We start from the raw sequence: 56752 nt of genomic DNA, 5'->3' as shown, positions 1-56752 counted from the left end.
TCGACAGCGTCCACGGCCACCTTCGGCCGAGCGGCGAGCCCGTCGGCGTAGCTGGCCGCGTGCCCGCCCGCCCGCTTACCGAACACCAGCAGGTCGGACAGGGAGTTGCCGCCCAGTCGGTTGGAACCGTGCATGCCGCCGGAGACCTCACCGGCGGCGAACAGCCCGCGTACGTGGCCGAAGGCGGCACCCGAATCCGGGTCGACCTCGACGCCGCCCATCACGTAGTGGCAGGTCGGCCCGACCTCCATCGCCTCGGCGGTGATGTCGACGTCGGCAAGCTCCTTGAACTGGTGGTACATCGACGGCAGCCGCCGGCGGATCTCCTCGGCCGAACGCCGGCTCGCGATGTCCAGGAAGACGCCACCGGCGGGGGAGCCCCGACCGGCCTTGACCTCGCTGTTGATCGCGCGGGCCACCTCGTCACGGGGCAGCAGCTCCGGCGGACGCCGGTTGTTGTCCGGGTCGGTGTACCAGCGGTCCGCCTCCTCCTCGGTCTCCGCGTACTGCTTGCGGAAGACGTCGGGGACGTAGTCGAACATGAACCGCTTGCCGTCGGAGTTCTTCAGGACGCCACCGTCACCACGCACCGACTCGGTGACCAGGATGCCCTTCACCGACGGCGGCCAGACCATGCCGGTCGGGTGGAACTGGAGGAACTCCATGTTGATCAGCGTCGCCCCGGCGCGCAGCGCCAACGCGTGCCCGTCCCCGGTGTACTCCCAGGAGTTCGAGGTGACCTTGTAGGAGCGACCGACGCCGCCGGTGGCCAGCACGACGGCCGGCGCCTCGAAGAGGATGAACTCGCCCGACTCGCGGTAGTAGCCGAACGCGCCGGCCACCCGGTCACCGTCGAGCAGCAGCTCGGTGATGGTGGTCTCGGAGAACACCTTGATCCGGGCGTCGTACGAGCCGAACTCCCGTTGGTCCTCCTGCTGGAGCGACACGATTTTCTGCTGGAGGGTGCGGATCAGCTCCAGGCCGGTCCGGTCGCCCACGTGCGCCAGGCGCGGGTACTCGTGGCCACCGAAGTTGCGCTGCGAGATCTTGCCGTCCTTGGTGCGGTCGAAGAGCGCACCGTACGTCTCCAGCTCCCAGATCCGCTGCGGCGACTCCTTCGCGTGCAGCTCGGCCATCCGGAAGTTGTTCAGGAACTTGCCGCCGCGCATGGTGTCGCGGAAGTGCACCTGCCAGTTGTCCCGGCTGTTCACGTTGCCCATCGCGGCGGCCGCGCCGCCCTCGGCCATCACCGTGTGCGCCTTGCCGAAGAGCGACTTGGAGATGATCGCGGTCTTCTTGCCGGCCAGCCGGGCCTCGATCGCCGCGCGCAGACCGGCGCCGCCGGCCCCGATGACGACGACGTCGTAGTGGTGTCGTTCGATGCGAGTGGTTGTGGTCATGTCAGGGGCCCTTTAGTTGATGAACCGCAGGTCGGAGAACCAGCCGGCCGCGAGCGCCATGATGTAGAAGTCGGCCAGCGCCAGGGTGCCGAGGGTGATCCAGGCGAGCTGCATGTGGCGGACGTTCAGGGCCGAGACGAACGTCCAGGCCTTGTAGCGCACCGGGTGCTTGGAGAAGTGCTTGAGCCGGCCGCCGATGATGTGCCGGCAGGAGTGGCAGGAGATCGTGTACGCCCAGAGCATCACCACGTTGAGCAGCAGGATGATGTTGCCCAGCCCGAAGCCGAAGCCCTTGGGCGAGTGGAAGGCGAGGATCGCGTCCCAGGTGTTGATCAGCGAGATGATCGCGGCGGCGTAGAAGAAGTAGCGGTGCAGGTTCTGCCCGAGCAGCGGGAAGCGGGTCTCACCGCCGTACTCCTTGTGGCCGTCCGGGACGGCGCAGGCCGGCGGCGACAGCCAGAACGACCGGTAGTAGGCCTTGCGGTAGTAGTAGCAGGTCAGCCGGAACAGCAGCAGGAACGGCAGGGTCAGCGCCGCGTCCGGAATGATCCACCAGCCGGGCAGGAACCGGCCGAAGTGCGAGGCGCCCTCGATGCACCGCTCGGTTACGCAGGGCGAGTAGAACGGGGTCAGGTAGTGGTAATCCGCGACCCAGTAGAAGTCGTGCATGAAGACCCGGACCGTCGCGTACGCGACCCAGGCGCTCAGCCCGATCACGGTGATCAGCGGGGCGAACCACCAGCGGTCGGTACGCAACGTCTTCGCCGCGATCGCGGCGCGCGCCCGCGCTCCCCGCGGCCTCGTTGCCGTTGAAGTCATTCGAGTCGTCTCCTCGACGGGCCCGTACGGGCGGGCGGATCTTTCTCCGGTCGGCACGCGGACCGGCGAACCCGCACCCGCTGCCACGTCATGCGCACACCAACGACCACGCCGGATCGACCGACGCAGCTAAGTGACACACGTTACGCCGATCTCTGCGAGCCGTCCGCGCAAGGGAGTGTCCCGAGTGTCTGGCCTGCGGAAATACCCCGACACGGCGGTCCGCGGCGGATCGTCGTGCACATCGCCGCGCTCAGCCCGAGGCGCCCCCGGTGAAGTGCCAGGACGCCAGTCGCACCGAGGGCGCCGACCACCATGCACCGTCCACCCGGTCCGGTTGGCGCACCGCCCGCGCTCCCAGCCCGAGCACGGCCCCGGGCCCCAGCGCCCGCGGGTACGACTCGGTGAACCGCAGGTCGCGGACCGCCCGCACCACAGTGCCGTCCTCGATGAGCCAGACACCGTTGCGGGTCAACCCGGTGACGACGAGGCTCTTCGGGTCCAGCACCCGGGTGTACCAGAGGTCGCTGACCAGCAGCCCACGGCGTACGCCGGCGACGAGCGCGGCGGTGTCCGCGTCGACGACCGCCCCGGCCGCCGCGCCGGTGGTGCTCCGACCGGTCGCGCTGGCCGGGCCAGCCGTCGCGCCGGACAGTCGCAGGTTGCGGGCCATCGGGCCCCAGGTGGCGCCACCCGCGACCGCGTGCCCGGTGGACCGCGCACCCGCCTCGGCCGCCGTCCGCCGATCGTGGGCGACCGCCCGGGTGGTGCCCGCCTCGACCAGGGTCAGCGCCCCTCGCGCGGTGCCCTCCGCGTCGAACGGCAGGCCGGACGCGCCCAGCGGGTCGTCCACCAGGGTCACCGCCCGGTCGAACTGGGCCGCCCCCGGCTCGGCGAAGGACTGCCGCTCGGCGTACCGCTTGCCGTTGAAGCCATACCAGGACAGGTTCTGCAACAGGTCCGCCACGGCGGCCGGCTCGAACACCACCTCGTAACGCCCCGGCGGCAGCTCCACCGGGTCGGCCGCCGCCTGCGCCTTCGCCGCGGCGTGCGCGCCCAGCTCGGCACCGTCGAGGTCGGAGAGCCGGTCGCTGGCGAACCGGGCCACCCCGTCCGCGCCGTCGCTACGCGCGATGCCGTCCATCGCCGCCTCCGCCGATCGGCCGGACGCCGTGTGCCCGGCCGAGTTGGCGAACGCCGACGAGCGGTGCGCGGTGCGGCAGTAGCCGGCGGTGCTGAGGCCACCGGCGGCGGCCACGAAGGCGCCAACCCGGTCGGCCCGCTGGTCCGGCTCGGCGTACGCGGTCGCCTCGTCCACGGGCGGCGCGGCCGGCACGGGCGTCGGTGCGACCAGCCCCGGCCAGCCCGGGTCCGGCGGGCAGAGGCGCGCCGCCGCCAGGGTGCGCTCCACGAGCGCGTGCAGCCCGTCGGCGGTGACCACGCTGCCGCTGCCGGCGGCGGTCCGACCGTCGATGTGCAGCCGCAGCCGGACCCCGACTGTCGACTCCGCGACGTTCTGGTGGATGGCCGAGTTGGCGAACCGGGTCAGCGCCAGGTCCGCCCGGGTCACCACCGCATCGGCCTGCGCGGCCGGACCGCCGAGACGCCGAACCAGCTCGACGACCTGCCCGGCCAGCTCCAACTCGGTCATGCTGAAACCCCCACCCGGACGTTGCGGAACCGGGCCGGCGCGGCCGGGTGACCGGTGTGGCCGATCTGGCCGGGCTGGCCCTTGCCGCAGTTGGGCGTGCCCCAGGAGACCGTCTCGCTGGACAGCATGTCCATCGAGCGCCAGAAGAGCGGGCCGATCCCGGTGTACGTGGGATTGCGCAGCATCCGCCCCCGCCGCCCCTTCTTGATCTCCCAGCCGACCTCGCAGCCGAACTGGAAGTTGAGCCGCTTGTCGTCGATCGACCAGGACCGGTTGAGGTCCATCAGCACGCCGTCGTCGGTGGCCGCGATGATCTCCTCCAGGGTGTGCGGGCCCGGTTCCAGACCGACGTTGGTCATCCGCACCATCGGCAGTCGGGCCCACCCGTCGGCCCGTACGCTGCCGCCGTAGTCGAGGCTGGCCATGGCGGCGGAGTCCCGGCCGGCGAGCACCCCCACCCAGCGACCGTCGCGCACCGCGTCCCGCTTGACCGCCGGGGAACCCTCGTCGTCGAAGCCGAAGCTGCCCAACGCGCCGGGGATCGTGGGATCGATGGTGATGTTCATCAGCTCGGAGCCGTAGCGCAGCGAGCCGAGCTGCGCCAGGTCCAGCCAGGACGTGCCGGCGAACGCCGCCTCCCAGCCGAGGATCCGGTCCAACTCGATGGCGTGCCCGACCGACTCGTGGATCTGAAGGGCCAACTGCTCGCCGCCGAGGATCAGATCGGTCTCGCCCGCGGGGCAGAGCGGCGCGGTCAGCAGCGCCCGGGACTCCTCGGCGATCTGCGCGGCGTGCGCGGCCAGGTCGAGCGACTCGACCAGCTCCCATCCCGTGGTGCCGTACTGCCCCCGATAGCTCGGCCAGGACCGGCGCTGCGTCTCGCCGTCACCGATGGAGGTGGCGGAGATGCCGCCGCCGCACTCGCGGATCCGCTGGTCGATCCGGTGGCCCTCACTGGAGACGAACCACTTCGCGGTGTCCCAGACCTGGTAGAGGCCCTCGGCCAGGTCGGCGCCGTGCTCGGCCATCGTGCGGGTCGCGCCGACCAGCAGGTCACCCTTGTCCGACAGGGGCACCCCGAGCGGGTCGATCTGGCAGCCGGAGGACCAGCTCGCGGTGACCGCCTCGGCCGGAACCAGGTCGACAGGTGGGCCCGGCACCCGCGCGCTCGCCATGGCCGTCCGCGTCGCGCGCCGGCCGGCGTCGCGGGCGGCGGCGTCGGATAGATCGGGTACGGCGTAGAAGCCCCAACTCGCACCGACAAGTGCCCGGACACCGATGCCGATGCTCTCGTCCTGGGTCAGCTCCTCCACGTCGCCGTTGCGCGCGGTCATCGACTCGTAGCGGCGGTGCATCACCCGCGCGTCGGCGTACCGGGCGCCCGCGTCGAGGGCGGCCTGGACGGCGGCACTGGCCGCGTCGAATTCGGTCATGCGACCGACCCTAGGCCAGCCGACCGACACCCGTCAGGGGACGAGGTCCTCCGGCCGAATGGGACTCCGTCGCCCGCTCCCGCTCCGGCCCGCGACCTTGGCGGCAGAGGGCCCAACTCCGCTTCCGGTCTGTCGGGGCGGTGTTCGTCGTCAAGATTCGCGCAGTATCAGGGATGTTGCTGCCTCCGCCGCGCCTGAGGCAGCAACTTCGGGGATGTTGTGAGGATCTTGGCGCGGGGCGCGGGGCGCGGGGCGCGGGGCGCGGGGCGCGGGGCGCGGGGCGCGGGGCGCGTTGACGGCGCACCCGAGATGCGATCGCGGCATGAATGGGCGTGGATGGCGAGGTGAGGGGGGTGCGTGGCCGATGCCGACTCGTTACGCTCGGGCCCGCTGACACGTGCCGACTTTGTAGCTTATTTTCACCCTCGGGACTTTCATGTAAGTTCCCTTCGTCACTGAGGGAGGTGGCCGTGGACAGCTCGGAACCGTTGCCGTCCGGCGATCCGGACGACCGTCCCGCCGTGCCGGCACAGCGCTCCGACGAGGATGCCTACCTGCGGGTGCGTGACCTGCGGGTCCGGTTCGACACCGAGGACGGCGTGGTGCGCGCGGTCGACGGCGTGTCGTTCGCCGTCGAGCGGGGCCGCACCCTCGGCATCGTGGGTGAGTCCGGTTCCGGCAAGAGCGTCACCTCGCTGGCCATCCTGGGCCTGCACGACGCCAAGCGGACCACCATCACCGGGGAGATCTCCGTCGGTGGCCGTCAGGTGGTCGGCCTCGGCGACGAGGAGGTACGCCGGCTGCGCGGCCGGGACATGGCGATGATCTTCCAGGATCCCCTGTCGGCGCTGCACCCGTACTACACGGTGGGTCGGCAGATCGCCGAGGCGTACCGGGTGCACCACCCGAAGGCCAACCGGCGCGAGGCCCGCCAGCGGGCGGTCGACATGCTGGACCGGGTGGGCATCCCGCAGCCGGCGCGCCGCTTCGACCAGTACCCGCACGAGTTCTCCGGTGGCATGCGCCAGCGGGCGATGATCGCGATGTCCCTGGTCAACGATCCGGCGCTGCTGATCGCCGACGAGCCGACCACCGCACTGGACGTCACCGTGCAGGCGCAGATCCTGGACCTGCTCGCCGACCTCCAGGCCGAGTTCCACTCCGCGATCATCCTGATCACCCACGACCTTGGCGTGGTCGGCCAGGTCGCCGACGACGTGCTGGTCATGTACGGGGGTCGCGCCATCGAGCGGGGCACCGTCGAGCAGGTGCTCCGCTCGCCGCAGCACCCGTACACCTGGGGGTTGCTATCCAGCGTGCCGTCGCTGCACGGCGACGCGGACGCGGACCTGGTGCCGATCCCCGGCAACCCGCCCAGCCTGATCAACCTGCCGTCCGGCTGCGCGTTCCACCCCCGCTGCCGGTACGCGGACCGCGCCGGCAGCCGCTCCCGCAGCGAGGTGCCCGAGCTGCGAGCGGCCGGGGCGGACGGCCACCTGGTCGCCTGCCACCTGAGCGCGGAGGAGCGGGCCGCGTTCTACGCCGAGGACGTCGCATCCGTGGGGGTGGCCCGATGACCGACGAACCACTGTTGCGGGTGCGCGGGCTGACCAAGCACTTCCCGGTACGCCAGGGGCTGCGCGCCACTGGCCTGGTGCGGGCGGTGGACGGCCTCGACTTCGACGTGCGACCCGGCGAGACGCTCGGGTTGGTGGGGGAGTCGGGCTGCGGCAAGACGACCACCGGTCGGATGCTGGTGCGGCTGCTGGAGCCGACGAGCGGCAGCATCGAGTTCGACGGGCGGGACATCACGCACGCCGGCCGGCGGGAGCTGCGTCCGCTGCGTCAGGAACTCCAGATCATCTTCCAGGACCCGTACGCCTCGTTGAACCCCCGCCACACCGTGGGCCGGATCGTGGCGATGCCGTTGCAGGTCAACGGGATCAAGCCGCCGGGTGGCGTGAAGGCCCGGGTGCAGGAGTTGCTGGAGCTGGTCGGGTTGAACCCGGAGCACTACAACCGGTACCCGCACGAGTTCTCCGGCGGTCAACGTCAGCGCATCGGCATCGCCCGCGCGCTGGCCCTGCGGCCCAAGCTGATCGTCGCCGACGAGCCGGTCTCCGCGCTGGACGTCTCGATCCAGGCGCAGGTGGTCAACCTGCTGCGCAACCTGCAACGGGAGCTGGGCCTGGCGTTCGTGTTCATCGCGCACGACCTGGCGGTGATCCGGCACTTCAGCCAGCGGGTCGCGGTCATGTACCTGGGTCGGATCGTGGAGATCGGCGACCGGGCGGACATCTATGAACGACCCCAGCACCCGTACACCCGGGCGCTGCTCTCGGCGATCCCGGACGTCACCCAGCTCGGCCCGGCGGGCCGGATCCGGCTGACCGGTGATGTGCCGACCCCGCTCAACCCGCCGTCGGGCTGCCGGTTCCGCACCCGCTGCTGGAAGGCGCAGGACGTCTGCGCCGCCGAGGAGCCGGCGCTGGTGCCGCGCGACGGTGGTCGGCAGGCCACCGCGTGCCACTTCCCCGAGGTGGCGGCTCCGATCTTCGAGGAGGTGCCGTCGTGAGCCTGTCCCCGGTGGAGGGTCTGGCGCTGGCCGAGATCGAGTCCGACCCGGACGCGACCACGCCCGCCGCGAAGGGCGTCGTCGGCCGCTCACCCGGTCAGCTGGCCTGGATGCGACTGCGACGCGACCGGACGGCCGTGGTCAGCGGCGTACTCCTGGTCTTCTTTCTGGTGTTGGGGTTGGCCGCCCCGCTGATCGAGATGGCCTACGGGATCGGGCCGCGGGAGCAGTTCCAGAACCTGCTGGACGGTTTCGGCATGCCACTGGGCTATGTCGGCGGTGTCACCGGGGACCACTGGTTCGGCCTGGAGCCGAACCTGGGTCGGGACATCTTCATCCGGTTGATCTACGGGTTGCGGACGTCGCTGTTCGTCGCGTTCGCGGCGGCGCTGATCACCGCGACGATCGGGGTCGTGCTGGGCGCGCTCGCCGGCTACCTCGGCGGCTGGCTCGACGCCGTGATCAACTGGATCACCGACCTGACCCTGGCCATGCCCTTCCTGATCATCGCGCTGGCGCTCACCCCCACCGTCACGCTGCGCTTCTACGGTGAGCGGGGGCAGGTGTCGTCCGCCTTCGGGGTGGGCGTGCTGATCGCCGTCTTCGCCATCTTCGGCTGGACCAGCACGGCCCGGCTGGTTCGCGGGCAGGTGATCGCGCTGCGCGAGCGGGAGTTCGTGGAGGCGGCCAGGGCCAGCGGGGCTGGGCTGGGGCACATGCTCTTCCGGCAGCTGCTGCCCAACATCTGGGCGCCGATCCTGGTGTCGTTCTCCCTGGCGGTGCCGCAGTTCATCACCAGCGAGGCCGCGCTGTCGTTCATCGGTGTCGGTCTCAGCGACGAGACCCCGAGCTTCGGCCGGATGATCTACGACAGTCTGGACTTCCTCCAGACCGACCCGGCGTACGTGTTCTTCCCGGGCATCATGATCTTCGCGCTGGTGTTCGCCTTCAACCTCTTCGGCGACGCGTTGCGTGACGCGCTCGACCCGAAGTCGTCCCGGTAGGGGTCAAAATCATGGCGCGATTTCTGCTCAAGCGACTCTTCTCCGCCACGCTGACCCTCTTCGCGGTGAGCGTGTTGACCTTCCTGATGTTCTTCGCCCTGCCGCGCGACCCGGTCAGCAGCATCTGCTCGAAGAACTGCAACCCGGAGCGGCTGGAGCGGGTCCGCGACGACCTGGGCCTGAACGACCCCCTGGTCAGCCAGTACGCCGGCTACATGAAGGGCATCGTCACCGGTCGCGACCTGGGCAGCGCCCAGGGTGGCCGGTGTGACGCGCCCTGCCTGGGCTGGTCGTACGTCACCAACGAGGCCGTCTCGGACACCATCGCCCGGGTGCTGCCGGTGACGCTGAGCATCGTGATCCCGGCGGCGATCCTGTGGTTGCTGCTCGGGGTCGGCCTTGGCATGGTCTCCGCGTTGCGGCGGGGCACCTGGCTGGACCGCCTGGCCATCGGCTTCTCGCTGACCGGGGCCTCGTTGCAGCTCTACTTCGTGGGCGCGGTGCTGCTGCTGGTCTTCGTCTACAACCTGCGGCTGCTGCCGGTGCCGAGCTACACGTCCCTCTTCGACAATCCGGCGAAGTGGGCCAGTGGGCTGGTGCTCGCCTGGGTGGCGCTGGCCTTCCTCTTCTCGGCGATCTACGCCCGGCTGTCCCGCGCGCAGATGTTGGAGACGCTGTCCGAGGACTTCGTCCGGACCGCGCGGGCCAAGGGCCTGGCCAAACCCAAGGTGTACGGGAGACACGCGCTGCGCGCGGCGATCACCCCGGTGGTGACCATCGCCGGGCTGGACGTGGGCGGGGCGCTGGGCGGCACGGTGATCACCGAGACGACGTTCGGCATCCAGGGGTTGGGGCGTACGGCGGTGGACGCGGTGCGCTCGGGTGACCTGCCCACGATCATGGCAACGGTGCTGATCGCGGCCGTCTTCGTGGTGCTGGCGAACGTGCTGGTGGACCTGCTCTACGCGGCCATCGACCCACGGGTGCGTTTGCGCTGACGGCCGGGTGTCCGCCACGCCCCACCGATGGCGAAATTTATCGACAACTGTTACACAACTCGTAGGTTTTCTTCCTTACGATCCTCGGGACGTCGGCGGTTCTCGCCCCGACGAAACCGCACGGCACATGGGTGAAGGGGGTACTTCATGAGACCACGCGTGGTGGCTGCCGCAGGCGGCGCGATCGCTCTGGTTGTGGCATTGGGTGCGTGCTCGGAGAACACGGGCGAGGGCACCACGGTGAACACTGACCGGAAGCAGACCGGGGTCATCGCGACCGACCCCAAGGACTCGCAGGGGCCGGCGGCCGAGGTGAGCGGCGCTGCGAAGGGCGGCGTCTTCAGCGTCATCCGGGAGTCGCCGATCTCCCACCTCGACCCGCAGCGGACGTACTCGTTCGCCGGTCTGATGGCGAACCCCCTCTGGTCCCGCTACCTGACCACCTGGAAGGACGACGGCAAGGGCGGCCTGGTCCTGGTGGGCGACCTGGCCGAGACGCCGGGCAAGAACGTCAACAACGACTGCAAGGTCTGGGAATTCACCGTCAAGGACGGGGTGAAGTTCGAGGACGGTCGGCCGATCACCTCCAAGGAGATCGCGTACGGCATCGCCCGCTCCTTCGACCCGGACCTCTCCGGCGGCCCGACCTACATCCAGGAGTGGCTGGCCGACACCCCGCAGTTCGACACCAAGTGGGACTTCAAGAAGAACAAGACGTCGCTGCCGCCCGGCCTGAGCACGCCGGACGCGAAGACCCTGCGCTTCGAGTTCGCCAAGCCCCGCTGTGACCTGCCGTTCGCGGTCTCGCTGCCGACCACCGCGCCGCTGCCCGCCGACAAGGACACCGGCGTCGACCTGGACAAGCAGCCGTTCTCGTCCGGGCCGTACAAGGTCGCCAAGAACCAGGTCGGCGTGCAGATCACCCTGGACCGCAACCCCAACTGGGACCCGAACACCGACCCGGTCCGCCACCAGTACCCGGACCAGTTCGTCTGGAGCTTCGGCCCGACCGCGGACGCCGCCAACAACCGGGTGATCGCCGACAACGGCGCCGACCAGAGCGCGCTCGCCTTCAACACCGTGCCCGCCTCGCTGGTCGCCAAGGTCGCCGGGGACGCGTCGCTCAAGTCGCGGACGCTCCTCTCGCCGACTCCGAGCGCCAACCAGCTCGTCATCAACAACCAGCGGGTCACCGACCTGAAGGTGCGTCAGGCGCTCAACTACGCCATCGATCGCGAAGGCATGATCAAGGCGCTCGGCGGTCAGACCGTCGCCGCGCCGCTGACCACGCTGATGCCGCCGGCCACCATCGGCTACAAGGCGTACGACGCGTACCCGGCGGGCGCCAACGGCAACGTGGAAAAGGTCAAGGAGCTGCTCGGCGGCAAGACGCCGGAGCTGGTTCTCGGTGTCGCCGACAACTCGACCGAGCAGCAGCAGGGTGCCCAGCTCAAGGCCAACCTGGAGCGGGCCGGCTTCAAGATCACCGTCCGGAACATCTCGGACGACGCGAAGCTCGACGAGATCAAGAAGAAGAACAACCCCTGGGACCTGTACATCGGTAACTGGGCGGCGGACTGGCCCAGCGGGGCGTCGATCCTGCCGGTGCTCTACGACGGCCGCACCATCAAGGCCGAGGGCAACAGCAACCAGTCCTACTTCAACGACCCGGCGATCAACGCCGAGATGGACCGCATCCTGGCCCTGCCCCCGGCCGACCAGGGACCGGAGTGGGCCAAGCTCGACGAGCGGATCATGAAGGAGCACGCGCCGGTGGTGCCGTTCTACGTCGACGTGGCCTACAACGTGCACGGGTCCAAGGCCGGCGGGATCTTCATCTCCAGCGTCTTCGGCTACCCGTCGTTCGTGAACGCGCACGTCAAGCCGTAACTCACACCGCAGACAGGTAAGGGTCTCCTCCCGACAACGCCGTCGGGAGGGGACCCTTCTGTTCGAGGAGCAGACGTTCGCCGACCTCTGCCGTGAGCGGGCCGGCGGGCGTCGTGGAGATCTCGCCTTCATCCTCTGGATCTTCACCGACACGTTCGCAGGCATCATCCGGGAGCGCGCGACAGACCTTGCGAGGTTGACCATGGCCAGGAACGCAACCACCGTCTTCAGGATCGTCAAGTGCCTCGCGCTGGCCATCGGTGTCCTGATGGTGGCGGGGATCGCCACGGTCATGGTGCTGGCGCGGGGAACCGGCGAAGACATCACAGGTGTCGTGGCGCCGGCGCTGCTGCTCACGCTCCTGTCAGCGGTGGCAGCCGTCGTCGCGGCCATCCCGCAGGGCGCGAGCGATCGTCGCAGGCGCGGCTGACGCCGCATCGGTTTTCCGATCTCAGGTCCGGGTCATGGTGGAGGCGTAGCCACCTCCGCCGGGGTAGGTCCACTCGCCGGTGACCGTGGTGTCGTCGGCGCTGAACGTGCCCTCGTAGTACGCCGGGCTGCCTTTCGCGCCGGCCCAGATGATCAGCTTGTCGTCGACGAGTTCGTATACGTAGTCAAAGGTGTTGCCGGTCGCGTCGTAGAACCGCGACACCACGTCCACGCCGACCGGCTCGCCGAACGGGCGCAGGTTGCCGATGACTTCCAGCCCGGTGACGGACTGGCCGAACTGATTCAGCTCGACCTGCTGAAGCAGGAAGAACCGGCCGGCCATCCACTCGTACCGCACAGTGCCCTCTGCGCCGCCGGTCACCGACCAGGTGCCGACCAGACGGTCCAGGGCGGTGAGTTCGGGGCTCGGCTGGGTGTGCTCAGACATCGGATCCTCCTCGGTGGGTGCTTGTCCGTACCTCGAAGGCGGCGCTCGGGCTTTGACATCGACGCCATGTGACTCAGGTCACTCCACCTGGGCGTCAAGGTTCGCGGTGCGGCCGCGAGGTAGCGGCAGGTACCCACCACGGAGGAACTCATGGCCACCATCTCCACCGTTCCCACCCGCCGCCGCTCGTCCGAGCGCCTGCTCCTCGCCGGCACCCTCGCCGGACCGGTCTTCTTCGCCTCGGCCGTGACCCAGATGCTCACCCGGGAGGGTTACGACATCACGCGGCACCCGATCAGCCAGTTGGCCACCGGGCCTCTCGGCTGGATCCAGATCACCACGTTCGTGCTCGCCGGCCTCGGCGCGATCGCCCTCGCTGTCGGTCTCCGGCGTGCCCTCACCGAGGGCACCGGTCGGCGTGCGCTGCCAATCTTCGTCGGGATCTTCGGTGCCGGGCTCGTCGCGGCCGGGGTGTTCACAATGGATCCGGAGTACGGCTTCCCGGTAGGGACCCCGGCCGGGCCGGTCGACGAGATGTCCTGGCACAGCATCGCGCACTCGGCGGCGGCCGCCGCCGCCTTCACCGCGCTGGCCATCGCCGCCATCGTGCTCGCCATCCGTCACATCCGCCGTCGGGCCGCCCTGCTGGCGGTGCTGAACGGCCTCGCCGCACTCATCCTGCTGATGCCGATGTCGCCGAGCCACATGAGCATCCAGATCGCCGTGAACGGCCTGGTCGCCTTCACCTGGACGACGGTCGTCGCCCTCTCCCTGCGCCGTTCGAGCTGGTCGGCGTAGCGTGACCCGAACCCCGCGAGCACGAGGATGACCATGAAGTACCTGCTGCTCGGCTACACGCCGGCCGCCGCCTGGGACGCCGCGACCGCCGGCACCCCGTCCGAGGAGGCGCTGGCCGCTTTCGCCGCGTACCAGCGGTTCGAACAGGAGCTGTTCGAGACCGGCGAGTTCGTCAGCAGCGAAGGGCTCGGCCACCCGGCGGTCAGCACCACGATCCGCAGGACCCCGACCGGCGTGGTGGCCACCGATGGCCCGTTCGTTGAGCTCAAGGAGGTCCTGGCCAGCTTCGCGGTGATCGACGTGAGCAGCCAGGAGCGCGCTGTCGAGATCGTCTCGCGGATGGTCGATGTTCTCGGCGAGCCGATGGAGATCCGGCCGATCATGGGTGAGGACTTCGTGGCATGACCAGCCGCGTCCAGCATGGCCCGACGGCGGCAGACCGGGAGGGCACCCGAACGGCAGGACCGGCGTGACACCTGACGTCGAGCATCTGCTGCGCACCGAGGCGCCGCAGGTTCTCGGCGCGCTGGTGCGGCGCTTCGGCCACTTCGACATCGCCGAGGACGCGGTACAGGAGGCACTGCTCGTCGCGAGCCGGGCGTGGCCGACGGACGGCGTACCGGAACACCCGCGCAGCTGGCTGATCCGGATCGGGTACCGGCGGATGGTCGACCTGCTCCGCACCGACCAGGCCCGACGACGCCGCGAGCGGCACGCCGGCCTGAGCGAGTTGGCGATGCGGGATCCGGCCCGACGCGCGCGCCCTGTCTCGGAGACCGACGAGAGCCTCACACTCCTGCTGCTGTGCTGCCACCCCGCGCTGAGCCCCACCTCCCAGGTGGCGCTCACCCTGCGCGCGGTCGGCGGCCTGACGACCACGGAGATCGCATACGCCCACGGGACGAACGAGAACACCATGGGCGCCCGGATCAGCCGCGCCAAACAGCAACTGACCCGCGTCGGCGCACGATTCACACCGCCGAACGACGCCGACCGCGACAGCCGCATGAAGGCCGTCATGCAGGTGCTCTACCTGATCTTCAACGAGGGCTACACCGCCTCCAGCGGGGACCAACTCGCCCGCGTGGACCTGACCCGGGAGGCGATTCGGCTGACCCGCATGCTCCGTGACGCCCTGCCGGACGACCCCGAGGTGACCGGGCTACTCGCTCTGATGCTGCTGACCGAGTCGCGGCGCGCAGCCCGTACCGACGGCGACGAGCTGGTGCCGCTGGACGAGCAGGACCGGACCCGGTGGGATCCCGAGCTGATCCGCGAGGGCACCGAGCTGATCGACAGCGTTTGGCGGCGGCGCGCGATCGGCACGTACCAGCTACAGGCGGCGATCGCCGCCGTGCACGCCGCGGCCGCGTCCCCGGACCGGACGGACTGGCCACAGATCGCGGCACTGTACCTGGGACTGGAACGGCTCACTCCAACCGCGCCGGTACGGCTGAGCCGGGTGGTCGCGGTCGCGCACGCGTACGGGCCGGCCCGGGGGCTGGCCCTGCTCGACGACCTCAACCGGAGCTACCATCTGGACGAGGAACCGCTGACCCGGCAACGCGAACGCGCGATCCGCGCACACCTGCTCGAGATGACAGGTGACACGGTCGGCGCGGCGGGGCGGTACCGGGAAGCTGCCGCCCTGAGCCGGAACCAGGTCGAACAGCGGTACCTCCAACGCCGAGCCCACGCCCTCGGCTGACCGATCCTCAGCCGACGTCCGCGCATCAGCGCCATCAGCGTGCGCATCGACGTCCCAGCAGGCGCTGCAGGCGGGGTAGCGCCTTGTCCTATTCGGGCGACCTGTTGTAGTGGTCGAGCGTCGCCTTGGACGTGGAGGCATCCCGGAAGGTCAGCTCCCAGGGGCCGGTGTTGACGTCCATGTCCTTGCCGAACCCGACCCACTTCCCGGCCATCCGTCGGCCGGTGGGTTCGACAAGTAGTTGGATTGCGCCGTGGTATCGGGCTCCCCGGTAGTAGCCGGCGGGATCGGTCTGCTCCACCCACGTGCCGGTGACCACGGCACCGTCCAGGGTTAGATCCATCGACAGCGACGATGCCGCCGAGCCGGGCAGGCTGCGCACAGTCAGCCGGTCACCGTGCTGGAGTACGACCACGAAGTGCTGCCCGGCGAACGAATCTCCCCGGCCGCTGGAGTGGAATTGGTATCTGCTGAGCCAGACGCCCTCGTACGACCCCTGAACAGCGAGTGGCTTGGGCGTTGGCGTGGCCAGGCTGGACATGGGTGAGGCCAGGTCGTGCCCGCCGTGTTGGTCATCGACGACCTGGCCATTGGGTATCGCGGCGAAGCCGAGCAGCGAGACCGGCAGACCGGTGACGACCTCCAGGGCGCGGGCGTACACCGGCCGCGGTGCGGCGATCGCGCCGGATTCCCAGCGTTGGACGAGTCTCTTGTTGGCATCGTTGGGCTCGCCGACGCGGCGGCCGGCGGCTTGGAGCGCGCGGGCGAAGTCGTCCCGGCTCATGCGGCTCCCCGTGTGGACCGCGCGCAGAGCGGTGTTCGGGGCGTTCATATCAGCCACGATAGCGTTGTGTCACTCTGATGTCGCCATGGGTGAATCTAAGGTGCTACACCGGTGCCGCAAGTGGCGAGAAGCCATGACGACCGTACTTGCGGCGGCGCCAACGAGCGTCCAATCAGCATGACGCTGTGTTTGCTCGATGTACTGTCCGTAGCAGTGGTCCGCCGACCCAGTCTGACTGTCCTGCTTTTCGATTGGGGGCGTCGTCGTGTCGCAGGTCGATCCGCGCTTCGGTGCCCAACTTCGCGCGTTACACACCAGTAAAGGGCTGTCTCTGCGGGCGCTCGGCCAGCTCGCGCACCGCGGGAAGAGCCACCTGCACGATCTGGAGACCGGGGCCAAGGCTCCCACTCCCGAGACGGCGAGGCACCTCGACGAGGTGCTGCGAGCCGACGGGACACTCGTCCGCCTAGTGAATGAGCCCGTCGACCACGACACCGAGGCCGGGGAGTTGCTGGCTCGGGTGCGGGTCAGCGATGTCAGCGCCGAGACGCTCGCTCGGATCGAGGCGGGTGTGGACGACCTGGCGAGCGCGTACGCGCTTGTGCGGTCGGTTGATCTGCTGCCGCTGGTGCGTCGCCAGTTGGCCTACGTGGGGCGCCTGCTCGATGGTCGCGGGACGTTGGCGCAGCGTCGACGGCTCGTCGTTGCCGGTGGTTGGCTGACCGTGCTGCGGGCGACGGTCCACATCGATCTGCTGCAACAGCCCGCCGCGGGCGCTCATCTGCGCACGGCCATGGCTCTTGCCGAGCATGCTGAGCATCCGGAGATCCAGGCATGGTGTCTGGAGACGCAGGCGTGGAACTGGCTCACCCAGGGCGACTGCCGGCGGGCGATGGACCTGTCGCTTCAGGCGCAGCGGGTGGCACCTCGGGGAAGTTCGGCGTACATCCAAGCCACTGCCCAGGAGGCGCGGGTGTGGGCGCGATTCGCTGACGTGCGGCGGACGCGTGATGCGCTGGATCGTCTGGATCAGTTGACAGTCAACTTGCCGTTGCCGGAACGGGCCGAGCACCACTACCGGTACGACCCCACGAAGGCGTTGGCGTACACGGCGACCACGCTGTCGTGGGCGGGCGACCCGGCCGCCGAGCAGATGGCGCGGACCGCCTTGGCGGAATTGGACCCGCGCGGCGACGGTGGTGAGCGGCCACGGCGCTCGGCTTCCGCCCGTCTGGATCTCGCCATGGCGCTGTTGGCCGCCGATCAGCCGGACGAAGCCAGCGTCGTCGCCGCCGACGCGGTCCGGTCGGGACGAGTGGTGTCCTCGAACTGGTGGCGGGTGCGGGAAGTGCTCCGGAAGGTCGAGCACACCGGGACAGCGGAAGCAGCGGCGTTTCGCGAGGTGTACGAGGCGTACCGGCCCGCAACTCGATAGCGGACGGCACGCGCGACCAGCGGACACCCGCTAGCTTTCCGTCACCGCATGTTCACCCGATGCTGTGAGTGAGGGCGGGATCAGTACGAACAGGTCGCCAAAGCGAGACCACCTGCCCCTGCCAGCGGAGGTGGGAATGAGCGGCAACGACGACACCGGTACGCCGAACACGGGCGAGCAGATCGACGCCGCCGAACGGGAGAAAGCCAAGCGCCGGTTGCTCGCGCAGGCCGAGGCGGAGCGGATACCGGCGCAGGAGACGACTCGGGCGCTGCCGGATCGGCGGTGGCGCGATGGGCGGTGACCCGGTTCCGATCGGTCGACGCGTGGCCTACCTACGGGTGCGGCGAAGGTTGTCGCAGCAGTCGTTCGCGGATCGGTTGGGCAAGTCGAAGAGCTGGGTGGACAAGGTCGAGCGTGGGGTCCGTTCCCTGGAACGGGTGTCGACCATTCGGGACATCGCGGCGGTGCTGAGGGTCGACGTCTCTGCGCTGCTCGGTCGTGATGTCCAGCCTGTTGGGTTGGCCGAGCAGCGCGAGGGCGTCGCCCGGATTGGGGCGGCGCTGTCGGCGTACGAAATGGCTTTTGGTCGCCCGATGGACCGGGAGGTGGTGTCGCCCGTTTGGTTGGCTCGGGAGGTGCGGCACGCGTGGATGACCTTCCAGCACGCCCGTTACCCGCGTCTGGTCGAGCTGCTGCCCACATTGGTGACCGAGGTTCATCGCGCCCACGCGCTGAACGCGGAGGTCGGGCGGGCGGCAGTGGTGGTGGAGGCATATCGGGTGACGGCTGCGCTGCTGGTCAAGCTGGACGAGGGGAGCCTCGCCTGGTTGGCTGCTGATCGGGCGATGTCCGCCGCTGCCGGTGACCCGGTGCTGCTGGCCTGTGCAGCGGTGCAGTTGGGTCAGGTGCTGCGCGCGTCGGCGCGGGCAGGGCCGGTGATGCTCGCCGCCGCTTCCCAGATCGCCTCTGGCACGCCGGAAGAGATGTCGCTGCGCGGATCGCTGCTCGTGCAGGCCGCTCTGATCGCGGGCAGGGCCGGTGACGACAGGGTGGTCGGTGAGCTGCTGGACGAGGCCGCCGAGTTGGCCGCTCAGGTGGGTGACGGCCACGACCATCACCGGACGGCGTTCGGTCCGACGGCCGTCGAGCTGGCGCGGGTCGCCGCCGCGGTGGAGGTGGGTGACGGACCGCAGGCGGTCGCCCGCCACGAGAAGGCGATCGGGTGGGACGGGTGGCGAGGGCTGCCGGTCGAGCACCGCGCCGCGCACCTGATCGACGCGGCGCGCGCCTACCTCCAGACGGACGACCCCGCCAACGCGGCCCGGGTCCTGTTGCGTGCCGAACGCATCGCACCCGCCGAGATCCATGACCGGCCAGGCGCCCGGGACGTGGTTGCCCAGGTCGCCCGCGACCCGGACGCCCCACCGACGATCACCCAGCTCGCCATCGGCCTCGGGGTGCTGTGAAAAGGGCGGTTAACCTGCGGCATCGCGCCAATCAGGGGACGAGCACCACGCCGCCGCGTACGCCGCCTCTGGCCAGCCGGTCATGGGCGGCCGCCGCGTCGGCGAAGGGGTACACGCCAGCGACTCGGAGCGGGATGTCGCCGCTGACCACGAGTTTGACCAGCTCGCCCAGCCGGGATCCGTCCGGTAGCACCTCCAGCGCCAAGGTCCGGATTTCCCGCACCGGCTCCGGGCGAAGCGGGGGTGACGCGGCCACATAGCCGCCGCCGTCCCGGACGAGGTCCAGCAGCGAGGAGCCGATCACCGCCAGGTCGACGACCGCGTCGAACGTCCCCGTCGGATCGTCTTCGCGCGACAGGAACGCCGCGCCCAGCGACTCGACGAACTCGCGGTCGTCGGGTCCGGCGAGTCCCGTGGCGTGCAGGCCGGTCGCCCGGGCCAGCGCCAGGACGAACCCACCGACCTGCCCGGCGGCACCGGTGACGAGCACTGTCGAACCCGCGGGGAGCGCGAGCAGGTCGAGGGCCTGGGCGGCGGCGAGGCCATTGGTCGGTAGGGTCGCCGATTCGGTCGCGGGGACGCCGGCGGGCGCGGAGGTCAGCCAGGCGGGGTCGAGGAGTACGTACTCCGCGTGGGCGCCGACAGTGGTCTGCAGCCACGGCGAGAAGCCGATGACCTCGTCGCCGATCCTGAACTCCTCGACCGACGGGCCGACCGTGTCGACGCTGCCGGCAACGTCCCAGCCGGGCGTGTACGGCAGACCGGTCGGCAACGGGGCTGGGAACCGACCGGAGCGGACCATCAGATCGACCGGATGGACGACCGACGCCGCGACCCGTACGCGGACCTGCCCCGGCCCGGGCTCGGGCACCGGCACCTCGGCCACGTGCAGGACCTCCGGCCCTCCGAACTCTGCATAGCTGACTGCGCGCATTGTCGTCTCCTTCGTGGGACCTCTTTGATCACCACGACCGTACGAATCATCGGCACTGTCAGTAAGTAGGTACCGTGAAGTGCCTAGGGCACCCGGAGGAGGCGGCATGGCGACGACGAGTGCGGAGCAACGTCGTGAGCAGGCCAAACGCGACTACGACGCGTTCCTGGAACAGTGCCCTACCCGTGAGCTGCTGAGCAGGCTCACCGACAAGTGGGTCGCGTTGGTGATCCCAGCGCTCGTCGACGGTCCGCAGCGGCACGGCGAGCTTGCCCGCCGCATCGCCGGCGTCAGCCAGAAGATGCTCACCCAGACCCTGCGCACCCTGGAACGCGACGGCCTCGTCACCCGCACGGTCACCGCCTCGGTGCCGGTCCGCGTCGACTACGCGCTCACCCCGCTCGGCCATGAGCTGTTCCCGGTCATGATCGCGATCAAGAACTGGGCGGAGACGCACATGGACCGCGTCTTCGACGCCCGGACCCAGTACGACGCACGCCCCTGAGTGCATCGACCAGAGCATGCCATCGGACGCTGCCCCTCAAGGCCGACCAGAGGGTCTGCGTCGCGGCGGGTTCGCGGTTGCGTTCGCGCGCGCTCAAAGCCATAGCTTTGCCGCCATGACGACACAGACCTGGATCATCACCGGTGCGTCCCGGGGTTTCGGACGAGCACTGGCGCAGTCGGCGCTCGCCGCGGGCGATCAGGTGGTGGCGGCGGTACGCCGGCCGGACAGCGTGGCCGACCTGGCGGCCAGATACCCCGACACTGTTCTGGTCGCGAACTTCGACGCCCGGGACACCGCTGCGTCGGCGTCGCTCGTGCGGGCCACCCTCGACCGCTTCGGTCAGCTTGACGTTCTCGTCAACAACGCGGGCCGGGCCGTGGTCGGAGCGGTCGAGGAGGTCAGCGACGCGCAGCTGCGCGAGTTGATGGATCTGCACCTGTTCGGTCCGGCCGCGCTCGTGCGGGCGGCGTTGCCCGCGATGCGTAGCCGGGGCGCCGGGATGATCGTGCAGATGAGCAGCCAGGGCGGGAGGATGGCGTTTCCGGGCGTATCGGCCTACTCCGCGTCGAAGTTCGCCCTCGAAGGCTGGTCCGAGGCGCTGGCCGGGGAGGTCGCACCGTTCGGGATCCGCGTGATGATCGTTGAACCGAGCCGGTTCCGGACCGACTTCAACGCCGCCGACGTACTCGAATTCACTGAGGCGTCCGAAACCTACAGTGATCTGCTCGCCGCCGTCCGCGCGGACATGGCCGGGACCGACGGCCGCCAGGAAGGCGACCCGACGCGGGCGGCCGAGATCATCGTGTCCCTCGCACACAGCAACGAGGTGCCGCTGCGTCTGCCGCTCGGGCGCGAAGCGGTCGAGCGCATCTCGGGCGCGTACCGGCGTGGTCTGGACGAGGTCGAGCGGTGGGCCGAGACTGCCCGCAGCGCCGACTTCGACGGCGTCCCGGCGTCGGTCCGGCCGATCTAGGGTGATGTCGTGGCCACCAACGATCTGATGACCAGGGCCTTGGAAATGGTCGGGGATGACGGCCCGCTGTCGGTCGAGGTGATCCACCGCCTCACCGACCTGGCCGACGTCCACGAGTCGATGACGATCGCCGAGGTCGCCGACCTCCTCGACATCACGCCTCACACGCTGCGGTACTACGAGCGGGCCGGGCTGGTCGAGGTGGCCCGTGACAGCCACGGTCATCGCGTCTACGACGCCGCAGCGGTGCGGCGCCTGGTGTTCCTCACCAGGATGCGGCTGTCCGGGATGCCGATGCGCGACCTACAGCACTACATTGCGCTCGTGGACGCCGGGCAGGACACGGTGCCCGAGCGGCTTGACATGCTGCTTGAACATCGCGACATCATCCGTCGCCGGATTCGTGAGCTGACCCTCTCCCTCGCGGCGACCGAATACAAGATCGCCACGTATGGCGGCTCGACCGGACCGGACGTTGCGGCCCTCGACACCGCCGCCGAACTGTAGGGCCCCCGCACGATCTTGGGAGTGGGCAACAGAACCCTGGAGCCCCTTCGACAGAGGGCTCGGCGCTGCCTACAGCAGGTGGGTGCGGAGGAAATCCAGCTCCAGGGGCAGCAGACGCTCGGCGGTGCCATTCGCGGCCATGTGCGTGGCACCGGTCAACGGCAGCACGGCGTGCGGGCGGCCGGCGCTCAGCAGGGCTGCGGAGAGCCGCAGCGTGTGCGCCGCCACCACGTTGTCATCGGCCAGACCGTGCACCAGCAGCAACGGGCGGGCCTGGTCCGGGCCGGTGAGCGGTTCGGCGGCCATCTCGACCAGCGAATGGTGCGCGTAGACGTCCGTGCCGTCCTCCGGCAACCCCAGATAACGCTCGGTGTACGCGGTGTCGTAGAGCGCCCAGTCGGTCACCGGGGCGCCCGCGATGCCGCACCTGAACAGCTCCGGGTGGCGCAGCACCGCCAACCCGGCCAGCCACCCTCCGAACGACCAGCCCCGCACCCCCACCCGATCCAGGTCCAGGTCGGGGTGCTTGCCGGCGAGCGCGGTCAGCGCGTCGATCTGGTCGGTCAGGATCACGTCGGCCACCCGACGGTGGATCGCCTTCTCGAACGACGGGGCCACTCCCGGCGTACCCCGGTTGTCGATGGTGACCACCGCGAACCCGGCGTCGGCCCACCACTGCCGCTCCAACCACGCGGCCCGCGCCGCCACGACCTCCTGGTGCCCCGGGCCGCCGTAGATGTCCAGCAGCACCGGCAGCCGCCGGCCCGTCACGTGGTTGTCCGGGTAGAGGACCGCCGCCGGCAGCCGCCGGTCGGTCACCCGTTCCAGCAACGGCAGCGGAGAGTACGGGGGAGTCGCGGCGAACGACCGCAGCTCGGCGATCTCCTGACCGCCGCGACGCACCGACCAGCGCACCCCGGCATGGTCCAGCGACGCGACACCGATCGCCAGCACGTCCCCGCCGACGGCGGCCGTGTACCAGCCCGAGTCGGTGGTGAGCCGACGCGCGTCCACCCCACCGCCGATGGTGGTGCGGACCCGGAACAGGTGCCGCTCGCTCGGCTCGCCGTCGCTCGCCTCCACCAGCAGGTCCGCCGGGCCGCTGGCCGCAGCCAGCCGACCCACCACCCGCCGTACGTACAGCGACGGCGGGGTGAGCAGGGTGCCGTCGGCGAACAGGCACCGTGCGTCGTACCCGTCGTGTGCCAACTCCCCGCCGACCAGCACCCGGCCGTCCGGCAGGTGCGCCGGGGTGCCGGCGATCGGCTCCACCCAGCGCGGGTCGGCCAGCTCCGCGTGCACCTGCGTCTCGCCGGTGCGCGGGTCCACCGCCAGCACCAGCCCGTGCTGCTGCGAGCGGCGCAGCACCGTGATCAACGGGCTGCCCTCGACCCAGCTGACGGCGGTCAGGTACGGGTAGGTCTCCCGGTCCCAGTGCACGTCGACCCAGCCGTCGTCCAGGTCCAACAGGTGCAGGCTGACCTCAGCGTTCGGCCCACCAGCCCGGGGGTACGCGACGGCGGTCGGCGGACTGGCCGGCTGGGCCGGGTCGTGCAGGTGCCAGCGTTCCAGGCGGGACTCGTCGACCCGGGCGGCGAGCACCATGCGCCCGTCCGGCGCCCACCAGTAGCCCCGGTACCGGCCGAACTCCTCCGCCGCGATGTGCTCGGCCAGGCCCCAGCTCACCCCGGCGTCCTCACCGGCCAGCAGGGTGTCGGTGCCGTCGGCCTCGATCACCCGCAGCTCACCCCGGCGGACACCCTCGGCCGCGTCGGTCACGTACGCCAGCCGTTGCCCGGTCGGGTCCGGACGGGGGTCGAGCACCGGGCCGACGGTAGCCACCTCCACCACGTCGCCGTGCACCAGATCGGCCCGGAACAACCGCCCCGCCAGCGCGAAGACCGCGACCCGACCGGGGGCGTCCAACGCGTACGAGCCGATGCCCGCGGCGCTCAGCCGCAGCCGCTCCCGCAGCGCGCGCTCACCGGGGGAGAGCGACCGGACGTCCCCGCCCTCACCGAGCAGCGTTGCCGGGTCGGCGACCAGGCGCTCCTCGGCGGTGGCCACGTCCAGCAGCCAGAGCGCGTCCGCCGGGTCCTCCGGCCCCGCGGAGCGCAGAAAGATCACTCGGGAGCCGTCGTCAGCCACGGAGACAGCGCGTGGCGCGCCGTGGCTGAACCGGCGTGTGCGGGCGGCCAGCTCCGGAAAGTCCACAGACCAAATCGTAGAGCCGGACCGGAGGTGATGTGGCCGACCTGGGCGGACGCGTCCGCGTCGGCCGGAGCAGAACGCCGGTTAGAGTGACCGTCGTGACGATGCTGCCCGACCGCCGCCTGCTGCTGGTCCACGCGCACCCCGACGACGAGTCGATCGGCACCGGCTCGACGATGGCCCACTACGTCGCGAACGGCGCGCACGTCACGCTGGTGACCTGCACCCTCGGCGAGGAGGGCGAGATCCACGTGCCCGCGCTGGCCCAGCTCGCCGCCGCCGAGGCCGACCAGCTCGGCGGCTACCGGATCGCCGAGCTGGCCGCCGCGTGCGCCGCGCTCGGCGTCAGCGACCACCGCTTCCTCGGCGGCGCCGGCCGCTACCGCGACTCCGGGATGATGGGGCTCGCGACCAACGACCACCCCCGCGCCTTCTGGCAGGCCGACCTCGACGAGGCCGCCGGGCATCTCGTGGAGATCATGCGAGAGGTACGCCCCCAGGTGCTGGTCACGTACGACCCGAACGGCTTCTACGGCCACCCCGACCACATCCAGGCGCACCGGGTGGCGATGCGTGCCGTCGAGCTGGCCGCCGCCGAGGGCTGCGCCCCGCTCAAGGTCTACTGGACGGCCATGCCGCTCAGCGTGCTGGAGGCCGGCATGGCGCACTTCGCCGAGTCCGCCGACAACCCGTTCGGCGGCATCGAGGACATCGCCGACCTGCCCTTCGGCACCCCGGACGCCCAGATCGCCGCCCGCATCGACGGCACCGACCAGCACCTGGCCAAGGAAACCGCGATGCGGGCGCACGCCACCCAGATCCCGGCCAACTCCTGGCTCTACTCGATCGCCGGCAACTTCGGCGGCGAGTTCATGGGCGTGGAGTTCTTCACCCTCGCCGTCGGCGAGAAGGGCCCGGGCGCCGGGCCGTACGGCTGGGAGGACGACCTCTTCGCCGGGCTGCCCGAGGAGACCGCCCCGGACCGGTCCCCGGTCGCGGCGGCTGGTCTCCGGTGACCCTGCCCGCCGCGTCGATGACGGTCGTGGACGACCAGGACACCCCGCCTCCGGCGGGGCCGCCGTCGCGACTGCTGGACCTGGGCCTGCGGCTGGTCGGCGCGATCGTCGTGGTGATCGCCGCAGTGGTGACCGGGGTGCTGGAGCTGCTGCTCGCCACGGTCCGCGTCGGTGGGCAGCTGATCGGCGTGTCGGCCGTTCTCGCGGTCGGCGCCAACATCGCGCTGAGCTGGTTCGCGTACGAGGCGGTCGGCCGCAGGTGGGCTGTCGCACTGCCGGCGGTGCCGTGGTTCGCGCTGATGGCGGTGGGCGCCATCCGGACCACCGAAGGCGACCTCCTGCTGGCTGGCGACAACTGGGTCGGCCTGGCGATGATCGTCGCCGGTGCCATGACCTTCGCGGTGATGGGCTTCCGGCAGATCCTCGCCCCACCACACACGCTCGGCGGCTGATGACGCCACCCAGGTAGGGGTGGTAAATATTCCTGCCAGAGATGCGGGCCCCGCGACGGGGCGTACGGCAGGAGGTCCTGCGATGGACAGACGGTGGCGTGACGTCGGGGTGCTCGTTGCAGCACTGTTCGCGGTCAACGTGGTCGCCCGACTGATCATCCGGTTCGGTTTCGAGGGTGACGACACCGCAGCCGACCGGGTGTCACTGGCGATGTTCGCGGTGATCGGGCTGATCCTGGCCGTGGTCGCCTTCCGCTGGGCTCGTCGTCGGCCACTGGCGGGCTGGGGAGCCGACATGGCCCTCGTCGTACTGGTCGCGATGCTGTTGACCGTGCTGGTCGGGCCCCTGCTGGTCGGTCACAACCCGTTCGCGGGCGGTGCGGCGACGTTCTTCGCCCAGATCTGGCTCTACCTGCTCGCTGCGGGCGCCGGGGTGCTGGTCGGTTACCTGCTGCTCATCGCACTCGGACGTGACTACCGCTCGCAACAGCTCAAGCGGTACGCCGAGGTCAAGGCCGCGAAGCCCCGCCGCGTCGTACGCCGCTGACCCTGCCGCCACGCGCCGCCAGGCGGCCGGTCGACCAGTCAGGCGTACGGCCGGGCAGGTGTCCGCCTGCCGGGCCGGTCCGGTGTGCGCGCCTTGATCGACTCGGGTTCCGTGAAGTCGCGGTGTCCGGGCGTTGATCGACTCGGGTTCCGTGAAGTCGCGGTGTCCGGGCGTTGATCGACTCGGGTTTCGTGAAGTCGCGGTGTTCGAGGCGTGTGGATGCCGCGACTTCCTGAAAGCCGAGTGGATCAGCGAACGCCGAGTGGATCGGCGCGTCTGTCGAGCCGCCAGGGGTGGTTGGGGTCAGTGCGGGGCGACCCGGGTCAGGTAGGTGTGGTGAGTGACGAAGCCGAGCCGTTGGTAGAGCGCGACCGCCGCATTGTTGTGCTGCTCGACCTGGAGGAACGCGCGCGTCGCACCGGCGGACACGCCCCAGGCGGCCAGCTCGTCGATCACCTGGCGGGCCAGCCCCTGCCGGCGGGCCTCCGGTGACACCTCGATCAGGCTGAGGCCCAACCAGCGCCCCTGGCCGGTCACCGTGGCCCGGCCGACCGCCACCAGCGTGCCGTCGACGTACCCGTGGGCGAAGCGGACCTGGTCCACGGCGGTGAGCACGTGCCGGGCGGCGTCCGGCAGGCCGCCCTTGCGGCCGGCGGCGACGGCCAGCCACCCCTCGCTCGGCGCGGTGGCCAGCTCAACGACCACACTTTCCCACCGGCCAGCCTGCCCAGCAGCGGCGTCGGCTTGCCCACCCGCCAGCCCGGCCTCCCCACCAGCCAGGCCAGCCTGGCCACCAGCGGCGCCGGCCTGCCCACCAGCGGCGCCGGCCTGCCCATCGGCCAGGTCGACGCGCCCGGCAGCGGGTGGGGTGTCGACGGACGACGGCGCAGGCAGGGGGAGTGGCGCGGTCTGCACCAGTGTCGGCGGGCGGGCGGTCCAGCCACGGGCGTCCAGCTCGGTGCCCACCGGTGCGGCGAGCGGGAGCGGCGTGTTGATCATCGCGGGTTGGCCCTGCTCGGCGTACCAGCGCTCGACCTCGTCCACGGCGGCGGCCAACGGGCGGTCCGGGTCGCCGATCGGCAGCGCCGAGTTGGCCCGCCCGGTCCAGCCGTCCGCCGAGCGGAGCAGCCAGTCACCGATGCGGCCCCGCGTTGGTGCCGGCCAGGCCTCGTCGGCGGCGCGTTCCAGCGCCACCACTGCTGCCGCGGTCGGCCGACGGGTCGGTGGCACCCGCTTGGCGCGGTGGACCTGTGTCACCGGGACCCGCAGCGGGCCGTGCGCCGTGGCCAGCGTGAGATGAGTCTCGCTCAGCTCCACCAGCTCGCCGAGAGCATCGGAGAATAGCGGCCGACCTTCGCGAATCCCCACAATCCGGCGAACCACGATCCGGTGTCCCACATCCTGCTGTCGGAGCACGATCGACCCCCTCCCCGGCGAGATACTAGGCTCTTACCGTCGCGGGAGATCGCGACGTGTCTTGCGGAGGAGAAGACCGGTGACCTACATCATCGCCGAGCCGTGCGTGGATGTGCTCGACAAGGCATGCATCGAGGAGTGCCCGGTCGACTGCATTTACGAGGGCAATCGGATGCTCTACATCCACCCCGACGAGTGCGTCGACTGTGGTGCCTGTGAGCCCGTCTGCCCCGTGGAGGCGATCTTCTACGAGGACGACGTCCCGGAGCAGTGGAAGGACTACACCGGCGCCAACTACGAGTTCTTCGAGGAGCTGGGCTCGCCCGGTGGTGCCTCGAAGATCGGCAAGGTGGAGAAGGACGCCACCTTCGTCGCCGCGCAGCCGCCGCGCGGCGAGGGCCACTGAACCGGCCCGCGCCGGTCTCGTCGCGGCTGCCCGAGTTCACCTGGGACACCCTGGACGCCGCGGCCACCCTGGCCGCGGCGCATCCGGAGGGCCTGATCAACCTCTCCATGGGTACGCCGGTCGACCCGGTGCCCGAGGTGATCCGCCGGGCGTTGGCTGACGCGTCCGACGCTCCCGGTTACCCGCTGACCGCCGGCACGCCGGCGCTGCGGGCCGCGATCGCGGCGTGGGTGTCCCGGGCCTGTGGCGCCAGCGTCGACCGTCTCGGTGTGCTGCCGACCATCGGCTCGAAGGAGCTGGTCGCCTGGCTGCCCACCCTGCTCGGCATCGGCCCGGGTGACGTGGTGGTGGTGCCGTCGATCGCGTACCCCACCTACGAGGACGGGGCCCGGCTGGCCGGTGCCACCGTCGTTCGTACCGACTCGCTCACCTCGGTCGGGCCGACCTCGCGGGTCCGGTTGGTCTGGGTCAACTCGCCCGGCAACCCGACCGGTCGGGTGCTGCCCGCGGCGCACCTCAAGAAGGTGGTCGACTGGGCGCGGGAACGCGGCGCGGTGGTCGCCAGCGACGAGTGCTACCTGCCGCTGGGCTGGTCGGCCGAGCCGGTCTCGGTGCTGTCCCCGCAGGTCAGCGGCGGCAGCTACGCCGGGGTGCTCGCTGTGCACTCGCTGTCCAAGCGTTCCAACCTGGCCGGCTACCGGGCCGGTTTCGTCGCCGGTGACCCGGCGCTCGTCGCCGAGCTGCTGAAGGTCCGCAAGCACGCCGGCATGATCGTGCCCGCACCCGTGCAGGCGGCGATGGTGGCGGCACTGGAGGACGAGCGACACGCCGAGGAGCAGCGGGAGCGCTACCGTGCCCGGCGAGAGGTGCTCGCGGCCGCGTTCACCGGTGCTGGGTTCACCGTCGAGCACTCCGAGGCGGGTCTCTACCTCTGGCTCACCCGAGGTGAGGACTGCTGGGACACGGTCGACTGGCTGGCTCGGCGGGGCATCCTGGTCGCCGCCGGCATCTTCTACGGCCCTACCGCCGGGCAGCACGTCCGCGTTGCGCTGACCGAGTCCGACGAGCATGTCGCGGCGGTCGCCGGCCGGCTGCGGGCCTGACCCCGGGCGGCCGGCGATGACCGACGGCACGACCGGGCGGTACGCCGGGGTGCGGGCGGCGGTGATCGGTACGGGCCTGATCGGCGGCTCGGTGCTGTTGCGCCTGGCCGAGGCCGGCCTGGACGTCGTCGGATGGGATCCCGACCCGGCGACCCGGGAGCGGGCCCAGGACCGGGGAGTGGTCGCCCCGGCCACGATCGAGCAGGCTGTGGCCGGGCGGGACGTGGTGTTCCTCTGCGGCCCGCTGCCCACTCTTGCGGGCACCCTGGCCCTGGTGGCCGAGCTGACCGCGCCCGGCTGTGTGCTCACCGACGTCGGCAGCACCAAGGTCGAGGTGGCGGAGGCGGCCGACCGACTCGGGCTCACCGACCGGTTCGTCCCCGGGCACCCCATGGCCGGTGCGGAGTCCGCCGGTCTGACCGCCGCCTCGCCGACCCTGCTGGCGGGTGCCGCCTGGGTGCTCTGCCCGGCGCCGGGCACCGCGACCGACGCCTTCCGCTGGCTGACCGGGCTGCTGGTGGAGCTGTTCGAAGCCCGGGTCGTGCCGATGTCCGCGTCGGCACACGACTCGGCGGCTGCGCTCGCCTCGCACGTGCCGCACCTGCTGGCCGGCGCGCTGGCCGGGGCGACGCAGCGGGCGCCGCTGCGCGACGCGGTGCTGACGCTGGCGGCGGGCAGTTTCTCCGACGGCACGCGGGTCGCCGGCACACCGGCGGAGCGGACCGCGAACATGCTGCTCGGCAACCGCGACCGGGTCCTGCACGAGCTGGACGAGGTCCGCGCCTTCCTGGACGGGCTGGCCGCCGCCCTTCGGGCCGGCGACGCGCCCGCGCTCATCGCCCGGTACGCGGAGGCGAGAGCGGCCCGGTCGGCGCTGTCGGGTCGGCGGTTGGCCGGTCAGACCCGGGAGTTCGCTGTCGACGGCGACCACGATGCCGAGGTGACCTGGCTGCGCGGGTTGGGCGACGTCGGCGGGCACCTGACCGGGTGTCAGGTCGGCTCCGGGACGGTTTCCTACACCGCGTGGCTTCCCGTGGCTGACTAGGCTGACAGGCATGGCGATGGACGGCCCGGTGGTGCAGGTGCGCGGCGAGGTGACCCGGGAGGTGCCGCCCGAGCTGGCCCGGTTCGCTGTCACGGTGACGGCCCGTGGTCGGGATCGGGAGGCGACGTTGACTCAGCTCGCCGAGCGGGCCGCCGCCGTCCGGGTGCTGTTGGACGGTTCCGAGCCGGCGGTGGCCCGGCGGGAGACCGGCGACCTGTGGGTCCGGCCGCAGACCAAGCGCTCCGGCGAGCGTGTGGTGGGATGGCTGGGCAGCGTCACCACGACGGTCACGGTCACCGACTTCACCGCCCTCGGTGAGCTGATGCTCCGGCTGGCCGACCAGGACCAGGTCTCGGTGAGCGGTCCGTGGTGGGAGCTTCGTCCGGACAGCCCCGTGCACCGCGAGGCGCGACACGCCGCGATCCGCGACGCACTGCTGCGGGCCCGGGAGTACGCGGAGGCGCTCGGCGCCCGGGTCACCGCTCTGATCGAGCTGGCCGACACCGGCCCGGCGGACCGGCCGATGTTCGCCCGGGCGGCGTTCGCCGGGGGTGGCGGCGCGGGTGGTGGCCCGCCGGAGCTTGAGCTGGACCCGCAGCCGCAGACCGTGCAGGCGGCGGTGCAGGCGCGGTTCACCATCAGCGATCCGGTTCTCGACTGATGCCGCCGGCCGAGGTGCTGTCCGTCGACGAGCTGGTGGGACGGGCGTTGGTGCTGGCCGAGGCCGGCCCACGGCAACTGCTCGGCATCGCCGGGGCGCCGGGTGCCGGCAAGTCCACGCTGGCCGAGTTGATCGTGCGCGAGGTCGGGCCGACCGCCTGCCTGGTGCCGATGGACGGCTTCCACCTGGCCCAGTCGCAGCTGGTCCGGCTGGGCCGCGCCGACCGTAAGGGCGCGGTGGACACCTTCGACGCCAATGGCTTCGTCTCGATGCTGCGCCGGTTACACCGCCTGGAGCCGACCTCGGTCTATGCGCCGGAGTTCCGGCGTGAGCTGGAGGAACCGGTGGCCGGGGCGATCGAGGTGCCGCCGTCGGTGCGGCTGGTGGTGACCGAGGGCAACTACCTGCTGCTGCCGGACTACCCGTGGCAGGAGATCCGGCCGCTGCTGCACGAGGCGTGGTTCCTGGACCTGGACGCCGAGCTGCGCCAGCGCCGGTTGACGGCCCGGCACGAGGCGTACGGTCGATCACCGGAGCAGGCGCGGGCCTGGGCGTTCGGCAGCGACGAGTCGAACGCGGCCCTCATCACCCCCACCGCCGACCGGGCCGATCTCGTGGTCCGCCTGTCGGAGCCCCCGGCGGCCTGACCGGTCGGCGCGGCCGGGTCGTCCGGGCCGGACTCGGCTTGACCGGCCCGTCGAGGGCCGCCGCAGTCAGTCCAGTTCGCGAACCGGCCGGGCCGGGTTGCCGACCGCGACCACGTTGGCCGGTAGGTCCCGGGTGACCACCGCGCCCGCGCCGACGACGGTGTTCGCGCCGATCGTCACGCCGGCCAGCACGATCGCGCCACCGCCGAGCCAGACGTTGTCGCCGATGGTGATCGGCTTGGCGGCCTCCCACTTGTCCCGTCGCGGACCGGGCTCGACCGGATGCGTCGGGGTCAGCAGTTGGACGTTCGGTCCGATCTGGACGTCGGCACCGATGGTGATCGGTGCGACGTCGAGGAAGACGCACTGGTAGTTGACGAAGCTACGGGGCCCGATCCGGATCTGCCAGCCGTAGTCGCAGTAGAACGGCGGGCGGATCCAGGTGTCCTCGCCCAGTTCGCCGAGGAGTTCCCCCAGTGCCGCGATCCGGGCCTGTGGATCGGCCGCGGGACTGGTGTTGAAGCGCTCCATCAGTCGGGCGGCGCGGTCCAGGTCGGCGATGATCTCGGGATCGTCGGCGATGTATGGCTCGCCGGCGAGCATCTTGTCCTTCATGGAGGTCACCGCCCGATCATGCCGGCCCGGTTCGTCGGCTCGTGGCGGGTCCGTCATTTTTAGGACTTCATTCTGCATACCCGGTATGCAATTCTGGGTTGTCAATGTGACTCTCATCCATCAAGACGCTTGACGAGGAGGATCCGTTGCACCAGGGAAGAAGATTGGCCGCCCTCGGCCTCGTGTTCACGCTGGCGCTCTCCGCGCCGGCTCCCGTCTCAGCCGCAGCCGCCGTGCCCGCCCCACCGGGTGGCACCGACCAACAGTCCACTCCGGGTGGACCCACCGCCAACCGCTCGGTCACCGTCACGCTGATCACCGGTGACCGGGTCACCGTCACCGCCTCAGGCGCCTCGGTCCGGCGCGGTGCCGGCCGCGAGGACGTGCAGTTCCTGGTTCAGCGCGAGCGGGGTCGACTCACTGTGACACCGACGGACGCGCTGCCGTTGCTGCGCTCGGGCCGGGTGGACCGGCGACTCTTCGACGTCACCGGCCTGGTCGAGGCGGGTTACGACGACGCCCACCGCAAGACCCTGCCGCTGCTGGTGGCGTACGGCTCGACGGGCGCCGCCCGGCGTGCCACGGCCGCTCTGCCTGGCACGAGGGTGACCCGCGACCTGCCGGTGATCGGCGGCGCCGCCCTGAGCAGCGACAAGTCTTCCCTCGACGCCGTCTGGGAGACGGTCACCACTGGTCCCGCTGGGGCCCGGCTCGACGCGGCGGGGGGCGTCGAGCGGATCTGGCTGGACGGCCATCGACGGGTGACCCTCGACCACAGCGTGCCGCAGATCGGCGCGCCCGCGGCCTGGGCGGCCGGTTTCACCGGCGCGGGAGTGTCCGTCGCGGTGCTGGACACCGGCGTCGACGCGACCCACCCGGACCTGGCCGGCAAGGTGGCCGAGGCGCGCAACTTCACCGAGGTCGCCGACGCCCGGGACACGGTCGGCCACGGCACCCACGTGGCCTCGACCATCGCGGGCACCGGCGCCGCCTCCGGCGGCAAGTACCGGGGTGTGGCGCCGGACGCGACGCTGCTGGACGGCAAGGTCTGTGAGGACGCGGGCTGCACCGACTCGGCGATCCTCGCCGGCATGCAGTGGGCCGCGGTGGAGAAGAAGGCCGCAGTGGTCAACATGAGCCTCAGCGGCTGGGACACCCCGGAGGTCGACCCGGTCGAGGAGGCCGTGCAGACCCTGACCGCGCAGACCGGCACGCTGTTCGTCCTCGCCGCCGGCAACGACGGCTCGGACGGTTCGGTCGGCTCACCGGCCAGCGCCGACGCCGGGCTCGCCGTGGGTGCGGTGGACCGCGACGACGAGTTGGCCGACTTCTCCAGCCGGGGACCGCGAGTCGGCGACGACGCGTTGAAGCCGGACATCACCGCGCCGGGCGTCGACATCGTCGCCGCGCGGTCCGCCAACGGCGTCATCGGCGACCCGGTGGGGGACCGCTACGTCACCCTCTCCGGCACCTCGATGGCCACCCCGCACGTGGCCGGGTCGGCCGCGCTGCTGGCTCAGCAGCACCCGGGATGGCGGGCCGACCGGCTCAAGGCCACCCTGATGGCCGCCGCCAAGCCACACCCGGACCAGACCGCGTACCAGCAGGGTGCCGGGCGGGTCGACGTCGCACACGCGATCACCCAGCAGCTCACTTCCGACCCGGTGAGCGTCTCGTTCGGTCGTACCCTCTGGCCGCACGGTGACGATGCCCCGATCACCCGTACGGTGACCTGGCGCAACGACGGTCCGGCCCCGGTCACCGTGGACCTCAGCATCGAGGGCGCCGGCCCCGGCGGCCGGGCGCTGCCGGCCGGCCTGTTCGTCCTGGGCGCCAGCCAACTCACAGTGCCGGCGGGCGGCACGGCCGCCACGACCGTCACCACGGACACCCGGCTCGGCGACGCCGACGGTTACTGGACCGGGCGGATCGTGGCCCGGGCCGGTGCGGCGGTCGCGGTCACCCCGCTGGCCGTGAACCGGGAGGTGGAGAGCTACACGCTCACCGTGGAGCACCTGAACCGCGCCGGCGCGCGCACTGCCGACCACTGGACCCTCCTGCTCGGGATGGACACCTATGGCTCCTGGGACCTCGTCAGTTCCGACGGTGTGGCCACCGTGCGGGTGCCCAAGGGGCACTACGGCCTGAGTGGCCTCGTCTTCGAGCCCGGACCGGACGATGAGCAGCCCGGGATGTCCCTGTTGGTGCAGCCCGCACTGACCATCGAACGGGACACCCGCATCGTCGTGGACGCCCGCCAGGCCAAGCCGGTGCGGACGACCGTTCCGGACCGGACCGCCGTCCCGCAACTGATCGACCTCAGCGGCAACTTCACGGCTGACGACGGCAGTGGGTACGGCGTCGGGCTCTGGGCGGAGACGTTCACTGGCCTGAGCAGCGGTCAGATCGGCAAGCCGGTCTCCGCCGACAAGTTCGTCGCCACCGTCAGCAGCCAGTGGACCCCGGCGGAGACGGCCAACAGCCCGTACCTGTACGCGTTGGCCGAAGCGGTCCCCGGCAGGATGCCCACAGGGTTCGTCCGTGACTACTCCCGACGGGACCTGGCCACCGTCGTGCACCGGTTCCGTGGTGGCGACCCGGGCATCGAGGCCGAGCGGATCGTGATCCCCGAGTTGGAGTACAACGTCGGCTATTCCGCGCTGGTCCTGCCCACCGTCGTGCCCGGCCAGCGGGTCGAGTACTACAACACCAAGGGCGTGAAGTGGGAGTCCGAGATCGACTTCGGAAAGCGGGACGAGGAAGGCTGGTTGAACGCGCAGGCGGCGCTCTTCTCCGTCCCCACCGCCTACCGGGCCGGGCGGACGGTGCAGGAGATCTGGAACCAGGCGCCGTACTCGCCGTCCTTCCCGAACCCGCGCTGGCCATACCAGAGCGTCAGCCGGGTCGGCGACACCATCCTGGTCGACGTGCCGATCTTCAGCGACGCGGCCGGGCATCCGGGCGCCTCGCTGAGCGACAGTGAGCACACCAGGCTCTGGCGCAACGGCAAGCTGGTCGGCGAGAGCGAGTACGCCGGCTACGGAGAGTTCGCCGTGCCGCCGGGTAGGGCCGACTACCGCCTCGTCACGTCGTCGAAGCGAAGCTTCACCGACCTGAGCACCGAGGTGGAATCCGCCTGGACCTTCCGGTCGAGGCACGTCGCCGGTGAGACGCCGGCCCGACTGCCCCTGTCGGCGGTGCGCTTCGCGCCGCCGTTGCGGGTGGACAACAGCGCTCCGGCCGGTCAGGGCTTCATAGTCCCGGTGCGCGTGCAGCGGCAGCCCGGCGCTCCGGCCAGCCGGGTGGAGAAACTCGCTGTCGACGTCTCGTACGACGGCGGGAAGACCTGGAGCAAGGCGAAGCTGGTCCGCACCTCCACCGACGGCTGGTCGGCGCTGCTGCGGCACCCGGCCGGCCCCGGCCACGTGTCGCTGCGGGCCACCGCCCGGGACACCGCCGGCAACACGGTGACCCAACGGATCATCCAGGCGTACCGGTTGCGCTGAGGCGTACCCCGTCCGGGTCCGCGGCCGAGCGCCGCGGACCCGGCGGATCCGTCAGTCGTTGGCGTGCAGGGCGGCGTTCAGCTCGATGCCCCGGCCGGTGCGCGGCCGGGCCTCCAACGCGCCCGTCACCGAGTTGCGCCAGAACAGCAGGCCGTCGACGCCGGACAGCTCCCGGGCCTTGACCACCCGGCCGTCCGGCAGAGTGATCTTCGACGCGGCGGTGATGTAGCAGCCCGCCTCGACCACGCAGTCGTCGCCGAGGGAGATGCCGACACCGGCGTTCGCGCCGATCAGGCTGCGCTCGCCGATGCTCACCTTCTCGGTGCCACCACCGGAGAGCGTGCCCATGATCGAGGCGCCGCCGCCGACGTCGGAACCGTCGCCGACCAGCACGCCCTGCACGATGCGCCCCTCCACCATCGAGGTGCCCACGGTGCCGGCGTTGAAGTTGACGAAGCCCTCGTGCATCACCGTGGTGCCGGCGGCCAGGTGCGCGCCGAGACGGACCCGGTCGGCGTCGGCGATCCGCACACCGGAGGGCACCACGTAGTCCGTCATCCGGGGGAACTTGTCCACCCCGTACACGGACAGGTGCCGACCGGCCGCGCGCTCGATCACCCGCAGCTCGTCCACCCGCTCCGGCGGGCACGGCCCGGCGGACGTCCAGGCCACGTTGGCCAGCTTGCCGAAGATGCCGTCCAGGTTGAGCTGGTTGGGTCGCACCAGGCGGTGCGAGAGCAGGTGCAACCGGAGGTACGCGTCGGACGCGTCCTTGATCGGGTCGTCCAGCGAGCCGATCACGGTGACCACCTGGACGGTACGCAGACCAGGCAGCGACCGGTCACCGAGCGCGGCCGGCGGCAGGTCGAGCACGTCCGCCTTGTCCTCGCCGGAGACCAGCGGCAGCTCACCCAGGCCCAGCTTGCCGGTCGGGTACCAGGTGTCGAGCACCTGCTCGTCGGCGGTGACCGTGGCCAGGCCGATGCCCCAGGCGGAATCTGCGGACGTCACTGTTACACCTCTCGGTCACGGCCGAGCTGACCTCGGCTCGCTCCTCGCGCTGACAGACCTGAAGGTACCGTGCGATTCATGGAGAACCCGCTGACCCCCGAGGTCCTCGCCGATCCGGTGCAGCTGACCCGCGCTCTGGTCGACATAGAGTCCGTGTCCCTCAACGAGAAGGCGATCGCCGACTGTGTCGAAGAGGTGCTGCGGGGCGTACCGCACCTGACCACCCACCGACACGGCAACACGGTGATGGCGCGCACCGACCTCGGTCGGTCGCAGCGCGTCGTGTTGGCCGGGCACCTCGACACGGTGCCCCTGAACAACAACTTCCCGTCGACCATGCGTGGCGACCTGATGTACGGCTGCGGCACCTCCGACATGAAGTCCGGCACCGCGTACGCGCTGCACCTGGCGGTGACGCTGCCCAACCCGCGCTACGACGTGACGTACTTCTTCTACGAGGCTGAGGAGATCGAGTCGCGGTACAACGGGCTCAACCTCGTCGCCCAGGCGTTCCCGGAGTGGCTGGAGGCGGACTTCGCGGTGCTGCTGGAGCCGACGTACGGCATCGTCGAGGCGGGCTGTCAGGGCACCATGCGCTCGGTGGTCACCACGACCGGTGTACGCGCCCACTCGGCGCGCTCCTGGCACGGGGTGAACGCCATCCACGCCGCCGGTGAGGTGCTGCGGCGGCTCCAGACGTACGAGGCGCGCCGGGTCACCATCGACGGCTGCGACTACCGCGAGGGCATGAACGCGGTGCGCATCAACGGTGGGGTCGCCGGCAACGTGGTCCCCGACCACTGTGAGGTCGAGGTCAACTACCGGTTCGCCCCGGACCGCAGCCCGGCCGAGGCGGAGGCGCACCTGCGGGAGGTGTTCGCCGGCTTCGAGGTGGTGGTGACCGACACCGCGCCGGGCGCTGCCCCCGGGCTGGAGGCGGCCCCGGCGAAGGAGTTCCTGGCGGCGGTCGGTGCCGCGCCGATCGGCAAGCTGGGCTGGACGGACGTGGCCCGGTTCGCGGCCATGGGCATCCCGGCGCTGAACTTCGGCCCTGGCGACCCGAACCTCGCCCACCACCCCGACGAGCACGTCGAGATCAGCAAGATCCGCGACGGCGCGGCAACCCTGCACCGCTGGCTGGCACCAGCCTGACCCTCCGGTCGCCCCGTCGCGTCCAGTCGTTCCGGTGATCAAGAGGTTTGCGTCAGCCTGGCCCGTTGTCGGCGACGCAAACCTCTTGATCAGCTCCGGGTGGTGCGGGGGAGACGTTGGTTGGGTCCTGGTCGCGGGTGCGGCGGCGCTCGGCCACCACGTCTCGGATCCGTCGCTGCATCTGGCGACGGATCCGGATCATCTCGTTGTTGCTGATCACGCTGTCTCCTCCCCCGAAGGCGCGCGCCCGGGCATACCCGGTATGTGAATAGTAAGACGTACGGGGAAGCCGAATAGTTGCCCATGATCCCGAACTATTTCTCGGCGTCCCCGCCCCGCACACCCGGCCGGTGTCGCTCCACTACGGTTGCCCCATGAGCCAGAACAACGGGCGGGAGGCCGGTCGCGGTCCGGGACAGGAGCGGCACCGGGGCGCTGTCACACTGCGCAGAGGGGCGATTCCGAGCAGCACCGCCGACCAGCGATTGCTGGATTCACGTGGGCGGGGCGACTGGAAGACCAAGGACGCCTGGCGTGCGCTGCGCATCCTCTCCGAGTTCGTCGAAGGCTTCGACACCCTCGCCGACCTGCCACCGGCGGTCAGCGTGTTCGGTTCCGCCCGCAGCGGACCGGACAGCGCGGAGTGCCAGCTGGCCGAGCAGTTGGGCGGCGCGCTGGCCCGGGCCGGCTACGCGGTGATCACCGGGGGTGGGCCGGGGGTGATGGAGGCCGCCAACCGTGGTGCCAGCGAGGCCGGTGGGCTCTCCGTCGGGCTCGGCATCGAGCTTCCGTTCGAGCAGGGCATCAACGAGTGGGTCGACCTCGCCATCGACTTCCGCTACTTCTTCGCCCGCAAGACCATGTTCGTGAAGTACGCGCAGGCGTTCGTCGTGCTGCCCGGTGGCTTCGGCACGATGGACGAGCTGTTCGAGTCGCTCACGCTGGTGCAGACCGGCAAGGTGACCCGGTTCCCGGTCGTGCTGATGGGGGTCGCGTACTGGCAGGGGCTGCTTGACTGGATGCGCGACACGATGGCCGCCGACGGCAAGATCGGCCCGGTCGACCTGGAACTGATCTGTCTCACCGACGACGTCAACGCCGCCGTCCGGCACATCGTCGAGGCGGAGGCCGCGCTCTCCGTCGAGCAGGAGGCGGTCCGTGACGAGGCCGTCGCCCGCACCGGCGCCGACCAGCAGGCCGCCGCCGAGCAGGCCGCCGACCAGCCACGGGACAACTGATGGCGGCGATCTGCGTCTTCTGCGCCTCGTCCCGCACCCTCGACCAGCGCTGGTTGGACCTGGCCGCCGAGACCGGCGCGGAGCTGGCCCGGCGCGGGCACACGCTGGTCAGTGGTGGCGGCTGCGTCGGCATGATGGGCGCGCTGGCCGACGGTGCCCGATCCGCCGGTGGGCGCACCGTCGGGGTGATCCCACAGTCGCTGGTCGATCTGGAGGTCGCCGACCTGGCCTCGGACGAGCTGCTGGTGACCGACTCGATGGACAGCCGCAAGACCCTGATGATCGAGAAGTCGGACGCGTTCCTCACCCTGCCCGGCGGGCTGGGCACCCTGGACGAGCTGTTCGAGGTCTGGACCACCGCGACCCTCGCCCTGCACACCAAGCCGATGGTGCTGATCGACACCGACGGGTTCTACCGCCCCCTGCTGGACTGGCTCGACGCCCTGGCTGACCAGAACTTCCTCAAACCCGCCGGCCGCAACCTCCTGACAGTGACCACCACGGTCCCCGAAGCCCTGAACGCCCTAGAGTCCCGCCTAACCTGACCCCCTGCCCTGCCCCCGGGCGCGCCCGCCCTAACCCCGTTGATCATGAAGTTAGCGTCACCGCCGTCGGCGTGTCGCGCCGCTAACTTCATGATCGACGGAGGTGGATGGGGTGGGGTTGGGGTGGTGGGGTTGGGTGGGAGGGTGGGGGTTGGGTGGGTTGGGGTGGGTGTCGTACGGGTCTGATGGGATGAGCTGATGCAGGCGTACCGGTTGGTGCGGCGGTCCGGGGGGCCGGCGCGGGGGGACGGGGCAGCGCCTTCCGGCGCTTCCGTGCCCGCCGGCAACAGCACGCCCACGGGCGGTGGCGGCGAGTCGGGTGGGCCTGAGCGCACGGGTGGGCCCGGGCGCGTTGCACGGCCTGAGCTGGTCGCCGGGCCCGGAGGCGTGGCCGGGGCCGCAGGTGTGGCCGGGGCTGAGCTGGCGGCCGGGCGCGAGCTGGCCGGCGGCGGTTGGCGGGTCGATCCGGTGCAGGCCGAGGTGGTCGGGCACACCGACGGGCCGATGCTCGTGCTCGGCGGTCCGGGCACCGGCAAGACCAGCACGCTCGTCGAGGCGGTCGCCGCCCGGGTGGCCGAGGGGGTCGACCCCGAACACATCCTGGTGCTGACCTTCGGCCGCCGAGGCGCGACCGCGCTACGCCAGCGCATCGAGGCCCGGATCGCCCAGGACGGCCACCGGGTGCTGCGCGAGCCGCTGGTGCGCACCTTCCCGGCGTACGCCTTCGGGTTGCTCCGCCGAGCCGCCGCAGAACGGGGTGAGCCCTCACCCCGGCTGCTCACCGGCCCGGAGCAGGATCTGATCATCCGCGAGCTGCTGAACGTGGTGGGTGAGGAGCCCGAGGACGACCCGGTCGGTTGGCCGACCGACCTGCGTCCCGCCCTGCGCACCCGGGCGTTCGCCGGTCAGCTGCGCGACCTGCTCATGCGTGCCGCCGAGCGGGGCGTGGGCCCTGTCGACCTGGCCCGGCTGGGCGAGAAGCTCGGCCGCGAGGACTGGCCGGCCGCCGCCCGCTTCCTCCGGGAGTACGTGGCAGTGCTCGCGCTGCGGGACGTCAGCAACCGGGGCTCCATCGCGTACGACCCGGCCGAGCTGGTCCGGGCGGCCACCGGGCTGCTGCGCGACGACGAGGAGCTGCTGGCCGCCGAGCGCCGCCGCCTCACCCACGTGTATATCGACGAGCTGGCGGACACCGACCCCGCCCAGGTGGAGTTGCTCTCGGTCATCGCGGGCGGAGGCAAGTCACTTGTCGCGTTCGCCGACCCGGATTCCTCCACGTACGCCTTCCGGGGCGCCGACCCGGCCGGGGTGGCCACCTTCCCGCACCGCTTCCGGACCGCCTCCGGGGCGCCGGCCGCACAGGTGCTGCTGACCACGTCGTACCGGGCCGGGCCGGGTCTGCTCGCGGCGATCGCCCGGCTGGGTCGCCGGCTGCGCGGCCCGGCGGCGCACCGCCGCCTGCACCCGCTGCCGGACGCGCCGCCCGGGGTGGTCGAGGTGCACACGTTCCGCTCGGCGACCAGCGAGGCGGCCTGGCTGGCCCACGCGCTGCGCTCGGCCCACCTGCTCGACGGCGTGCCGTGGTCGCGGATGGCGGTGCTGGTGCGGTCCACCGCGTTGCAACTGCCCACCCTGCGGCGGGCACTGCACGCTGCCGGCGTACCCACCGTGGTGCACGGCGAGGACCTGCCCCTGCACCTGCAACCGGCGGTCGCGCCACTGCTGCTCCTGCTGCGCTGCGCGCTCGAACCAGACCGCCTGGACGAGGAGGCGGCGGTCGCGCTGCTGCACTCGCCGCTGGGCGGAGCCGACCCGCTGGCCGAGCGGCGGCTGCGGCAGGGCCTGCGCGCGCTCGCGCTGGCCGGCGGTGACCGACGCCCCTCCGGGGAGCTGATCGTCGAGGCGTTGCGCGATCCGACGGAGCTGGCCGACATCGACCGGCGCTGGGCGGAGCCGGCGCAGGCGGTGGCCGGGCTGCTGGCCACCGCACGGGATGCCGCCGCCCAACCAGGGGCGACCGCCGAGGACGTGCTCTGGGCGGTCTGGGACGCCAGTGGTCTCGCCGAGCGTTGGGCCGGCGCGATCATTCAGGGGCGGCCGGCGGCCGGCGAGGGAGACCTTGCCCGGCGGCGGCGGGCCGAGGCGGCCGACCGTGACCTGGACGCCGTGCTGGTGCTCTTCGACGCGGCGGCACGGTTCACCGACCGGCTGCCCGGTGCCCGCACCGAGGTCTTCCTCGACCACGTGCTCGCCCAGGACCTGCCGGCCGACACCATCGCCCCGACCGCCGACCGGGGCGCGGCGGTCCGACTGCTCACCGCCCACGCCGCGAAGGGCCTGGAATGGGACCTGGTCGCGGTGGCCGGCGTGCAGGAGGGCATCTGGCCGGACCTGCGACTGCGCGGCAGCCTGCTCGGCTCGGAGCGCCTCGTCGACGTGTTGGCGGGTCGATCGGCCGGCGGCGCGGCCGTTGCGAACGTGGTGGGTCAGACCTCGGCGTTGCTGGACGAGGAACGCCGGCTCTTCCATGTGGCCATCAGCCGGGCCCGGCACCGACTGCTGGTCAGTGCCGTGGCATCGGCCGCAGTCGGCGGTGACGACCACGAGGAACAGCCGAGCCGGTTCCTGCACGAGCTGGGCCCGACCGCACCACCCACCCCACCCACCCCGCCACCCGGTCCACCCACCGCGCCACCCGGGCCGCGCACCGGCCCGCCGCCCGCCGACCCCAGTGGCGCGACGGGGGAGGACGGGGACGGCGAGCCGGACCGCCCCGGGGCACTGCCGGTCACCCGTCCACCCCGGGCGCTCACCCTGCCGGCGCTGGTCGCCGAACTGCGTACCGCCATCACCGACCCGGCTGCCCCGGCGGCCCGGCGGCGCGCCGCGGCGGCCGAGCTGGCCCGGCTCGCCGCCGCCGGTGTCCCCGGCGCGCACCCCGACGACTGGTGGGGTTTGCGGGGCCTCTCCGACGACCGGCCGCTGGTCGACGAGGGCAAGCCGGTGCGGGTCACCCCGTCGGCGATGGAGAGCGCCCTGCGGTGCAGCCTGCGGTGGCTGCTGGAACGGCACGGTGGCAGCGGCCCGACCAGCACGGCGCAGGGGGTGGGCAACCTGGTCCACGCCGCGGCGATGCTCGCCGAGGACGCCAGCGCCGACCGGGGCGCGCTGCTCGACTACGTGGCCGCGCGGTTCGACGCGATCGAGCTGGCGGCCCGGTGGATGGCCGGGCCGGAGCGTGAACGCGCCGAGGCGATGGTCGACAAGCTGCTGCGCTGGCTGGCCACCAACCCGCGTCGGCTGCTCGCGATCGAGCACGAGTTCGCCGTCCGCCTGGACGACCCGAACCGGCCGGTCGACCTGACCGGTCGGGTGGACCGGCTGGAGGTCGACGAGGCCGGGCGGCTCGTGGTGATCGACCTGAAGACCGGCAAGTCGACAGCTGTCACCGGCGCCGAGCTTGCCGAGCATCCGCAGCTCGGCGCCTACCAGGCGGCGGTGGAGGCGGGGGCGTTCGCCGAGTTCGGAGACGAGTCGGGGGGTGCTGCGCTGGTGCAGCTCGGCACCTCCGCCAAGGACGCCCGGGAGCAGAATCAGCCGGCGCCCGGTGAGGGGCCGGCGGCCGGCTGGGCGACCGCGCTGGTCCGGCGGACCGCCGATACGATGGCAGCCGCCACGTTCGCCGCGGTGGCCAACTCGAAGTGCCGGGTCTGCCCGGTGCGGACCAGCTGCCCGGTCTCCGGGCAGGGGCGCCAGGTGGTCGAGCCGCCGACCGTCCGACGTCCGGAGACCCCATGACCCAGCCCACCCTGTTCGGCGCGGGCCCCGCGCCGACGCCCCGGCTGGCGGACTCCGGCCCCCGCTACACACCGGTCGAGCTGGCCAAGCTGCTGCGGTTGCCGGCGCCCACCCGGGAGCAGGCCGCGATCATCGCCGCCCCGGTGGAGCCGTTGCTGGTGGTCGCGGGCGCCGGGTCCGGCAAGACCGAGACGATGGCCGCGCGGGTGGTCTGGTTGGTGGCCAACTCGTACGTGCGCCCCGAGCAGATCCTCGGGCTGACCTTCACCCGGAAGGCGGCCGGTGAGCTGGCCCACCGGGTACGGACCCGGCTCGACCAGCTGATCCGCCGCGTCGGCCGACAGGGTCGGGACCCGCTGGACGACCCGCTCGCCGGTGAACCCACCGTCTCCACGTACCACTCCTACGCGGGGCGGATCGTCACCGAGCACGGGCTGCGGGCCGGTTACGAGCCGTCCACCCGGCTGCTCACCGAGGCCTCCCGCTGGCAGTTGGTCGACCTGCTGGTGCGCAACTACGACGGTGACATGTCCGAGGTGGACCGGATGCCGAGCACCATCACCGACGCGGTGCTGGCGCTCGCCGGTGAGCTGGACGAGCACCTGGTCGCACCGGACCAGCTGGCGGCCTGGACCGGCCGGTTCTTCGCCGAGGTGCAGTCCCGGCCGGGCCGGGTGTACGCCGACGTGCGCAAGGCGCTCGCCCTCCAGCAGACCCGGCTGCGCCTGCTGCCGCTGGTGCGGGCGTACGCCCGGCGCAAGGAGGACTTCGAGGCGATGGACTTCGCCGACCAGCTCGCCCGGGCGGCCCGGGTGGCCCGGGACCACCCGGGGGTCGGCCAGATCGAGCGGGACCGTTTCCGGGTGGTGCTGCTCGACGAGTACCAGGACACCAGCCACGCCCAGGTGGTGCTGCTCAACGCGTTGTTCGGTGGCGGGCACCCGGTGACGGCGGTGGGGGACCCGTGCCAGTCCATCTACGGCTGGCGGGGGGCCAGCGCGGGCACACTGGACCGGTTCCCCACCGAGTTCGCGCGCGCCGACGGTCAGCCCGCCCAGGCGCTCGGGCTCACCACGAGCTGGCGCAACCGCCCCGAGATCCTCCGGGTGGCGAACGCGCTGTCCACACCACTGCGTGCGGCGGGTGCCCAGGTGCCGGAGCTGCGCTCCGCGCTGACCGTCCGGGACCCGATCCCACACCGCAGCCCCGGCGGTGCGGCCGGCGGCACTGTGCACTGCGCGATGCTGCCCACGTACGCCGACGAGGCCGACTGGCTCGCCGACAGCGTGCTCGCGGCCTGGCGTGGGGCGGCCCGGATGCCGGGCGCGGCCCCCGAGCACATCCCGGTGGCGCAACGCCCGACGACGGCAGTGCTGGTGCGCGTCCGCAGCCAGATCCCGGCGATCGAGTCGGCACTGCGCGAGCGCGGTCTCCCGGTCGAGGTGGTCGGGCTGGGTGGCCTGCTGGACACCCCCGAGGTACGCGACGTGGTCTGCACGCTGCGGGTGCTGGCCGACCCGACCGACGGTGCCGCGCTGCTGCGGTTGCTCACCGGCGCCCGTTGGCGGATCGGGCCGCGTGACCTGGTGGCGTTGCACAAGCGGGCCCGGGCCATCGCCAACGCCCGGCGACAGGTTGCCGCCGACGACACCTCGGAGATCAGCCCCGACCTGCTGGACGAGGCGACCCTGGTGGAGGCGCTGGCCGATCTCGGCCCGGCGCAGGCGTACTCGGCGGAGGGCTTCGCGCGGTTGCGCGCGTACGGGCTGGAGTTGGCGCTGCTGCGCTACCGGCTGGACCAGGCACTGCCGGACCTGATCGCGGACATCGAGCGGACCATCGGCCTGGACGTGGAGGTCGCGGTCCGGGCCGGCCGGGACGGCGCCGGCGACGCGGGCCTGGCCCGGGGTCACCTGGACGCCCTGGGGGACGTGGCGGCCCGCTTCAGCGGGGAGACCCCGGGGGCGACGCTCTCCGGCTTCCTGTCCTACCTGGCCGCGGCCGAGGACGAAGAGCGCGGTCTGGCGCCGGGCGAAGTCGAGGTGGTGGAGGGCGCGGTGCAGGTGGTCACCGCGCACGCCGCCAAGGGCCTGGAGTGGGACGTGGTGGCCGTGGCCGGGCTGAGCCGTGGGCTGTGGCCGGGTCCGGTCCGCAACTCCGACCACTGGTTGGGTGGGCTCGGGGTGCTGCCGTTCCCGCTGCGCGGCGACGCCGACGGGTTGCCCGAGCTGGCGCTCGACGAGGCGGCCGACCAGCGGGCGGTAGCCCGGGCGGTGACCGACTTCACCGACGCCTGGCGGGCCCACGACGAGCGGGAGGAACGCCGGCTGACGTACGTGGCGGTCACCCGGCCGCGCCGGCTGCTGCTCTGCTCCGGCTACTGGTGGGGTGAGGGCACGAAGCGGCCACGAGGTCCGTCGGTCTTCCTGCGTGAGGTGTACGACGCCTGCCTCGACGGCGGGCCGGGGCACCTGATCGACGTGTGGGCGCCGGAGCCGACCCCGGATGCGACGAACCCGACGGCCGAGGTGGTGCTCCGCGCGGAGTGGCCGGCCGACCCGTTGGGTGGTCGCCGGCCGGCACTGGCCGAGGCGGCCGGGTTGGTGCGTCGCCTGATGACCGACGGGCCGGCCTCGGTGGTCGCCGGGCCGGTCGGCTCGGTGGTGGACGGGCCGATGGTGACCGTCGAGCCGGAGGTGGACCCGGAGGTCGCGCGCTGGCAGCGCGAGGCGGATCTGCTGCTGGCCGAACGGGCCGAGCTGACCAGGCTCTCCGGTGCGGTCGAGGTGGCCCTGCCCGGGCAGTTGAGCGTCACCCAGCTGGTGGCGTTGCGGCGTGATCCGGCCGGGCTGGCCCGTACGCTGCGCCGTCCGGTGCCGACCGAGCCCAACCCGTACGCCCGTCGCGGCACCGCGTTCCATGCCTGGTTGGAGCAGCGCTTCGGCGCCGACCGCCTGCTGGACCTGGACGAGTTGCCCGGTGCGGCCGACGCGGATGCCGCGCCCGACGAGGCGCTGGTCGAGTTGCAGGAGCGGTTCCTGGCCAGCGAGTGGGCCGACCGGTCACCGGTGGAGGTGGAGGTGCCGTTCGCCACGGTGATCGCCGGAGTGGTGGTGCGGGGGCGGATGGACGCGGTCTTCGCCCGACCGGGTGGGCGGTTCGACGTGGTCGACTGGAAGACCGGCGCGCAGCCGACCGGGCCGGCGGCTGACGTGGCCGCCGTGCAGTTGGCGGTGTACCGGTTGGCCTGGGCGGAGCTGGCTGGTGTGCCGGTCGACCGGGTGGGCGCGGCCTTCCACTACGTCCGGCACGGCGTGACGGTTCGGCCCGCCGATCTGCTGGATGTGACGGGGCTCACGGCCATGATCGCCCAGTTGCCCGAAGATTCCGCCCAAGCTTGACCGCTGGCGGGAAAACCATGATACGTTGACCGGGTTGCAGTTTTGGTTACCAGAGACTCTGTGTGCGCCTGGCGGGATTGTGGCCCCAGGCGCTCTTTGTTGTGTCCGGAGTTCTCCGGGCGGGGCGACCAGAAGCGACAGGCGATTCGCGCATCCCCGCGCGGAGCGCTCCTCTTCGGGCACGCAACAAGTGCGAGTCCGACGTTCCGTCAAGGAGACGAAACACATGGCTATTGGCACCGTGAAGTGGTTCAACGCTGACAAGGGCTTCGGCTTCATCACCCCCGACGGCGGCGGCGCTGACGTCTTCGCCCACTTCTCGGCGATCCAGTCCTCCGGCTACCGGAGCCTGGACGAGAACCAGCGGGTCGAGTTCGAGGTGACCCAGGGCCAGAAGGGCCCGCAGGCGGAGAACATCCGCCCGCTCTGATCTTCGGATCGGTCAGCATTACCTGTCGCGCCCTCCGGGTGTGACGGTGACGGGACCGGCCCGCCTCGCCGTCGCCTGCCTCCGCAGGTGACGGCCCGGTGGCGGGCCGGCCCGTACTCCAATCGGTTCGTGCTTGTGAGTCCTGGCTGCCTTTTTGCCGCCGGTGACAGCGCCGACTTCGGCGCCCTCCCTCGACACGTGCCGCGTCGAGGAAGGCTCCCGCATGACCACAGTTATTCCTTCTTTCGCTCATACCGGGCTGGCACCGGCGCTGCTCACCGCGTTGACCGCGCAGGGCATCAACGAGCCGTTCCCGATCCAGTCGGCGACGCTGCCCGACTCGCTCGCCGGCCGCGACGTGCTGGGCCGGGGTCGTACCGGCTCCGGCAAGACCCTCGCCTTCGGGCTTGCGCTGCTGTCCCGCACCGCCGGCCGTAAGGCCCGGCCGGGTCGCCCGCTCGCCCTGGTGCTGGTGCCGACCCGTGAGCTGGCCCAGCAGGTCACCACCGCGCTCGCCCCGTACGCCCGCGCTGTCGGGCTGCGCTGCACCACCGTCGTCGGCGGGCTGTCGTTGCAGCGGCAGGCCGACGCTCTGCGCGCCGGCGCCGAGGTGGTTGTCGCCACCCCCGGCCGGCTGCACGACCTGATCAACCGCGGCGACGCCCGGCTCGACCAGGTCGAGATCACCGTGCTGGACGAGGCCGACCAGATGGCCGACATGGGCTTCCTGCCGCAGGTCACCAAGCTGCTGGAGCAGGTCGCGCCGCAGGGCCAGCGGATGCTCTTCTCCGCCACTCTGGACGGTGGTGTGGACCGGCTGGTCCGCCGCTTCCTGAGCAACCCGGTCACCCACTCGGTCGACCCGGGCACCGCCACCGTGACGGCGATGACCCACCACGTGCTGCACGTCGACGCCCTGGACAAGCCCGACGCGTTGACCCGGATCGCCGCCCGTGAGGGCCGCACCATCCTGTTCATGGGCACCAAGCACCGCGCCGACCGCCTTGCCCGTCAGTTGCTGTCCAAGGGCGTACGCGCGGCCGCACTGCACGGCGGCAAGTCCCAGCCGCAGCGCACCCGGATCCTGGAGCAGTTCCGCAACGGCCAGGTGACCGCTCTGGTCGCCACCGACGTCGCGGCTCGGGGCATTCACGTGGACGGCCTGGACATGGTCGTCAACGTGGACCCGCCGACCGAGGCGAAGGACTACCTGCACCGGGGCGGCCGTACCGCCCGGGCCGGCGAGTCCGGCTCTGTGGTCACCCTGGTCCTGCCCGAGCAGCGTCGGGACATGTCCCGACTGATGGCCACCGCCGGCATCCGGCCCGAGTCGGTCCAGGTGCGCTCCGATGGCGAGGCGTTGGCCCGGGTCACCGGTGCGCGTGAGCCGTCCGGGGTGCCGGTGACCATCGTCGCGCCGCCGGCTCCCGCCGCTCGTGGGGGACGCGGTGTCGGTGGCACTGCCACCGATGGCGGCGCCCGCCCGACGCACCGGGCGTCGGGTCGGTCCCGCCGTCCGCGCCGCCCCCGTACCGTCTGATCTTCCGCGCCTCGACCGACCCGCCCCGCTTCGGCGAGGCGGGTCGGTCTGTCTTCGGCCCTGGCCGGCCAGACTTCTGAGTCGGTAATCAGCCTCTGCTCGGTCGGCTGGCCGACTGCGTCATGGCTGACCGTGGTCAAGGCTGACCACCGGGGGAAAGCCGGGCGGGGGGCCCGGCACGGGAGGGGTGACCATGGCGGGCGAAGCCGGCTCGGGTGCACTACGCGAACTGATCCTGGTGGTCGCGGTCGCGCTCGCCGGGCTGTTGCTCGCCATGGTTGCGGCCTTCGCACCCTGGCACGCCACCCCGGCGGGTAACGCTCCCGCCGGTCTGGTGGAGCTGCACGGCCCTGGCGACCAGGGCTCCGGCCCGGCGGTCGCACACGTGGGTTGAGCAGCGACCGGCCGACCGGTGCCGGCGGAGGGGCAGGCCCGGTCAGGATCGGTACGTGATGTGGTCGGGTCGGCGGGGCACCGACCCGACCACATCACCTCCGTCGTTTCACGAGGTGGTGGGGGCGTGGTCGGTCGAGTTGCGGGTGAGCAGGTCGGCCAGGGTGGTGCTGTCGACCACCGTGGCGATCGCCCCGTGCACCGCCAGCCAGACGTCGGTCAGCCCGGCGGCCACACCGTGGTAGCCGGCGCGCTCGGCCGGCAGGCCGCGCACCGTGGTGAGCGAACCGCCGACCGCCCGTAACACGTCCCCGACGGTGATCCCGTCGGCTGGGCGGGTCAGCGCGTACCCGCCGTCGGCGCCCCGATGGCTGTGCAGCAGACCGGCTCGGCGCAGGTCGAGCAGGATGCCCTGCAGGAAGCTGAGCGGGATGTCCTGCACCTCGGCCAGGCTGGCCGCCTTCACCAACTCACCGCCTCCGCTCCCGCCGCCGCCGCGACTGGCGGCGGCGACGGCGAGCATCGCCCGGAGCGCGTAGTCGCTGCGCGCGGAGACGTACACGGGTCAGTTGCCCGCCTGGTCGAGCACGCCCCAGCGCCGCCGGATCGCCTTGTCCGCCGCGCCGAAGGCGGCATCCACGCCGAGGCCGAGCACCAGGATGACGATCATGGTGGAGAGCAGCCAGGGTGCGTCGGACAGTTCGCGGGAGTAGGTCAGCTGCGCGCCGAGCGAAGTCTGCGAGATGCCGACCACGATCAGCTCACCGGCCATCAGGCTGCGCCAGGAGAACGCCCAGCCCTGCTTGAGCCCGGCGACGATCGCCGGAAGGGCGGCCGGCGCGATGACGTACCGGTAGAGGTTGAGCCCCCGAGCGCCCAGGTTGCGACCGGCGCGCAGCAGCAGCGGTGGCACGTAGTCCACACCGGAGATCACGCCGTTGGCGATGGACGGCGCCGCGCCGAGTACCACCACGAAGAAGATCGCCTTCTCGCTCAGCTCGAACAGCAGGATGGCCAGCGGGAACCAGGCGATCGACGGCATGGTCTGCAACGCCGTGATCATCGAGCCGATGGCGGCCCGGAGCACCTTGGACCGGGCCACCGCCAGGCCCAGCAGCAGGCCGACCGCGACCGAGAAGACATAGCCGACGGCGGCCCGCCGCAACGTCGTGACCAGGCCCTCCCAGAGCTGCGGGCCCTGTGCCTGGTTGACCAGCTCGCGGCCGACCTCCAGCGGCCCCGGCAGCGAGTACGGCGGCTTCCAACCCGACCAGACCACCAGCTGCCAGGCCAGGATGGCGATGGCCAGCGCGGCGAGCTTGGGCCAGGTGGCCGCCCAGAACCGGGAACCCCGGGAAACCTCCGGATCCCGGCCGGCGATCTCCAGCGCGTCCAGGCCGGAGATCTGCGCGTCGGTACGCGCCGTGTTGGTCAGGGTGTCACTGGCCATGGCGGCCCACCTCCGTACGGAGCCGCTCGGTGACCTCGGCGGCGATGGCGGCGACCTCGGGGGAGTCGATCCGTCGGGGGCGCGGGATGTCCACCTCGGTGGAGTAGATGATCCGGCCGGGACGGCTGGAGAGCAGGATGATCCGGTCGGCCAGTCGGGCGGCCTCGCGGACGTTGTGCGTCACGAAGAGCACCGAGAGGTTCCGCTCGGACCAGATGCGTTCCAGCTCGTCGTGCAGGATGTCCCGGGTCATCGCGTCCAGTGCGCCGAACGGCTCGTCCATCAGCAGCACCGGCGTGTCCAGGGCCAGCGTGCGCGCCAACGCGACCCGTTGCCGCATGCCCCCGGAGAGCTCGTGGGGGCGCTTGCGGCCGAAGTCGGCCAGGTGCACCGTACGCAGCAACTCGGCGACCCGCTCGCGCCGCTCGGCCCGGGGCAGCCGACGCAGCTTCAGCGGCACCTCGACGTTGCCGTCGACGGTCAGCCAGGGAAACAGCGCCGGTTCCTGGAACATCAGCCCCGGGTTGGCGTCGCCGGCCAGCGTGATCTGACCGCCGCTGGGCCGGTCCAGCCCAGCGACCAGGTTCAGCAGGGTGCTCTTGCCGCAGCCGGAGGCACCGACCAGGCAGACGAACTCGCCGGGTGCGACGTCCAGCGACACACCGTCGAGGGCCAGGACGGCGTTCGGCCCGCGCCCGTACACCTTGGTCACGCCGGAGAGCGCGACCGCGGTGGTCGCGCTCTGCGGCGTCGTCGTGGTCGACGTCATGGCTGGACGACCTCGGGCTTGCCCTGCGACTTGAGGGCGTTGTTGAGGTACTTGAGGTCGTACAGGCCCTTGAGGTCGACCGGTTCGGTCAGCTTGACCTCGACGGCGTGGTCGAGGCCGGCCTTGAGCGAGGTCGCGATCGGGTCGTTGGTAAATTCCAACGTCGGCCACGCCTGCTTGATGAGCTTCAGGTCCAGCGGCTTTCCCGTGATCTTGCCGATCGCCTCGGAGATGGCCTGCTGAGCTTCCTCGGGCTTGGTGTTGACGAACTCGTTCGCGGCCACCTGACCGTCGACCAGCTTCTGCACCACGTCCGGGTGTGCCTTGAGGAACTTCGTGCTGACCAGCAGGTTGGTGATGACGAACTTCTTGTCCGGCCACAGGTCGCGCTCGTCGACGAGCACCTTGCCGCCGGCGTTGACCAGGCGGGAGACGAACGGCTCGGGCACCCAGGCACCGTCGATCGCGCCGCTGTTGAACGTCTCGACCGTCTGGGCGTTCTCCTGCGGGACAATCTTGACGTCGCCGCCACCCTCCTTGGTGGTGGTCAGACCCTGCTGCTTGAGCCAGTAGCGGATCGCCACGTCCTGGGTGTTGCCCAGCTGCGGGGTTGCGATCTTCTTGCCCTTCAGGTCCTGCGCGCCGGCGATGCCGGGCTTGACCACCAGCGCCACGCCGCCGGATGCCGCGCCGGAGATGACCCGGACGGCCTCACCCTTGGACTTGGAGAAGGCGTTCACTGTCGGGTTCGGACCGATGTAGGTGGCGTCCAGCGCACCGGAGAAGACGGCCTCGATGGCGGCCGGGCCGGCGTTGAAGGTCTTCGGGTCCAGCTTGACGTCGGCGCCGAGCTTCTCGGTGAAGATGCCCTTCTCCACGCCGACGACGGCCGGCGCGTGCGTGATGTTGGGGAAGTAGCCGAGGCGCAGCGTCACCGGGCCGGAGCTGCCGCCCGTGCCCTCGCTGTCGTCGCCGCACGCGGCGGTGCTGCCCAGGGTCGCCGCACCGAGGGCGGCGAGAGTGGCCAGGGTGACCAACCGGCGCATGGGAAGCCGTCTCATCGTCCATCCAATCCGCAGTATTCCTACTTAGTTGGTAGGAAGACTGGGCCAGGCCGCGGTCAGCGTCAAGACCCATCCACATGGCGGGATGACGCGTCTCAGTTATGTCGGTATTTCCTACCAGCTTGCTAGGTTAAACCGGACTCGGTGATCGGCAGAGAGGCGAATTCGCGATGAGCTTCCATTGGTTCCTGCCCACCTCTGGCGACGGCGACCAGGTCGGTGCCGCCACCGTCAGCGCGGGCGCCGCCCGGCACGACCGGGCCGCCACCGTGGCCTACCTGGCCGAGGTCGGCCGGGCCGCCGAGACGCACGGCTTCACCGCCGTGCTCACGCCCGTGGGCGCCGGCTGCCCCGACCCGTGGATCGTCTGCGCGGCGGTCGCCCAGCACACCGAGCGGCTCGGCATGCTGGTCGCCGTTCGGGCCGGCTTCGCGCTGCCCACCCTGATCGCCCAACAGGCCGAGGCGTTCCAGGCCGTCTCCGGTGGCCGGCTGTCGCTCAACATCGTCACCGGCGGCGACCCGGCCGAGCAGCGGGCGTACGGCGACTTCCTCGGGCACGACGACCGCTACGCGCGCACCGGAGAGTTCATCGAGGCGCTCCGCCGCGCCTGGGCCGGCCGGCCCTTCGACTACGCCGGGAGGCACTACCGGGTCGACCAGGGCGGCCTGGCCACCCCGCTCGCCGAGCCACCGCCGGTCTACTTCGGCGGCGCGTCCCCGGCCGCCGAGACGGTGGCCGCCCGACAGGCCGACGTGTACCTGATGTGGGGCGAACCGCCGACGTCGATCGCCGCCCGGGTCGCCCGGGTCCGGGCGCTCGCCGCCGAGCAGGGCCGCACCCTGCGCACCGGTCTGCGGCTGCACGTCATCGCCCGACCCACCGGCGCCGAGGCGTGGGCGGAGGCCGACCGGCTGCTTGCCGGGATGAGTCCCGAGCGGATCGCCGCCGCACAGGCCAGGTTCCGCCGGATGGACTCGGTGGGTCAGGCCCGGATGGCCGCGCTCAACGCCGGTCGCACCGACGGGCTCACCGTCGCGCCGAATCTCTGGGCCGGCGTCGGCCTGGTCCGCGAGGGCGCCGGCACCGCGCTGGTCGGCAGCTACGCCGAGGTGGCGGCCCGCATCGACGAGTACGCGGCACTCGGCGTCGACGAGTTCGTCCTCTCCGGCTGGCCGCACCGGGAGGAGGCCGAGCGGGTCGGCGCCGAGGTGCTGCCCCGTGTCCGCCCAACACCCGAGCGGCATCACGTGGCGGGTGATGAACGGCGCGTGGGGGCGCGGTAAGCCTCCCTCGACGCGGTCCGCGCCGGCGCGGGTTATCCCTCGGCGGTGGGTCGGTTGTGTACCACCAGCTCGTCGATCTCCAACCGGCCGACGCGCAGCTCCCGCACGACCGCCCGGCGGATCGCCAGCCGCCCGATGACCAGCGCCCCGACGGCCACGGCCCCGACGGCCACCGCCCCCACGGCGAGGGCGCCGAGCGACGCCGCTCCCACAGCGCGCGCGCCGGTCGCCGCCGCGCCGGTAGCCCGCGCGCCGGTCGCCGCCGCGCCCGTCGCCGCCGCGCCGCTCGCGCGCGCCCCGGTCAACCGCATCAGGCGTGTCTCTCGTTTCATCTCCCCATTGTCCCCGCACGGCCGGTCGCCCGCTTCCCACCGGTTCCGGATGTCACCCCCACCGCCCGACGCACCCGCCGTCTCACCCTCGCGGTGGCGGCGGCTCCGGGAGGTCGCGGGTGGCGGGGGTGTCGACGCGCTAGGGTCGATCCCGTGGCGGCGCGGAGATCCAGAATTCCAGCGACGAAGTATCCGGTCGAGCGGTTCACCCTCGACAACGGCCTGCGGGTGGTGCTCACCCCTGATCGCAGTGCCCCGGTGATCGGGGTGGCGGTGGTCTACGACGTCGGCATCCGCTCGGAGCCGGAGGGGCGCACGGGCTTCGCCCATCTCTTCGAGCACCTCATGTTCCAGGGTTCGGAAAACCTGGAGAAGCTGGCCCACTTCCGGCACGTGCAGGGCGCTGGTGGCACCTTCAACGGCTCCACCCACCTGGACTACACCGACTACTTCGAGACGCTGCCGAGCAATGCGCTGGAACGCGCGCTGTTCCTGGAGGCGGACCGGATGCGTGGCCCCCGACTGACCGAGGAGAACCTGCGCAACCAGGTCGACGTGGTCAAGGAGGAGATCCGGGTCAACGTCCTCAACCGGCCGTACGGCGGCTTCCCCTGGCTGACCCTGCCGCCGGTCATGTTCGACACCTTCCCGAACGCGCACGACGGCTACGGCTCCTTCGACGACCTGGAGTCGGCGACCGTCGCCGACGCTGCGGACTTCTTCCGCCGCTACTACGCCAGCGGCAACGCGGTCCTCGCCGTCAGCGGTGACATCGACGTGGCCGAGGCGACCGAGCTGGTCACCCGGCACTTCGGTGACGTGCCAGCCCGACCGGCGCCGAAACGGCCCGACTTCACCGAGCCCGAGCTGACCGCCGAGCGGCGCACCTCGTACACCGATGCCCTGGCGCCGCTGCCGGCCGTGGCCGGCGCGTGGCGCGTGCCCGACCCGGTCACCGACTTCGCCGGCTACCTGCCGTACGTGGTGCTGGCCGAGGTGCTCACCGACGGCGACGCGTCGCGGCTGGTCGAGCGGCTGGTGCAGCGCGACCGCACGGTGACCAGCCTCGGCGGATACCTCGGCTTCATGGGTGACCCGTTCGACGTCCGCGACCCCACAGCGCTGCTGTTGCAGGCGCATCTGCCGCCCGGGGGCGACGTGGACAAGGTGCTGCGCACCATCGACGAGGAGTTGGACCGGCTGGCCACCGACGGGCTGACCGACGGTGAGCTGGCCCGCACCCAGGCCCGGATGGCGACCCATCTGCTGCGGGACACCGACGCGGTTCTCGGTCGGGCGCTGCAGATGGCCGTGCTGGAGCAGCAACGCGGCGAACCGGGCCTGCTCAACGAGTTGCCCCGGCTGGTCGGCGACGTCACCGAGGACCAGGTCCGGGCCGCCGCGGCCACTCTGCGGCCGGAGCGCCGGGCCGCCATCGAGGTCATTGCCGGAGGCGCCCGGTGAGCGCGAGGAGTGAGCCGGTTTTGCGAGCCCCGCAGTCGCGAACGAAGGTGGCACAGTGACTACGACCACCGCTCCCGGGCCGCGTACGCTGCCGCCGCTGGGGCCGACCCGCAAGCTCAAGGTGCCCAAGCAGGCCGAACGTACGCTGCGCAACGGTCTCACCGTGATCGCCGTACGCCGGCCCGCCGTGCCGCTGGTCGAGTTGCGGCTCTGGGTTCCGTTCGGTCGGGTGCATCTGGCTCGCGGCGCGATGCTCTCGCAGACGATGCTCTCCGGCACCGAGACGATGACGAGCGTGCAGCTCGCCGCCGAGTTGCAGAAGGTGGGTGGCGGGCTCTCCGCGGGCGTCGACCCGGACCGGCTGATGCTCTCGGGCGCCGGGCTGGTCACCGGCCTGGACCGGATGCTGGAGCTGCTGGCCGAGGTGCTGACCAGCGCCAGCTACCCGAGCGACGAGGTGGCCACCGAACGGGACCGACTGGTCGACCGGATCCAGGTGGCGCAGAGCCAGCCGGCGCATCTGGCCCGGGAGGCGCTGCTGAAGCGGATCTACGGCCGGCACCCGTACGCGACGCAGACCCCGGAGCCGGGCCAGATCCGCGCCGTCCGACCGGCGGCGTTGCGCACCCTGCACGCGGAGCGGGTCCACCCGGCCGGCGCGCAGTTGGTGCTGGTCGGTGACGTGCAGCCGGAGAAGGCCCTGGACGCCGCCGAGCGGGCGCTCGGCGGTTGGGCCGGCGCCGGGCGTGTGGCCGAGCTGCCGGCGACGCCGCCGCTGGAGCCGGGCCCACTGCTGCTGGTCGACCGTCCGGGCTCGGTGCAGTCCTCGCTGCGGATCGCGCTTCCGGCCGTGTCCCGCACCGACCCCGACCACGCCCCGCTGCAACTGGCCAACCTGATCTTCGGCGGTTACTTCTCCTCCCGTTGGGTGGAGAACATCCGCGAGGACAAGGGCTACACGTACGGCCCGCACTCGGGGATCGAGCACTCCGTGGCCGGGTCGGTCCTGGTGGCCTCCGCCGAGGTGGCCACCGAGGTCACCGGGCCGGCGCTGCTGGAGACGACGTACGAGTTGGGCCGGTTGGCGTCGCTGCCACCGAAGCCCGAGGAGTTGGAGCAGGCCCGTCAGTACGCCCTGGGCACTCTCCAGCTCGGCATGTCCACCCAGGCCGGGTTGGCGGCGTTGACCAGCGCGTACGCGGGCAACGGGCTGCGCCTCGACTTCCTCGCCGAGTATGCGGCGAGGTTGGCGAAGGCGAGCATCGACGATGTCGCGCGTGCCGGCGCCCGGTACCTGGCACCGGCTCGGGCGGCGATCGTGGTGCTCGGTGACGCCGAGCGGGTCACCCCGGGCCTCGCCGCGCTGACTCCGGTCCACACCGAGCCGAAACAGTGAGCGAGCGCAGCGAGCGAGCCATGGGGCTCAGCAGTGGGCCGTCTCACGGCGGCGTGGAGCGAAGCGGAGCGCTGGCGTGAGTGGGGAGGCGGCGC

The 56752-nt window shown here is 71.6% G+C and carries 53 protein-coding genes (2 of these 53 running past the window's edge); 36 read left to right on the top strand and 17 right to left on the bottom strand.

The window, feature by feature from the left end; genetic code table 11:
- The 4 genes from GA0070619_RS23715 to GA0070619_RS23700 all read right to left on the bottom strand — a co-directional run.
- Window positions 1–1400 carry the 5' portion of a fumarate reductase/succinate dehydrogenase flavoprotein subunit gene (locus GA0070619_RS23715; protein ID WP_088950096.1) on the bottom strand. Its footprint begins 529 nt before the window's first position, so 1400 of the gene's 1929 nt are visible here — the first part of the coding sequence; the start codon lies at window positions 1398–1400; the stop codon falls past the left edge of the window.
- Window positions 1401–1412: 12 nt separating this feature from the next.
- The gene (locus tag GA0070619_RS23710; protein ID WP_088950095.1) at window positions 1413–2219 is read right to left on the bottom strand and encodes a hypothetical protein; all 807 of its coding nucleotides are present in this window, start codon (window positions 2217–2219) and stop codon (window positions 1413–1415) included.
- 253 nt (window positions 2220–2472) lie between these two features.
- Window positions 2473–3870, bottom strand: a complete 1398-nt coding sequence (locus GA0070619_RS23705) for a TldD/PmbA family protein (protein WP_088950094.1) — start codon at window positions 3868–3870, stop codon at window positions 2473–2475.
- A complete protein-coding gene (locus GA0070619_RS23700; protein ID WP_088950093.1) occupies window positions 3867–5303 on the bottom strand; it encodes a TldD/PmbA family protein in 1437 nt (478 codons plus the stop codon). The genes GA0070619_RS23705 and GA0070619_RS23700 overlap by 4 nt, the downstream gene beginning before the upstream one ends.
- 521 nt (window positions 5304–5824) lie before the next feature.
- Between GA0070619_RS23700 and GA0070619_RS23695 the strand changes: the two genes are divergently transcribed.
- The 6 genes from GA0070619_RS23695 to GA0070619_RS23670 all read left to right on the top strand — a co-directional run bounded on the left by GA0070619_RS23695 (window position 5825) and on the right by GA0070619_RS23670 (window position 12200).
- Window positions 5825–6880: an ABC transporter ATP-binding protein gene (locus GA0070619_RS23695; protein ID WP_172862235.1), complete on the top strand. Its 1056-nt coding sequence runs from the start codon at window positions 5825–5827 to the stop codon at window positions 6878–6880.
- A complete protein-coding gene (locus GA0070619_RS23690; RefSeq protein ID WP_088950092.1) occupies window positions 6877–7878 on the top strand; it encodes an ABC transporter ATP-binding protein in 1002 nt (333 codons plus the stop codon). Before GA0070619_RS23695 ends, GA0070619_RS23690 begins: the two co-directional genes overlap by 4 nt.
- Complete coding sequence (locus tag GA0070619_RS23685) at window positions 7875–8882, top strand: ABC transporter permease (RefSeq protein ID WP_088950091.1); 1008 nt, start codon at window positions 7875–7877, stop codon at window positions 8880–8882. Before GA0070619_RS23690 ends, GA0070619_RS23685 begins: the two co-directional genes overlap by 4 nt.
- A gap of 11 nt (window positions 8883–8893) precedes the next feature.
- Window positions 8894–9880, top strand: a complete 987-nt coding sequence (locus tag GA0070619_RS23680) for an ABC transporter permease (RefSeq protein ID WP_088950090.1) — start codon at window positions 8894–8896, stop codon at window positions 9878–9880.
- Window positions 9881–10027: 147 nt separating this feature from the next.
- Window positions 10028–11770: an ABC transporter substrate-binding protein gene (locus GA0070619_RS23675; RefSeq protein ID WP_088950089.1), complete on the top strand. Its 1743-nt coding sequence runs from the start codon at window positions 10028–10030 to the stop codon at window positions 11768–11770.
- A gap of 202 nt (window positions 11771–11972) precedes the next feature.
- Entirely contained in the window at window positions 11973–12200 is a 228-nt protein-coding gene (locus GA0070619_RS23670) for a hypothetical protein (protein WP_088950088.1), read from the top strand.
- Window positions 12201–12221: 21 nt separating this feature from the next.
- Here the strand turns inward: GA0070619_RS23670 and GA0070619_RS23665 are convergent, their stop codons facing one another.
- The gene (locus GA0070619_RS23665) at window positions 12222–12647 is read right to left on the bottom strand and encodes a hypothetical protein (protein ID WP_088950087.1); all 426 of its coding nucleotides are present in this window, start codon (window positions 12645–12647) and stop codon (window positions 12222–12224) included.
- Window positions 12648–12797: 150 nt separating this feature from the next.
- Here GA0070619_RS23665 and GA0070619_RS23660 point away from each other — a divergent pair, with 150 nt between their 5' ends.
- From GA0070619_RS23660 to GA0070619_RS23650, 3 genes are all read left to right on the top strand, one after another.
- Window positions 12798–13445 carry a DUF998 domain-containing protein gene (locus tag GA0070619_RS23660; protein WP_088950086.1) on the top strand — a complete coding sequence of 216 codons (648 nt, stop codon included), beginning with the start codon at window positions 12798–12800 and terminating at the stop codon, window positions 13443–13445.
- A 33-nt stretch (window positions 13446–13478) separates the two neighbouring features.
- A complete protein-coding gene (locus GA0070619_RS23655) occupies window positions 13479–13850 on the top strand; it encodes a YciI family protein (protein ID WP_088950085.1) in 372 nt (123 codons plus the stop codon).
- A gap of 64 nt (window positions 13851–13914) precedes the next feature.
- Entirely contained in the window at window positions 13915–15153 is a 1239-nt protein-coding gene (locus tag GA0070619_RS23650; protein ID WP_231927141.1) for an RNA polymerase sigma factor, read from the top strand.
- 88 nt (window positions 15154–15241) lie between these two features.
- On the opposite strand, the gene GA0070619_RS23645 is transcribed toward GA0070619_RS23650, so the two are convergent.
- The gene (locus GA0070619_RS23645) at window positions 15242–15985 is read right to left on the bottom strand and encodes a transcriptional regulator (RefSeq protein WP_088950083.1); all 744 of its coding nucleotides are present in this window, start codon (window positions 15983–15985) and stop codon (window positions 15242–15244) included.
- Between the two features lie 217 nt (window positions 15986–16202).
- Between GA0070619_RS23645 and GA0070619_RS23640 the strand changes: the two genes are divergently transcribed.
- From GA0070619_RS23640 to GA0070619_RS23635, 3 genes are all read left to right on the top strand, one after another.
- Window positions 16203–17372 carry a helix-turn-helix domain-containing protein gene (locus tag GA0070619_RS23640; protein ID WP_231927140.1) on the top strand — a complete coding sequence of 390 codons (1170 nt, stop codon included), beginning with the start codon at window positions 16203–16205 and terminating at the stop codon, window positions 17370–17372.
- A 136-nt stretch (window positions 17373–17508) separates the two neighbouring features.
- Window positions 17509–17676 carry a hypothetical protein gene (locus tag GA0070619_RS32885; RefSeq protein WP_172862107.1) on the top strand — a complete coding sequence of 56 codons (168 nt, stop codon included), beginning with the start codon at window positions 17509–17511 and terminating at the stop codon, window positions 17674–17676.
- The gene (locus GA0070619_RS23635; RefSeq protein WP_088950081.1) at window positions 17666–18841 is read left to right on the top strand and encodes a helix-turn-helix domain-containing protein; all 1176 of its coding nucleotides are present in this window, start codon (window positions 17666–17668) and stop codon (window positions 18839–18841) included. The genes GA0070619_RS32885 and GA0070619_RS23635 overlap by 11 nt, the downstream gene beginning before the upstream one ends.
- A gap of 31 nt (window positions 18842–18872) precedes the next feature.
- Here GA0070619_RS23635 and GA0070619_RS23630 read toward each other — a convergent pair whose 3' ends face one another.
- Window positions 18873–19775 (bottom strand): NADP-dependent oxidoreductase, encoded by a 903-nt coding sequence (locus GA0070619_RS23630; RefSeq protein WP_088950080.1) that lies wholly within the window; start codon window positions 19773–19775, stop codon window positions 18873–18875.
- Between the two features lie 106 nt (window positions 19776–19881).
- Here GA0070619_RS23630 and GA0070619_RS23625 point away from each other — a divergent pair, with 106 nt between their 5' ends.
- From GA0070619_RS23625 to GA0070619_RS23615, 3 genes are all read left to right on the top strand, one after another.
- Window positions 19882–20280 carry a winged helix-turn-helix transcriptional regulator gene (locus tag GA0070619_RS23625; RefSeq protein WP_088950079.1) on the top strand — a complete coding sequence of 133 codons (399 nt, stop codon included), beginning with the start codon at window positions 19882–19884 and terminating at the stop codon, window positions 20278–20280.
- 115 nt (window positions 20281–20395) lie between these two features.
- Complete coding sequence (locus tag GA0070619_RS23620; RefSeq protein ID WP_088950078.1) at window positions 20396–21256, top strand: SDR family NAD(P)-dependent oxidoreductase; 861 nt, start codon at window positions 20396–20398, stop codon at window positions 21254–21256.
- 9 nt (window positions 21257–21265) lie between these two features.
- Window positions 21266–21763, top strand: coding sequence for a MerR family transcriptional regulator (locus tag GA0070619_RS23615; protein WP_088950077.1), 498 nt, complete (start codon window positions 21266–21268; stop codon window positions 21761–21763).
- Between the two features lie 69 nt (window positions 21764–21832).
- On the opposite strand, the gene GA0070619_RS23610 is transcribed toward GA0070619_RS23615, so the two are convergent.
- On the bottom strand, window positions 21833–23977 hold the full coding sequence (locus tag GA0070619_RS23610) for a S9 family peptidase (RefSeq protein ID WP_088950076.1): 2145 nt from the start codon (window positions 23975–23977) through the stop codon (window positions 21833–21835).
- 86 nt (window positions 23978–24063) lie between these two features.
- Here GA0070619_RS23610 and mshB point away from each other — a divergent pair, with 86 nt between their 5' ends.
- The 3 genes from mshB (at window position 24064) to GA0070619_RS23595 (ending at window position 25989) form a co-directional block, all read left to right on the top strand.
- Window positions 24064–24990, top strand: a complete 927-nt coding sequence (mshB, locus tag GA0070619_RS23605) for an N-acetyl-1-D-myo-inositol-2-amino-2-deoxy-alpha-D-glucopyranoside deacetylase (protein WP_088950075.1) — start codon at window positions 24064–24066, stop codon at window positions 24988–24990.
- Between the two features lie 17 nt (window positions 24991–25007).
- Complete coding sequence (locus GA0070619_RS23600; protein ID WP_088952006.1) at window positions 25008–25442, top strand: hypothetical protein; 435 nt, start codon at window positions 25008–25010, stop codon at window positions 25440–25442.
- Between the two features lie 82 nt (window positions 25443–25524).
- On the top strand, window positions 25525–25989 hold the full coding sequence (locus tag GA0070619_RS23595) for a hypothetical protein (protein WP_088950074.1): 465 nt from the start codon (window positions 25525–25527) through the stop codon (window positions 25987–25989).
- A 303-nt stretch (window positions 25990–26292) separates the two neighbouring features.
- Here GA0070619_RS23595 and GA0070619_RS23590 read toward each other — a convergent pair whose 3' ends face one another.
- A complete protein-coding gene (locus GA0070619_RS23590; protein ID WP_231927139.1) occupies window positions 26293–27405 on the bottom strand; it encodes a GNAT family N-acetyltransferase in 1113 nt (370 codons plus the stop codon).
- A gap of 79 nt (window positions 27406–27484) precedes the next feature.
- Between GA0070619_RS23590 and fdxA the strand changes: the two genes are divergently transcribed.
- Genes fdxA through GA0070619_RS23565 form a run of 5 tightly spaced genes read left to right on the top strand, consistent with a single transcriptional unit; the run spans window position 27485 to window position 31267 of the window.
- On the top strand, window positions 27485–27811 hold the full coding sequence (gene fdxA / locus GA0070619_RS23585) for a ferredoxin (RefSeq protein ID WP_091422126.1): 327 nt from the start codon (window positions 27485–27487) through the stop codon (window positions 27809–27811).
- Complete coding sequence (dapC, locus tag GA0070619_RS23580) at window positions 27808–28914, top strand: succinyldiaminopimelate transaminase (protein ID WP_269458590.1); 1107 nt, start codon at window positions 27808–27810, stop codon at window positions 28912–28914. The genes fdxA and dapC overlap by 4 nt, the downstream gene beginning before the upstream one ends.
- A 16-nt stretch (window positions 28915–28930) precedes the next feature.
- Window positions 28931–29959: a prephenate dehydrogenase gene (locus tag GA0070619_RS23575; protein WP_088952004.1), complete on the top strand. Its 1029-nt coding sequence runs from the start codon at window positions 28931–28933 to the stop codon at window positions 29957–29959.
- Window positions 29960–29969: 10 nt separating this feature from the next.
- Window positions 29970–30620 (top strand): SIMPL domain-containing protein, encoded by a 651-nt coding sequence (locus GA0070619_RS23570; RefSeq protein ID WP_088950072.1) that lies wholly within the window; start codon window positions 29970–29972, stop codon window positions 30618–30620.
- Complete coding sequence (locus tag GA0070619_RS23565; RefSeq protein ID WP_088950071.1) at window positions 30620–31267, top strand: nucleoside/nucleotide kinase family protein; 648 nt, start codon at window positions 30620–30622, stop codon at window positions 31265–31267. Before GA0070619_RS23570 ends, GA0070619_RS23565 begins: the two co-directional genes overlap by 1 nt.
- A gap of 66 nt (window positions 31268–31333) precedes the next feature.
- On the opposite strand, the gene GA0070619_RS23560 is transcribed toward GA0070619_RS23565, so the two are convergent.
- On the bottom strand, window positions 31334–31891 hold the full coding sequence (locus GA0070619_RS23560) for a sugar O-acetyltransferase (RefSeq protein WP_088952003.1): 558 nt from the start codon (window positions 31889–31891) through the stop codon (window positions 31334–31336).
- 137 nt (window positions 31892–32028) lie between these two features.
- On the opposite strand from GA0070619_RS23560, the gene GA0070619_RS23555 reads away from it, so the two are divergent.
- Window positions 32029–35388, top strand: coding sequence for a S8 family serine peptidase (locus GA0070619_RS23555; RefSeq protein WP_231927138.1), 3360 nt, complete (start codon window positions 32029–32031; stop codon window positions 35386–35388).
- 51 nt (window positions 35389–35439) lie between these two features.
- On the opposite strand, the gene dapD is transcribed toward GA0070619_RS23555, so the two are convergent.
- Window positions 35440–36399: a 2,3,4,5-tetrahydropyridine-2,6-dicarboxylate N-succinyltransferase gene (gene dapD / locus GA0070619_RS23550; protein WP_088950070.1), complete on the bottom strand. Its 960-nt coding sequence runs from the start codon at window positions 36397–36399 to the stop codon at window positions 35440–35442.
- A gap of 78 nt (window positions 36400–36477) precedes the next feature.
- On the opposite strand from dapD, the gene dapE reads away from it, so the two are divergent.
- Entirely contained in the window at window positions 36478–37551 is a 1074-nt protein-coding gene (dapE, locus tag GA0070619_RS23545; protein WP_088950069.1) for a succinyl-diaminopimelate desuccinylase, read from the top strand.
- Window positions 37552–37603: 52 nt separating this feature from the next.
- Here dapE and GA0070619_RS32550 read toward each other — a convergent pair whose 3' ends face one another.
- On the bottom strand, window positions 37604–37771 hold the full coding sequence (locus GA0070619_RS32550; protein ID WP_157744075.1) for a hypothetical protein: 168 nt from the start codon (window positions 37769–37771) through the stop codon (window positions 37604–37606).
- Window positions 37772–37925: 154 nt separating this feature from the next.
- Here GA0070619_RS32550 and GA0070619_RS23540 point away from each other — a divergent pair, with 154 nt between their 5' ends.
- From GA0070619_RS23540 to GA0070619_RS23510, 7 genes are all read left to right on the top strand, one after another.
- A complete protein-coding gene (locus GA0070619_RS23540) occupies window positions 37926–38789 on the top strand; it encodes an LOG family protein (protein ID WP_088950068.1) in 864 nt (287 codons plus the stop codon).
- The gene (locus tag GA0070619_RS23535) at window positions 38789–39334 is read left to right on the top strand and encodes an LOG family protein (RefSeq protein WP_088950067.1); all 546 of its coding nucleotides are present in this window, start codon (window positions 38789–38791) and stop codon (window positions 39332–39334) included. Before GA0070619_RS23540 ends, GA0070619_RS23535 begins: the two co-directional genes overlap by 1 nt.
- Window positions 39335–39532: 198 nt before the next feature.
- Window positions 39533–43132 carry an ATP-dependent helicase gene (locus GA0070619_RS23530; protein ID WP_088950066.1) on the top strand — a complete coding sequence of 1200 codons (3600 nt, stop codon included), beginning with the start codon at window positions 39533–39535 and terminating at the stop codon, window positions 43130–43132.
- The gene (locus GA0070619_RS23525) at window positions 43129–46533 is read left to right on the top strand and encodes an ATP-dependent helicase (RefSeq protein WP_088952001.1); all 3405 of its coding nucleotides are present in this window, start codon (window positions 43129–43131) and stop codon (window positions 46531–46533) included. The genes GA0070619_RS23530 and GA0070619_RS23525 overlap by 4 nt, the downstream gene beginning before the upstream one ends.
- A gap of 226 nt (window positions 46534–46759) precedes the next feature.
- Window positions 46760–46963: a transcription antiterminator/RNA stability regulator CspE gene (gene cspE / locus GA0070619_RS23520; RefSeq protein WP_007464836.1), complete on the top strand. Its 204-nt coding sequence runs from the start codon at window positions 46760–46762 to the stop codon at window positions 46961–46963.
- A gap of 223 nt (window positions 46964–47186) precedes the next feature.
- Window positions 47187–48503, top strand: a complete 1317-nt coding sequence (locus tag GA0070619_RS23515; RefSeq protein WP_088950065.1) for a DEAD/DEAH box helicase — start codon at window positions 47187–47189, stop codon at window positions 48501–48503.
- A gap of 193 nt (window positions 48504–48696) precedes the next feature.
- On the top strand, window positions 48697–48897 hold the full coding sequence (locus GA0070619_RS23510; RefSeq protein ID WP_088950064.1) for a hypothetical protein: 201 nt from the start codon (window positions 48697–48699) through the stop codon (window positions 48895–48897).
- A 108-nt stretch (window positions 48898–49005) separates the two neighbouring features.
- On the opposite strand, the gene GA0070619_RS23505 is transcribed toward GA0070619_RS23510, so the two are convergent.
- The 4 genes from GA0070619_RS23505 to GA0070619_RS23490 are packed head-to-tail and all read right to left on the bottom strand — an operon-like array spanning window position 49006 to window position 52176.
- Window positions 49006–49458 carry an RrF2 family transcriptional regulator gene (locus GA0070619_RS23505; protein ID WP_088950063.1) on the bottom strand — a complete coding sequence of 151 codons (453 nt, stop codon included), beginning with the start codon at window positions 49456–49458 and terminating at the stop codon, window positions 49006–49008.
- Between the two features lie 3 nt (window positions 49459–49461).
- Window positions 49462–50346, bottom strand: coding sequence for an ABC transporter permease (locus tag GA0070619_RS23500; RefSeq protein WP_088950062.1), 885 nt, complete (start codon window positions 50344–50346; stop codon window positions 49462–49464).
- The gene (locus GA0070619_RS23495) at window positions 50336–51115 is read right to left on the bottom strand and encodes an ABC transporter ATP-binding protein (protein ID WP_088950061.1); all 780 of its coding nucleotides are present in this window, start codon (window positions 51113–51115) and stop codon (window positions 50336–50338) included. The genes GA0070619_RS23500 and GA0070619_RS23495 overlap by 11 nt, the downstream gene beginning before the upstream one ends.
- Entirely contained in the window at window positions 51112–52176 is a 1065-nt protein-coding gene (locus GA0070619_RS23490) for an ABC transporter substrate-binding protein (RefSeq protein WP_088950060.1), read from the bottom strand. The genes GA0070619_RS23495 and GA0070619_RS23490 overlap by 4 nt, the downstream gene beginning before the upstream one ends.
- Before the next feature lie 173 nt (window positions 52177–52349).
- Between GA0070619_RS23490 and GA0070619_RS23485 the strand changes: the two genes are divergently transcribed.
- The gene (locus GA0070619_RS23485) at window positions 52350–53465 is read left to right on the top strand and encodes an LLM class flavin-dependent oxidoreductase (protein ID WP_088950059.1); all 1116 of its coding nucleotides are present in this window, start codon (window positions 52350–52352) and stop codon (window positions 53463–53465) included.
- 32 nt (window positions 53466–53497) lie between these two features.
- Here GA0070619_RS23485 and GA0070619_RS23480 read toward each other — a convergent pair whose 3' ends face one another.
- Window positions 53498–53797 carry a hypothetical protein gene (locus GA0070619_RS23480; protein ID WP_197699566.1) on the bottom strand — a complete coding sequence of 100 codons (300 nt, stop codon included), beginning with the start codon at window positions 53795–53797 and terminating at the stop codon, window positions 53498–53500.
- 153 nt (window positions 53798–53950) lie between these two features.
- On the opposite strand from GA0070619_RS23480, the gene GA0070619_RS23475 reads away from it, so the two are divergent.
- From GA0070619_RS23475 to nudC, 3 genes are all read left to right on the top strand, one after another.
- Window positions 53951–55261, top strand: coding sequence for a M16 family metallopeptidase (locus tag GA0070619_RS23475; RefSeq protein WP_088950057.1), 1311 nt, complete (start codon window positions 53951–53953; stop codon window positions 55259–55261).
- A gap of 55 nt (window positions 55262–55316) precedes the next feature.
- Window positions 55317–56657 carry a M16 family metallopeptidase gene (locus GA0070619_RS23470; protein ID WP_088950056.1) on the top strand — a complete coding sequence of 447 codons (1341 nt, stop codon included), beginning with the start codon at window positions 55317–55319 and terminating at the stop codon, window positions 56655–56657.
- Between the two features lie 76 nt (window positions 56658–56733).
- Window positions 56734–56752, top strand: partial view of an NAD(+) diphosphatase gene (gene nudC / locus GA0070619_RS23465; RefSeq protein ID WP_088950055.1) — the 5' portion only. 941 nt of this gene lie beyond the right edge of the window; the window shows 19 of its 960 coding nt (coding positions 1–19); the start codon lies at window positions 56734–56736; the stop codon falls past the right edge of the window.

The organism is Micromonospora zamorensis (assembly GCF_900090275.1).
GTDB lineage: Bacteria > Actinomycetota > Actinomycetes > Mycobacteriales > Micromonosporaceae > Micromonospora > Micromonospora zamorensis.
The sequence above is the reverse complement of the archived record's forward strand: the minus strand, read 5'-3'. Positions and strand labels throughout refer to the sequence as shown.

Coding starts and splice junctions, on each gene's coding strand:
- GA0070619_RS23710 (WP_088950095.1), bottom strand. CDS start 2,219: ATGACTTCAACGGCAACGAGGCCGCGGGGAGCGCGGGCGCGCGCCGCG.
- GA0070619_RS23705 (WP_088950094.1), bottom strand. CDS start 3,870: ATGACCGAGTTGGAGCTGGCCGGGCAGGTCGTCGAGCTGGTTCGGCGT.
- GA0070619_RS23700 (WP_088950093.1), bottom strand. CDS start 5,303: ATGACCGAATTCGACGCGGCCAGTGCCGCCGTCCAGGCCGCCCTCGAC.
- GA0070619_RS23690 (WP_088950092.1), top strand. CDS start 6,877: ATGACCGACGAACCACTGTTGCGGGTGCGCGGGCTGACCAAGCACTTC.
- GA0070619_RS23680 (WP_088950090.1), top strand. CDS start 8,894: ATGGCGCGATTTCTGCTCAAGCGACTCTTCTCCGCCACGCTGACCCTC.
- GA0070619_RS23675 (WP_088950089.1), top strand. CDS start 10,028: ATGAGACCACGCGTGGTGGCTGCCGCAGGCGGCGCGATCGCTCTGGTT.
- GA0070619_RS23670 (WP_088950088.1), top strand. CDS start 11,973: ATGGCCAGGAACGCAACCACCGTCTTCAGGATCGTCAAGTGCCTCGCG.
- GA0070619_RS23665 (WP_088950087.1), bottom strand. CDS start 12,647: ATGTCTGAGCACACCCAGCCGAGCCCCGAACTCACCGCCCTGGACCGT.
- GA0070619_RS23660 (WP_088950086.1), top strand. CDS start 12,798: ATGGCCACCATCTCCACCGTTCCCACCCGCCGCCGCTCGTCCGAGCGC.
- GA0070619_RS23655 (WP_088950085.1), top strand. CDS start 13,479: ATGAAGTACCTGCTGCTCGGCTACACGCCGGCCGCCGCCTGGGACGCC.
- GA0070619_RS23645 (WP_088950083.1), bottom strand. CDS start 15,985: ATGAACGCCCCGAACACCGCTCTGCGCGCGGTCCACACGGGGAGCCGC.
- GA0070619_RS32885 (WP_172862107.1), top strand. CDS start 17,509: ATGAGCGGCAACGACGACACCGGTACGCCGAACACGGGCGAGCAGATC.
- GA0070619_RS23635 (WP_088950081.1), top strand. CDS start 17,666: ATGGGCGGTGACCCGGTTCCGATCGGTCGACGCGTGGCCTACCTACGG.
- GA0070619_RS23630 (WP_088950080.1), bottom strand. CDS start 19,775: ATGCGCGCAGTCAGCTATGCAGAGTTCGGAGGGCCGGAGGTCCTGCAC.
- GA0070619_RS23625 (WP_088950079.1), top strand. CDS start 19,882: ATGGCGACGACGAGTGCGGAGCAACGTCGTGAGCAGGCCAAACGCGAC.
- GA0070619_RS23620 (WP_088950078.1), top strand. CDS start 20,396: ATGACGACACAGACCTGGATCATCACCGGTGCGTCCCGGGGTTTCGGA.
- GA0070619_RS23600 (WP_088952006.1), top strand. CDS start 25,008: ATGACGGTCGTGGACGACCAGGACACCCCGCCTCCGGCGGGGCCGCCG.
- GA0070619_RS23595 (WP_088950074.1), top strand. CDS start 25,525: ATGGACAGACGGTGGCGTGACGTCGGGGTGCTCGTTGCAGCACTGTTC.
- GA0070619_RS23575 (WP_088952004.1), top strand. CDS start 28,931: ATGACCGACGGCACGACCGGGCGGTACGCCGGGGTGCGGGCGGCGGTG.
- GA0070619_RS23570 (WP_088950072.1), top strand. CDS start 29,970: ATGGCGATGGACGGCCCGGTGGTGCAGGTGCGCGGCGAGGTGACCCGG.
- GA0070619_RS23565 (WP_088950071.1), top strand. CDS start 30,620: ATGCCGCCGGCCGAGGTGCTGTCCGTCGACGAGCTGGTGGGACGGGCG.
- dapE (WP_088950069.1), top strand. CDS start 36,478: ATGGAGAACCCGCTGACCCCCGAGGTCCTCGCCGATCCGGTGCAGCTG.
- GA0070619_RS23540 (WP_088950068.1), top strand. CDS start 37,926: ATGAGCCAGAACAACGGGCGGGAGGCCGGTCGCGGTCCGGGACAGGAG.
- GA0070619_RS23535 (WP_088950067.1), top strand. CDS start 38,789: ATGGCGGCGATCTGCGTCTTCTGCGCCTCGTCCCGCACCCTCGACCAG.
- GA0070619_RS23530 (WP_088950066.1), top strand. CDS start 39,533: ATGCAGGCGTACCGGTTGGTGCGGCGGTCCGGGGGGCCGGCGCGGGGG.
- GA0070619_RS23525 (WP_088952001.1), top strand. CDS start 43,129: ATGACCCAGCCCACCCTGTTCGGCGCGGGCCCCGCGCCGACGCCCCGG.
- cspE (WP_007464836.1), top strand. CDS start 46,760: ATGGCTATTGGCACCGTGAAGTGGTTCAACGCTGACAAGGGCTTCGGC.
- GA0070619_RS23515 (WP_088950065.1), top strand. CDS start 47,187: ATGACCACAGTTATTCCTTCTTTCGCTCATACCGGGCTGGCACCGGCG.
- GA0070619_RS23510 (WP_088950064.1), top strand. CDS start 48,697: ATGGCGGGCGAAGCCGGCTCGGGTGCACTACGCGAACTGATCCTGGTG.
- GA0070619_RS23500 (WP_088950062.1), bottom strand. CDS start 50,346: ATGGCCAGTGACACCCTGACCAACACGGCGCGTACCGACGCGCAGATC.
- GA0070619_RS23495 (WP_088950061.1), bottom strand. CDS start 51,115: ATGACGTCGACCACGACGACGCCGCAGAGCGCGACCACCGCGGTCGCG.
- GA0070619_RS23490 (WP_088950060.1), bottom strand. CDS start 52,176: ATGAGACGGCTTCCCATGCGCCGGTTGGTCACCCTGGCCACTCTCGCC.
- GA0070619_RS23485 (WP_088950059.1), top strand. CDS start 52,350: ATGAGCTTCCATTGGTTCCTGCCCACCTCTGGCGACGGCGACCAGGTC.
- GA0070619_RS23480 (WP_197699566.1), bottom strand. CDS start 53,797: ATGAAACGAGAGACACGCCTGATGCGGTTGACCGGGGCGCGCGCGAGC.